This is a genomic window from Micromonospora cabrerizensis, assembly GCF_022230955.1.
GTDB lineage: Bacteria > Actinomycetota > Actinomycetes > Mycobacteriales > Micromonosporaceae > Micromonospora > Micromonospora cabrerizensis.
On sequence record NZ_JAKKFI010000081.1, the window covers coordinates 1 to 55091 of the forward strand.

Here is a 55091-nt window from a genome sequence, read left to right on the forward strand (position 1 = left end):
CCCGCTGCCGCTCGGTGTCGCGCTGCGCCCGCAGGTCGCGCACCTCGACGCGGGCCTGGTCCCGGTCGCGTTCCGCCTGGGCGCGCAACGCCTCGGCGGCGCTGACGTCGTGGCGGGCCTGATCGCGGGCGGCCTCGGCGCGCTGTGCCCGCTCGTCGGCGGCGGTGGCCTGCTGATGCGCCTGCTCGGCGCGCTGACGGGCGTCGTCGGCCTCGGCGAGTGCCGCCCGGGCCTGCTCGCGGGCACGCGCCGCGTCGGCCGCCGCGTTCTCGGCGTCGTCGCGGGCCTCGTCGCGTTCGGTCTGCGCCGCCGCGACCTCGGTGGCGGCTTCCGCGCGAACCTGGGCGACCTGCCGCTGCACACCGACCGGGGACAACTCGGCGTGCAGCGACTCGGTCAACGTCTCGACGATCTGATCGAGGCGGTCCACCGCCTCCCAGGTGCGGGCCACCTGCCCGGGCAGGCCGGGGGCGTTGCGGTGCCGCATCCGGCTGTTGCGGGAGGCGCGCTGGCAGGCGCCGTCGTTGTCCCGGCAGTAGCGAAACGGCCGGCCCGCGCCGACACGCTGCGGCACCGGCTCTCCACAGTGGGCGCACGGGCGGGTTTCGGTGGTGCTGGGCTGGGCGTCCATCGAGGGCGAAGTCTAGTGCGGGCCGTTCACGTCGTCGCCCGGGCGGTCGCGTCCAGCGTGTAGCGGCGTTGCAGCAGCAGGGCCGCGAGCATCGCCACCGCCGGCAGCAACCCGAAGCCGTAGCGGACCGCCGCGAGCGCCGCGTCCGGCTGCACCGGCGACTCGCCGGCCGTCGAGGCCACGAAACCACCGACGGCCAGGCACAGGGCATAGGCGTACGGGCCGAGGGCGGCGCCGGTGGCCTCGGTGGCCGTCCACACCCCGGTGTAGGTGCCGGCACCCGTGGCGGTCCCGTCCGCCGTGGTGGCGGCGCGGATCACGTCAGGCAGCATCGAGAACGGCAGCAGCTGCATGCCGGCGAACGCCACCCCGAGCACCGCCACCGCGCCGATGAGCACCGGCAGCCCGGCCGGTCGGCCCACCGCCAGCACCAGCGAACCGACGGCGAACGCGCCCTGCGCGCCGAGCAGCGCCCGCTGCTTGCCGACGCGGCGGGCCACCACCAGCCAGGCCGGGGTGACCAGCAGCGCCGGCGCGACGAACGCGGCCACCAGGACCGTGGTCAGGCCCGGGGCCCCCAGCTCGTACTCGGCGTAGTAGGGCACCCCGGCGAGCACCAGGTGGGTGGTGGTGGACATCGCCAGGTACGCGGCGACGAGCCAGCGGAACTGTCGGTCGCGCAGCGCGACGCGCAGCGCCCGCCAGCCGCCGTGCCCCGCCGGGGCGGGGTGCGCGGCGGACCCGCGCAGCCGGGCGATGCCGGCGACACCGACCAGCATGGCCGCCAGCATCCCGACGGCGAGGACCACGCCCATCCGCTGGTAGCCGTCGCGGGTCGCGGCGTCGCCGCCGGTCAGCAGCGGTGCCAGCAGCCCGGAGACCAGGATGCCCAGGGTCAGCACGACCATCCGGAACGCCATCAGCCGGGTGCGTTCGTGGTAGCCGATGCGCAGGTCGGCCGGCGTGGCCAGGTAGGGGACCTGGTAGGCGGCGAAGAGCAGGTTGCCGGCGATGAAGAACACCGCCACCCACGCGGCCGCCGGCGCGCCGGTCAGGCCGCCGGGCACCGCGAAGAGCGCCGCGAACGCCAGTGGCAGGGCGCAACCGACCAGCAGTAGGCGACGCCGGTCGCCGCGTCGGGTCTGCTCGACGTCGGCGCGGTGGCCCACCCACGGGTGCAGCAGCACGTCGGCGATCTTCGGCAGCAGCAGTGCGAGACCGGCCAGCCACGGCCCGACGGCCAGCACGTCGGTGAGGAAGTAGAGCAGCAGCAGGCCGGGCACGGTCACCCAGACGCCCATGCCGAGCGACCCGGCCGCGAAGCCCGCCAGGGGGCCACGGGGCAGTGCCGCGTCGGTGGCGGCCGCGGGCCGCCGGTCGAGCCCGGTCATCGCCGCATCCTCTCCGCAATCCAACGGTTGCTGGATTCTAGGGGCAGAATGGCGGCCATGACCATGCCCCGACGCCGTCCGGGTCGCCCGCGACGCGACGAGACCCGGCCGACCCGCGAGGTGGTGCTCACCGCCGCGACCGCGCTGTTCGCCGAGCGCGGCTTCGACGCCGTCGGGCTGCGGGAGGTCGCCGCCGCCGCCGGGGTCGACGTCGCCACGGTCGCGCACCACACGGGTACGAAGGCGGCGCTCTACGACGCCTGCTTCGCCCGGGTCTTCGCCGCCGAGCGGGAGGTGCTGACCGAGGCCGCCGAGCAGGCCCGCGCCGCCCTCGACGGGGGGCCGGACGCGGCGCGCCAAGCCCTGCACGAGTTGGTCGACGTCTTCGTCGACTTCCTGGAGGACCGCCCGGAGACCACCGCGCTGTGGCTGCGTCGCTGGTTGGAACCGCAGCGGCACGCCGAGCTCGACCAGCGCTACGCCGAACCGTTGTACCGGCTGGTGGCGGAGCTGCTCAGCGCGGCGGCGGCGGCCGGCGCGCTGGCGGAACCGACCCCGCACATCACCGTCCGGAGTCTGGTGTGGGCGACGCACGGCCACGTGGTGGCACTGGCCGCTGGTGCGCCGGGCGCTCGGGAGCGGCGCGAGTTCCGGGCGTTCGTGCACCGCCTGCTCGACGGGCTCTACGGTCCGTCGGCGACGTGACGGGCCGCCTCCGAGGCGACGACTTGACGGGTCGCCACCGGGGCGACGATTATCCATCGGACGTTGGATTACAGGGGGCGGCGATGGGCGTACCACCCAGGGTGGCGGTGATCGGCGCCGGCGCTGCCGGGCTCGCCGCGGTCAAGGCGCTGCGCGACGCGGGTGTCCCGGTGGTCTGCTTCGAGACCACCGACCAGGTCGGCGGCCTCTGGGTGTACGGGGCGCCCGACTCGCCCGCGTACCGGACGCTGCACCTGAACACCAGCCGGGGCCGCACCCAGTTCGCCGACCACCCGATGCCCACCGACTGGCCCGACTACCCCGACCACCGCCGGGTCGCCGGCTACCTCGCCGACTACGCCGACCGGTTCGGGTTGGGCGAGGACATTCGGCTGCGCCACACCGTCGAGCAGGTCACCCGGGGCTCCGCCGGCACGTGGGCGGTGACCGCGCGCGGGCCGGACGGGCCGGTCGAGGTCACCGTCGACGCCGTGGTCGTCGCCAACGGGCACAACCGGGTGCCCCGGCTGCCCGACCCCGCGTACCCCGGCACCTGCACGGCCGGGCAGATCCACAGCCACGACTACCGGGGCCCGGAGCAGTTGGCCGGCAGACGGGTCCTCGTCGTCGGTGGCGGCAACTCCGCGATGGACATCGCCGTGGACGCCTCGTACGCCGCCACCCGCACCCTGCTGTCCCTGCGCCGGGGTGTCTGGGTGGTGCCGAAGTACCTGCTGGGCCGCCCCTCGGACACCCTCAACGGGGCGCTGGCCCGCCGGCTGCCGTGGCGGCTGCGCCAGCGCATCAGCCAGACGATGCTCACCGCCACCGTCGGCAGCCCCGCCCGCTACGGGCTGCCCGCGCCGACGCACGGCTTCCTCCAGGACCACCCGACGCTCTCCGACGGGCTGCTGTCACGGCTGACCCACGGTGACGTGGAGGCCCGGCCCGGCGTCGCCGCCCTCGACGGCGACCGGGTCGAGTTCACCGACGGCCGCAGCGACAGCGTCGACCTCATCATCTGGTGCACCGGCTACCGGGTGGAGGTCCCGTTCCTCGACCCGGCCCTGCTCGCCGGGGGCGCCGACACCCTGCCGTTGTACCGGCACGTCTTCCACCCCGACGCGCCCGGTCTGAGTTTCGTCGGGCTGATGCAGTCCACCGGTTCGGCGTTTCCGCTGGTGGAGGCGCAGGCCAAACTGATCGCCGCGCAGCTCGCCGGCCGCTACGCGTTGCCGGACGAGGACCGGCAGCGGGCTGTCTGCCGCGCCGAACTGCGGGCCGCGACCGCCCGCTGGGGGCAGCGCCGCCCGGCGATGCGCGTGGACTTCGACGTCTACCTGGCCGAGCTGACCCGGGAGTTGGCCGCCGGCACGCGCCGCGCCGGGGCGGGCACGCCGGTCGGGGCGGGGCAGTGAGCCACCGGACGCTGACCGGGCGCCGGGTGTTGGTGACCGGGGCCAGCGGCACCTTCGGCCGACACCTCGGGGCCGCGCTGAGCGCCGCCGGCGCCCGGGTGGTGGGCCTCGACCTGCACGCGCGACCCGACGACGACCTGCCGGTGCTCGGCTGCGACCTGACCGACCCGGACGCCGTGCCACCGGCCGTGCGGGCCGCCGTCGACCAGCTCGGCGGCCTCGACCTGCTGATCAACAATGCTGGGGTGGGTGGCCCCGCCCCGGCCGAGCTGCCGCCCGACGAGGTGGTCCGCCAGCAACTGGAGGTCAACCTCCTCGCCGCCTGGCGGACCACCGCCGCGGCGCTGCCACCACTGCTCACCGCCCGCGGACGGGTGATCTTCGTGGCCAGTCGGATGGCGGTGCTGCCACTGCCCCTCGCCGCCGCCTACGGGGTCAGCAAACGCGCCCTGGTCGCGTACGCGGACGCGCTGCGGCACGAGGTGGGCAGCCACGTCGGGGTGAGCGTCGTCTACCCGAGCATGGTCGCCTCACCCATCCACGACAGCACCGCCGAGGCCGGCCTGTCCCTGCGGGGCGTGTCCCGCCCCGAGCCGGTCGAGGGGGTGGTCGCGGCGATCCTGCGCGCCGCCACCGCCCGCCGGGCACCCCGGGACGTGGCGACCACCGCCCGAGGACGCCTGGAGATGGCCGTCGGCCGGCACGCGCCCGCGCTGGCCGACCGGCTGGTACGCCGTACCCTCGCCGCCCGGCTCGCCGCCGGTGACCTGGACGCCGCGCCGCTGGCCGCCGCGATGGTCCGTCGCCACCGGGGGCAGTGACCGCCGGTCAGGGCGTGGCGACCGCCGCGCGGGAACGGTCCGTGGCGATCCGGACGGCCAGTGCCGCGAGGGCCGTCCCGGTCACCCACCGCTGCACCCGCAGCCACACCGGTCGGCGGGCGAAGAAGCCGGCCAGTGACCCGGCGCTGAGCACGATCAGCGCGTTCACGCTCAGCGCGACGGCGATCTGCGTCAGGCCCAGCAGCAGGCTCTGCATCGCCAGGTGCCCCCGCGCCGGGTCGATGAACTGCGGCAGCAGCGACACGTAGAGGATGGCGATCTTCGGGTTCAGCAGGTTGGTGATCAGGCCCATGGTGAACAGCCTCCGGGGCGGGTCCGGCGGCAGCGGGGTGGGCGCGAACGGCGAGTGGCCGCCCGGGCGCAGCGTCCGCCAGGCCAGCCACAGCAGGTAGCCGGCCCCGGCCAGCTTCACCACCGCGTACAGCGTCGGCACCAGGACGAAGACGGCGGCCAGGCCGGCGACCGCCGCGGCCAGGTAGACCCCGAAACCGGCGGCCACCCCGAGCAGCGAGACCAGCCCGGCCCGGCGGCCCTGCGCCACCGAGCGGGACACCAGGTAGACCATGTTCGGGCCGGGCGTGAGCACCAGCCCCAAGGCGACCAGCGCGATGCCCAGCAGTGCGCCCGTACCCACCATGACGTTTCCCCCGTTCGGCAGCCCCGCACCGACCGTAGGCCCGGGTGACCGCGCCGGCCCAGGGCCACCTGGCAGGTCGTGGCCCTGAAAAACACCCAGCCGGACCGAAACCGCTCGGCCGGCGGTCGCCGGGAATGGTCACGGTTGCCGGCGCGCTGACCCACTGCAAGTGCGTGTCGCCGTCCGGAGGCGGCGCGTTACGGTGGCCGGGGGAGGTGCCGAAGGGTGACAGAGGCGTGGGAAGCGGCCGTGGAGGCGCAGATCCAGGGAGCCGTGCAACGCGGTGAGTTCGACGACCTGCCCGGGATGGGCAAGCCGATCCCCGGCCGAGGGGCGCCGTACGACGAGTCGTGGTGGATCAAGAGTTTCTTGGAGCGGGAGGCGCTGCCCAGCGACCTGCTCCTGCCCACCTCGCTGCAACTGCGCCGACGCGTCGAGCAGGTCCCCGACGAGGTCCGCGACCTGCCCACCGAGCAGTCCGTCCGGGACTTCGTGGGGCAGTTGAACGCCCAGATCGTGGCCTGGCTGCGCAACCCCGACGGCCCTCGCGTCGTGGTGCGGCCGGTGAACGCCGACGAGGTGGTACGCCGCTGGCGCGCCGAGCGTGCCCGGCCCGAGGTCAGCACGCCCGCCGTCGAGCCGGTCACCGCCGTCGCGTCGCCGCGCCGCACGCGCCGCGGCTGGTGGCTGCGCTGGCGCCGCCGGGGCTGAACCCGCGACGGACGGGGCACCCGGATCGGGACTCGCGGCGGCAGACTGTGCGGATGCTGATCGAGCTACGGGCGCCGGCTGTCTCCCCGGCGCGGGACCTCGCCCTGCGCCCCTGGTGCGCCGACGACCTGGACGCCCTGGTGGACGCCTATCGGGACCCGGTGTTGCGGCGGTGGACCCGCCTGCCCGTGACCAACCCCGGCGAGGGGCGGCAGTGGCTGGACCGGGTGAGCCGGGACTGGAACGACGGCCACCGCTACAGCTTCGCCGTCCTCCAGGACGACCCGGACGGCCCACGGCTGGTGGCGAACGTGGTGCTCAAGAACGCCACGCCGGACGGCCCGACGGCCGAGGTGGGCTACTGGACGGCGTCGTGGGCGCGCGGCCGCGGGGTCGCCCCGCGCGCGGTCACCGCGCTGAGCCGCTGGGCGTTCGACCAGTTTCCCGGCCTGACCCGCCTCGACCTGCTGCACCAGGTGGACAATCTGGCGTCCTGCCGGGTGGCGCAGAAGAGCGGCTACGTGTTCCAGGAGGTGCTGCCGGCCCGGCCGCCCTTCCCGCTCGACGGCCACCGGCACACGCTCGTCGCCGGCTAGCCCGCCTCGACACCTCCCGCCGGCCCTCCGACCCTGTCACGAACGGATCCGAACGCCTGCTCGCGGCCTCGACGGCGCGAACGCCGATACGGCGTGGACAACATCTGCGCCCAGGTCGTGCAGGTGGTCGGCTTCGCCGTCGGAGGCAGTCTGGTGGCGTTGATGTGGCGGCGGTCGCCCCTCAGGCGACCACCCGCCCTCGACGCCGGCGCGAGTCAGTCGACCGCGGCCCGCCAGCTCCAGGACGTGCGGCGGGCGCGGCCGTGCAGCTCACCGCGGCCGGTCATCCAGAGCAGCACCTCGGGTGCCGCCCCGTCCGGGGCGTCCGGGAACAGCCGGCGCAGCACCAGCGCGCTCAGCCGCTGCGGCGGTTGCCACGGCACACCGAGGCCGAGGGTGATGTCGTGGGTGTGCAGCAGGGTCTCGGCCACGCCCATGGCGGCGAAACCGGCCGGGTCACACGGACCCCAGTGCCAGGCCCGCGTGTCCGACGGGGCGGCGTCGACGGCAGCGGCCAGCAGGCCGGCGCACGCCCGCACCACGGTCAGCACCTGCGTCGGGCTCGCGTCGGTGGAGACCCGCAGGTCGTACGGCAGATAGCCGTCATCCGGACGGCCGGTGACCTGTCCCGCGTACGCGAGGAGGTCGTGCGCGACGTGCGCCGCGGTGGTCCAGCAGCTCCAGCTCAACGAGCCGGCCGGCACCGACCAGTCGCGTTCGGGGTGTGGCAGCAGCACCCTGGTCATCTCCTCGGCCGCCTCCCGCAGGTCGGCGCCGGTCACCGCGGACATTTGCCAACCCGCCGGGTAGCACCAGGCGTGGAAAGCCTGTCACGGGTATAGAGCATCGAAGCGTGCAAGAATCCATCCTCGCATGTGGGGGGAGGTGAGCAGAGTGTTGCCCAACCTGGTGGTGGACACGACGGCCCTGCCTCCGGCGGACAGGTTCGCGTTCTGGTATGCCCTGGTTGCCCAGGAGACGGCACCGGCGCACATCACCAGCGGCCACCTGGACAACTTCGTCGCGTACGCGCAGGCCATCGATCTTGGCCGTATCCGGATGACCTCGCTGCGCTACCCGTCGCTGGACTCGATCCGGCCCACGAAACTGGTCCGCAGAGCCGAGGGGGACGTGTATCAACTCGCGCTACCACTGACGGGCCGCAGCACCCTGATCCAGGACCGCACGGAAACCACGCTGGAAGCCGCCAACCACTTCACGCTCCTGGACACCGCGCTTCCGCACGTCGCCCGGCACCGCGCGGACGGCCCCGGTCTCGCCACGACGATCACCCTGCAGATACCGCACGCGGTGCTGCCCCTGGCGCCGGACCGGCTGCGCCGCGTGTTGGCCACGCCGATGCCGTCGCACCTCGGCGTCGGCGGGCTGTTGGCCCACCACCTGCGGGGCATCGCGGCGCACCCGGAGCAGTTCGAGCCGGCCCAGGCCGAGATCCTGGGTGGGGTGGCGGTGGATCTGCTCACGGCCGCGCTCGCTCAGTACCTCGACATCGAGGACACCCTGTCACCGGAGGCCCAGCAAACCACGCTGCGGGCCCGCGTCGTCGACTTCATCGACCGCCACCTCGACAGCTTCGAGCTCAGCCCGAGTAGCGTCGCCGCCGCCCACCACATCTCGCTGCGGTCGCTGCACCGCCTGTTCGAGGCGGAGGCGACCACGGTCGCCGAACTCATCCGTGTCAAGCGTCTGGAGCAGTGCCGGCGTGATCTCGGCAACCCGCTGCTGCGGCAGCCGGTCCACGTCATAGCCGCCCGTTGGGGTTTCCCGGACCGGGCCCACTTCAGCCGCCTCTTCCGTGCCCACTACGGACGTTCGCCGCAGGAGTACCGGACGGGCGCCGCTCGCCAGCACCGGTGACCGCCGCCGGCCGCTAGCGCCGACGGTCGGTCGGATCGTCGGCGACGAAGTCACGGACAGCGGCGCGGATGCTCTCGCCGTACGGGTCGTCGGGTAGCCGCACCAGGTGTTCACGGGCTCGGGCGAGGTGCTCCCGGGCCAGATCGACGTTACCCAGGCGTCGGTGACAGTCGGCCAGGTTGAGGTACAGCGACGGCAGGAACGCCTGGACCTGTAGCGAGGGCAGGTATTCCTGGGCGCGTTCGTCGGTCAGGTCGGACACGGCGGCCAGGGCTCGTTCGTCCCAGCCCAGTTCCGCCTCGGTGGTGTCCTGCAGGTCGGCGAGGTAGTGCGCCAGGGTGCAGCGGTGCAGGGCGTCACCGGTGGGCCCGAGCTCGTCCCACAACGCGGTGAGCAGCTCGCGGGCCCGGGCAGGTGTGCCGCCCTGGCCGAGCTGTACGGCCTCGATGATGCGGGTCATGGTCGGGTCCGCGGTCGCTTGGTCGGTCATGTCGCCGATGGTCGGGCCTCAACCCGGTCGAGGGTCAAATCCGCGACGCGTCGAGTATTTACATACCCTTGCTCAAATCTTGCGTTCCACTGTCGAGTTTCCCTAGGCTGCCGTGGTGAGCGAGCATCCGCTGGTCGAGGCGAGAGATCTGTCCAAGGTCTATCCACCGCGTGGGTCCACAGCGGAGTTCCACGCGGTCGACGGCATCGACTTCGAGGTCCAGCGGGGAGAGTCCTTCGGGCTTCTCGGCCCCAACGGCGCCGGCAAGTCCACCACCATGCGGATGATCGCCGCGACGTCACCGATCAGCGGCGGCAGTCTGCGCGTGCTCGGCATGGACCCGATGAGACAGGGGCCCGAGATCCGCGCCCGGCTGGGCGTCGTGACGCAGGACGACTACCTGGACAACGAGCTCACCGTCCGGGAGAACCTGCACATCTACGGGCGGTACTTCAGCCTGCCCCGGGCCGTCATCCGGGACCGCGCGACCCGCCTGCTGGACTTCGCCCAGCTCCAGGAGAAGGCCGGCGACCAGGTCGAGACGCTCTCCGGCGGTATGCGCCGGCGGCTGACCATCGCCCGCTCCCTGATCAACGAACCCGACATCCTGCTCCTCGACGAGCCGACCACCGGCCTCGACCCGCAGGCCCGACACATCCTGTGGGACCGGCTCTTCCAGCTCAAGCAGCAGGGCGTCACGCTCATCCTCACCACGCACTACATGGACGAGGCCGAGCAGCTCTGCGACCGGCTGATCGTCGTCGACCACGGCCGGATCGTCGCGCAGGGCTCCCCCCGGGAACTGATCACCAGATACGCCACCCGTGAGGTCCTGGAACTGCGGTTTCGCCTCGACGACCGGGACACCGCGACGGAGAAGCTCCGGACCTCGGCGCTGGCCACCGGCGGCAGCGACACCGACGGCCGCGTCGAACTGCTCGCCGACCGGGTGCTCGTCTACACCGCCGACGGCGAGGCCGCCCTCGCCGCGGTGCACGCCATGTCGCTCACACCGCTCACCGCACTGGTCCGCCGCGCGACGTTGGAGGACGTGTTCCTCACGCTCACCGGCCGATCGCTCATCGAGTAGCAGGAGAGACCACGGTGCTGCACGCATTCGGATACTGGGTCACGCGCTACCGGCGCACCTGGCGTGGCTCCATCGTGATCAACGTACTGAACCCGTTGCTGTTCCTCATCGGAATCGGTGCAGGCCTGGGCGCCCTCGTCGACGACAACGCGCCGGCCCAGATCGCCGGCGTCTCCTACGCGGCGTTCTTCGCCCCGGGCATGCTGGCCGCCGCCGCGATGCAGAACGCGTTCCTGGAGGGGTCCGCGGGAGTCGCCCGGGCAGCGGGTTTCGGGGCCTACCGGAGCGCCACCCCGACGCCACTCAACCCGGAGCAACTTGCCGCCGGGCACCTGCTGTTCATCACCTTCCGGGTGCTCATCGCCAGCGCTGCCTTCATCGTGGTGATGGCCGCGTTCGGGTTGATCGGGGGCTGGTGGGCGCTCGGCGCCCTGCTCGGCGCGACGCTGACCGGGGTCGCGTTCGCGGCGCCGGCCGCCGCGTGGGCCGTCGGCGTACGCAAGCTGCGCCACATCGACACGGTGTTCCGCTTCGTCATCATGCCGCTGTACATGTTCTCCGGCACGTTCTTCGCCGTCTCGCAGCTACCGGAGTGGATCCGACCGGTCTCCTACCTGCTGCCGCTGTGGCACGGGGTGGAGCTGTGCCGCACCCTCAGCCTCGGCACCGCGACGATCACCGGCAGCTCCGTGCACATCGCGTACCTGCTGACCCTTGCCGTCGGCGGTTTCCTGGTCGCCCGGGTCACCTACCGCAGGCGGTTGCACCCGTGACGGCCCACGTCCGAAGCCCCGGGGAGACAGCATGACCAGCGTCGTCGTACCCACCTGGACGAGCCGCCGCGCCCTCGCGCTCGTCGAACGCAACGTCATGGTCTACCGCCGGTCGGTCACGCCGTTGCTCAACGCGCTCGTCGAACCGGTCCTGTACCTGTTGTCGATCGGTGTCGGCGTCGGGATGCTCGTCGGCACCGTCCCCGGGGTCGACGTCCCGTACGCCGCCTACGTTGCCCCGGCGATCCTGGCCACGACCGCGATGAACACCGCGTTCAACCAGACCAGCTTCGGCGTCTTCAGCCGGATGAGGGTCGAGAAGACCTACCAGGCGATCCTGCCGACACCGCTCTCCGTCACCGACATCGCCGTCGGCGAGGTCACCAGTGCGATGATCAACGCGTTGCTGACGTCGATCGGTTTCCTCACCCTCATGGCGGTCGGCGGTCTGGTCACCTCGGCCTGGGTGCTGCTGGCCCTGCCGGCGTCGGTGCTGATCGCGTACGCGTTCGCGGCTGGCGGCCTGGCCGTCACGACGTACCTGCGCGACTTCCCGGACTTCCAGTACATCCAGCTGTTCATGCTGCCGATGTACCTGTTCGCGACGACGTTCTATCCCCTGTCGGTCTACCCGGAGGCGGTGCGACCCCTGATCCAGGCCCTGCCGCTCTACCACAGCATCGAGCTGGTCCGTGAGCCCGCTCTGGGCCGGCTCGGCTGGGACCTGCTGATCCCGGTGGTCTACCTCGTCGCGTTCGGCTCGATCGCGATGTACGTCGCCACCCGTCGAATGACCCGCGCGATGCTGCGCTGATCGGCTCTCGAGCGCGTCAGCGCTGGGCGACGACGGCCTCGAGCACCGAGCGGACGGATTTCGGGCGGTGGCCGATGACTGCCTCCAGCGTCGGACCGGTCACGGCGAACTCCTTCTCCCGCGCCGCGCGGTACATGCCCAGAGTGAAGTCGGCCGCCGCCGCGGGCATACCTCGCTCGATGGCGGACGCCCGCCACTGGTCGTCATCCACGACGACACGTTCGACGGTGCGCCCCGTGATGTCGCTGAGGATGGCGGCCACCGCTTCGAGATCCAGCATCTCCGAGGCGGTCAGCGGTGCCGTGACCCCGTCGAGTACGCCATCCTCGGTGAGAGCGACGGCTGCCGCCTCGGCCAGGTCGGCGTGCGCGGTCCAGGAGACCGGGCCGTCCGCCGGTGCCACGAGTTGCCCGGTCTCCAGTGCCGTGCCGACGGAGAAGCTGAGCGTGCTCGTGTAGAACCCGTTGCGCAGGGCGGTGAAGGGAACCCCCAGCCCGGCCAGGTGTTCCTCGGTCGCGGCGTGCGTGGGCTGGGCGGCGAAGAGCGAGTCCCGGGAGGCGGCCTGGTGGCTGGTGTAGAGGATTCGACTGGCTCCCGCGGCGCGGGCGGCGTCGATGGCGTCGCGGTTCGCGACGAACGCGCCGGGGCCGCGAATGGCGGCGGAGACGATGAGGACCTTGTCGGCACCCTCGAAGGCGTGCCCCAACGTGGCCGGGTCGGTGAAGTCCGCGGCGCGCACCCGCACCCCGCGCTCGGCGAGGCCGGCCGCCCTGTCGACGTCGCGCACGCTCACGCCCACGGCGTCGGGCGACAGCCGGTCGAGCAGCCGGCCGACGATCTGGGATCCGAGCTGGCCGGTGGCACCGGTGACGACGATCATGGTGAACACTCCTTGTTATCGACGCTACGGCGCAGACGTTAGCACCGATAATTCGCGGATAACAAACCACTGTTAGCATCGGTTCATGGTGACGACCCAGGACACCCGCGACGACGTCCGTGCGGGCATCGTCTCGGCAGCGACCCAACTGCTGCGGGAGAAGGGTGCGAACGCGGTGACGACGCGCGCCGTCGCCCAGGCCGCGGGCGTGCAGGCACCGACCATCTATCGCCTGTTCGGCGACAAGGACGGACTCGTCGACGCCGTCGCCGAGCACGTCATGGCCACCTACGTCAGCGGCAAATCCGTCGCAGCGGACGGCGACCCGGTCGCGGACCTGCGCGCCGGATGGCGCGCGCACGTGGAGTTCGGCCTGACAAACCCCGAGCTGTACGCGCTGATCGGCACCCGGGGGAGCGGTGCGCCCTCGCCGGCAACGGTCGCCGGCCTCGACGTGCTACGCCGCCGGGTCCGACGACTCGCCGCGGCAGGCCTCCTCCGGGTCGATGAGGAGCGCGCGCTCATGATGATCCACTCTGCGGGCAACGGGACCATCCTCACGCTGCTGGGAATGCCCACCGGGCAGCGCGACCTCGGTCTGGGCGAGGCCATGCTCGATGCCGTGCTCGGCAGCATCCTGGCGACAACTCCGGTAGCGCCCGACACCACCGCGAACGCGGTCGCGGTGACCTTCGCGACGGTGCTGCCCGACCTCCCGGGGCTCACCGACGCCGAACGCGCGCTGATGGCCGAGTGGCTCCACCGATCGCTGACCCACCAGACGCCGTGATCACGTGACGAGGAAACAACTCGACGGGATCACGCCGGGGGTATAGCTTGCAGTCGACCGCGACACCGCCCGAGGAGGTGAGACCCATGAACGTTGCAGCGATCTGGGTGCTCCCCCTTGCCGTCACGGTCGGGCGATTGACGTAGGTGTCGCCGGGAGCGCCCTGCCAACACGGCACTCCCGAGAGGCAACACCTATGCACCCTCCGCAATTCGCCGCCGACCCGCCGTCGACCGATCCGGTCGAGCGCGACATCTGCCCGGCATCGTCGGCCCTCAACACCGATCGCGTGCCCCGCACCTGCGACGTGATCATTGTCGGATGTGGGCCGACCGGTGCGATGCTCGCCGCCGAACTACGGCTGCACGACGTGCGGGTCCTCGTTCTGGAGAGGGAGACCGAGCCGACGTCGGCCGTCCGCATCGTCGGCCTGCACATCCGCAGTCTGGAGCTGATGGCGATGCGCGGGCTGCTGGACCGCATCCTCCCGCACGGGCGGCGGCGTCCGGCCAGCGCCTACTTCGCCGGCATCCCCAAGCCCGCGCCCGAGGGCCTGGACTCCCGGTACGCCTATCTGCTGGGCATCCCACAGCCGGTCATCGAACGTCTGCTCGAAGAGCACGCCATCGACCTGGGCGCGCAGGTCCGGCGCGGTCGGTCGGTCGCCGGCTTCGAGCAGGACGACGAGGGTGTGACCGTCGAACTGGCCGACGGGGAGCAGTTGCGGTCGCGCTACCTCGTCGGCTGCGACGGCGGGCGCAGCACGGTGCGCAAACTGCTCGGCGTCGGCTTTCCCGGGGAGCCCGCCCGGACCGAGAGTCTGATGGGCGAGGTGGAAGTGGGCGTCCCGCAGGAGGAGATCGCCGCCACGGTGGCCGAGGTCCGCGAGACCCATCAGCGATTCTGGCTCCGGCCCGCGGGCGTCGGGGTCTACAGCGTCCTGGTGCCTGCCGTCGGGGTCAGCGACCGCGCCGAACCGCCCACCCTCGACGACCTCAAACAGCAGTTGCGCGCCATCGCCGGGACCGACTTCGGTGTGCACTCCCCGCGCTGGTTGTCCCGCTTCGGCGATGCCACCCGGCTGGCCGGCAGTTATCGGGTCGGGCGGGTGCTGCTGGCCGGCGACGCGGCGCACATCCATCCGCCCATCGGCGGACAGGGCCTCAACCTGGGCGTCCAGGACGCATTCAACCTCGGCTGGAAACTGGCCGCGCGGATCCGCGGCTGGGCGCCGCAGGCACTGCTGGACACCTACCAGGCCGAACGCCGTCCGGTCGCCGAGGCGGTGCTGGACAACACCCGAGCACAGACGGAGCTTCTGTCCACCGAACCGGGCGCACAGGCGGTGCGCAGGCTGCTCACCGAGTTGATGGACTTCGACGAGGTGAACCTCCATCTGCTGGAGAAGATCACCGCCATCGGGATCCGTTACGACTTCGGCGGAGGCCCCGACCTGCTCGGTCGCCGCCTGCCCGACGTGGACACCAAACAGGGCCACCTCTACGGTCTGCTGCACCGCGGCCGCGGTCTGCTGCTGGACCGCACCGAACGCCTCACGGTTGGCGGGTGGTCAGACCGGGTGGACCACCTCGCGGATTCGACCGCGGCATTGGACGTTCCGGGTGTCCTGTTACGCCCCGACGGCCACATCGCCTGGATCGGCGACGACCAGCAGGACCTGGACGACCACCTCTCCCGCTGGTTCGGCGAGCCCGCCCACTGATCTCGGGCCGGCGGCCGACTCCAGACAGGCCAGTGTCTGGCTCCAAGGTTGAGTCGCCACGTCGGTGTTGAGGGGTGTGGCGTCTTCCGGCGGAAAGAAGGGATCAGGGCGTGTCGACCCTCATGACGGGTTCTTGGGGGCGTCGTACTCGTCGTGCAGCCGCCACCACTGGTAAGGCTGGGTCTGCGGCCAGCCTTCCGGCGAGTCCTCCCAGGTCTCCTGTCGGCCGTATGGCGTCAGGTCGAGGAAGGTCCAGTTACTGCCGAGCCGTTCCACGCCCCGGGCCGTGGTGGTGTAGGTGCGGAAGATCTGGTCGTCGGCGCGGAGGAAGACGTTCAGCGCGAATCCGTCACCGGTTCCCATGTCGGCGTTGAAGCTGTTGTTCAGTGACGAGTACCAGGGGAGGTCCCAACCCATGCGCCGCCGCAGCGCCAACAGGTCGTCCAGTGGGCCATGGGACGTCAACGCCAGGGTGACGTCGCGGGCGTTGAGGTGGGCCGGGTGTCCGACGTTGTCGGTGAACAACGAGCAGCCGGAGCAGACAGCGTCGTCCCCGTGCCACATGAAGGTGTACACGATGAGCTGGCGGCGGCCCTGGAACAGGTCGCCGAGACTGGCGGGCCCGGACGGGCCCTCGAACACGTAGTCCCGCTCGACCGGCGTCATCGGTAGCCGGCGACGCGCCGCGGCCACCGCGTCGAGCTGGCGGGTGAGCGCCTTTTCGCGGACGCGCAGGGCGTCTACCGCGTCTTGCCAGTCCACGGTCGGCACGATCGGTGGATGGTTCATGCGGGCCTCCTTTTGGCGTCCACACGCAGGTGGACAGAGTCGGCTTCTTGAGGGGACGGACTGATGTGACGCTAACAGAGTCAGTTCCTTCAAGGAACTATCTTGCGTATCGTGGTGTCATGCAACGAACGCAGTTCGGCGCCATGGCGTGCTCGATCGCCCGGACCCTCGACGTCATCGGTGAGCCGTGGTCTCCGCTGATCTTGCGGGACGTCTATGCCGGCACTCACCGCTTCGAGCAACTTCAGCGGGGCCTCGGCATGTCCCGCAAGGTGCTCGCCGAGCGGCTGAGCTGGCTGGTCGACCAGGGTGTCCTGGCCCGGCGTGAGTATTGCGCCCGGCCGGTCCGGCACGAATACCTGCTCACCGACAAGGGCAGGGAGCTCTGCGATCTGCTGCTTGTCATGGTGCGGTGGGGTGACCGCTGGACGGCGGGAGAGGCCGGTCCGCCGGTGCTCTACCGCCACCACGCCTGCGGCAGGATCAGCCATGTGGAACTACGGTGCTCGGAGTGCGAACAGCCCATGCGGGCCACGGACATCGACCTGTTGTCCGGGCCTGGAGCCCACCGAGGATCTTGACCTCTTGGTGAGCCGCACGGAGCGGCGGTACCGCAGGTTGCGTGAGACGTGCGGCATCCGAGTCTCAGCGTCATGCCGCACCGCATCGATCGTGTGTGGCACCCTTCGGTGCTGACAGACTGATCGCATGACGGGTCTGACCGCCGAGGTCGTTGTCGACGGTCGTCAGCCGCAGACCCCGGCGCTCGCCCCGAGCGGGCGCCTGCTCTGCTACGTCCTCGCTCCCATCAGCCGCAGCGGTGACCACCTCGACAGCGCACTCTGGCTCGTCGACACCGACGGCGCCGTCGCGTCGCGACGGGTGACCGCCGACATCGCAACCGAATCCCGACCACTCTGGTCGGCCGACTCGCAGACGCTGTTCTTCCTGTCCGACCGCGCCGACCGCGGTATCCCGCAGCTGCACGGGCTCACCCTCGCCGACGGCACGATGACCACGTTGACCAGCTGGCGCTCTGGCGTCATCGACCACCTGCCGCTCGCCGACCCCAACCTGGTCGCTCTGCTGGCGGAGGACGAACCCACCGAGCAGGACGCGCGCCGCGCCCGGGACCGCGACGACGCCATCGTCGTCGGGGAGCGCGAACCCCGTGCCCGGTTGCGCCTGCTCGACCGGCGCACCGGCCGGGTCACCACCCCGAGTGTGTTCGGTGACCGGCATGTCGTGGAGCTGCGGCAACGCCCCGACGGCGGCCCACTTGCCGTGCTGACCTGGGCCAGCGCCGACAACGACCACGGCCCGCGCACCGGCCAACTGCACCTGTTCGACCCCACGACCGCGACTGCGGAGAACCTCGGACCGGTCGAGGTCGACGCACGATCTCTGGCCTGGTGGCCGGGCGCGGACGGTTGGCACCTCGGTTACATCGCGCTCACCCCACCGGGCCTACAGGGCGGCACCGCCGTGTTCGACCTGGCCGTGGACAGCCGCGTCCTGCGCAACCGCACCGTTGGTCTCTCGATGTGCCCCACCGAACTCTGCCAGACCGACGCCGCCCCGCTGGTGGTGTGCGCCGACGGCCTGAACACGACCCTGGCCCGGCTCGACCCCACCGACCTCACGACCCTGTCGCAGCACTCTGGACGCCTCGACAACCTCACCACCACCCCTGCCGGCGAGGGCATCGCCGCCCTCGCCGGCACCCGCTACCAACCCCCGAACGTTCACGTCGGACCGCCGAGCGGGCCGCTGCGAAGGATCACCCACACCCGCCCGGAGCTGGACGGCATCGCACTCGGCACGCAACAACCGCTGGCCTACCGCGCGGCCGACGGCCTCGACCTGGACGGCCTGCTCGTGCTGCCGGTGGGCAGGACCGCGTCGGAAGGCCCGTTCCCGCTGGTCACGATCGTGCACGGAGGCCCGTACGATCGCTACGCCGATCGCTGCCAGCTGTTCTGGTTCCCCAGTGCGCAGTGGTTGGCCGCCGCCGGCTACGCCGTGTTGCTGCCCAACCCGCGCGGCGGCCAGGGGCATGGCCACGAGTTCGCCGCCAGCGTCGCCGGCCGGGTCGGGCAGCAGGAGTGGACCGACATCCTGACCGGCATCGACCTGCTCGTCGCCGAGGGCGTCGCCGACCCCGACCGGCTGGGCATCGCCGGTTGGAGCCACGGCGGCTTCATGGCCGCCTGGGCCGTCGGCCAGACTGACCGCTTCCGCGCCGCGCTGGTCGGCGCCGGCGTCGTCGACTGGGGGATGCTGGCGGCGACGGGAGAGTACGGCCAGTTCGAAGCCGCGCTCGGCGGCAGCACCGGCTGGTCCGGCGTCGGTCCGCATCCCCATGACGCGGTCAGTCCGATCTCCTTCGCCAGCCACATCCGCACACCCGTGCTCATCCTGCACGGCGCCGAGGACACCAACGTCCCCCTCGGCCAGGCGGTGTACCTCCACCGGGCGCTGCGCCACTTCGACGTGGAGCACGAGTTCGTGATCTACCCGAGAGAGGGCCACTCGATCCGGGAACGCAACCACCAACTCGACGTCCTGCGCCGGACCCGCGCCTGGTTTGATCGCTGGCTCCGGCCCTGACTCCGCGGCGCGCCACTCAGAGGTCGTGCTGATCTGAGCTACGAGGCCGCGCTCGTTCGACGAAGCGCGGTATCTGCTCGGACGCGCTCATCAACCCCGCCGTGATGCCGCAGGCCCCTCCGATGCCGTCCGCGACGGCATCTTCGACCCGTCCAGAGCCATTAACGGTTTACCGGTAACAGTAATCCAATAAATAGCCACCACAAAAGGAGCGAAGTGGACACGCATCATAATGACAGTTCTTGTGCGTAATGCTTCACGCTGGTGTAGCGATCCGCTTGAAGCATCCGCCAGCGGGTTTCAACCGGTGCGGTTGACCTGCGAGCATCTCGCGATGGAGCGCTTGGATAGTCGAACCGTCTACACCAACGCCTGGATGACCGTCCGGGAGGATCTCGTTCGCCGGCCAGACGGCTCGACTGGCATTTACGGGGTGGTGGAGAAGCCGGACTCCGCGCTGGTCCTGCCCCGCTGGGCGGAGGGCTTCTGGCTGGTCGAGCAGTTCCGCTACCCAGTTGGCCGGCGAGCCTGGGAGTTCCCCCAGGGCAGTTGGGGGCACGGGGTCGGGGGCGACGCCTCCGCGCTGGCTCGTCAGGAGTTGGCCGAGGAGACCGGATTGCGCGCGGAGGCGGTCACTCATCTGGGGCACCTGTACGAGGCGTACGGCTTCTCCACCCAGGGTTGCGACGTCTACCTGGCCACCGGGCTGACCGAGGGTGAGCCGGACCGCGAGGCGACCGAGCAGGACATGGTGCACCGGTCGTTCACCGACGCGCAGATCCGTGCCATGGTGTTGGCCGGCGACATCGTCGATGCGCCGTCGCTGGCTGCGCTGACTCTCTACACAATGTCCCGTTGACGGGTTCGCTCAGCCGCTTGGCCCGGAGGGCTTCAGCTCACCTGCCTCCCGTACGCGGCCCGGGCTGCGGCAACCTCAGCCGCTTGGCGCGCCCGCCACCTTCTCTGGGCCTCGCTGTTGCACGCCCGACACACCTTGCGGTACCGGCCGGTCGTGGGATCGATCTCTCGCTCGTGCCCGTTGCGGCAGCGCGGTTGCTGGGTACGGCCTCGGCAGGTCTCGGCATGGGCAACCTGCCGCAGGTGAGTGGGTTCGATGCAGTCCGGCACTCCACAGAGGTGGTGCACGTCCAACCCGGGGTCGTAACCGCCGACGAAGACGACGTAGGCGGTGAGGTGCGCCCAAGCCCGCCCGGCGACTTTTTGGTGAACGCCCCGCTGGCTCCCGTAACCGCGCACGATCAGGCAACCGTCGTCTCGACGGACCGAGCGGTCGAGGAGGTACGCGCGCAGGGTCTCCTCCGTGAAGTGTCGGGACAAGCCCGTCAGCTGCGACAGCACCTCACCAGGCTAGGTCAGTGCTCTGACGGTCCCCATCCGGATGGGAGTCGCTCCGGCCCGTCTCCAACTGGTCGCGGAAATCCCAGGAGAATCGTTCTGACAGAACCGTTCAACCCGTTCGAGGGCAGCGCTGGCCCCGAGACTGCGACATCCTGGTCACTGTGACCACGCAACGGCTCCGGGTGGCCGCGTACGCGGTGTGTCTACGGGACGAGGACGTGCTGCTGGCCCGTTGGGTTTCGCCCGACGGCGCCCGACGGCACTGGACGTTACCCGGCGGCGGGGTCGAGCACGCCGAGGATCCGTTCGACGCCGTCGTGCGGGAGGTGACTGAGGAGACGGGGTACGAGGCGCAGGTCGAGCGGTTGCTCGGGGTGAACTCCCGCACGAGGACTGTGGAGGGCCACGACGGGGAGGCTGTCGAGCTGCACATGCTGGCCATCTTCTACCGGGCCCGGATCGTCGCCGGTGAGCTTCGATCCGAGACGCACGGCACGACCGACCTGGCGCAGTGGACACCCATGGCACAGGTCGCGGCCCTGGAGCGATCCGTCGTCGTCGACATCGGCCTTGAGCTGCACCGCAGCGCCCCACCCACCGGGCACGGGGAGACAATCCAGACGACCGGGCTCCTGCGGCACTGACCAGATTCAGCGCTCGCGGCCGACGGGCGGTCAGGACGAACAGTCGCACGGAGCAGCCGAGCTGCACCGATCACGACACCCAGGTCGGTAGCCAGACCTCGGCGTCGGGTGCCCGCACTCGCCGAGAGTCCAGGTGGTCACGAAGTGCGGCAAGGGCGGGATGCGGGTTGTCGTCGCGCCAGATCAGAGACATGGGATAGATCGGCGCCGGGTGGCGTACCGGTATGCGCCGCAGGTCGTAGCTGTCCGGCCACAGGTAGCGGGTGCGTTCGCCGGCCAAGGTCGCCAGTTGCGCGGAGTCGGCGATCTCGGCCAACAGCGCCTCGTTGCCGAAGACCGGCCCGACCAGGTCGATGGTGAGGCCGAACGCGGCGGCGAGTTCGTCGTAGTAGTCCGCCCATTCGGTGCCGAGGGCCATGCCGGGCATCCAGATGCGGTGCGCGGCGAGCTGACCGGGCGTGACGACGCGGGCGTTGGCCAGCGCGTGACGTGGCCCGACGAGCAGCTCATGGTGTTCGTCGATCACGCGGGCGGTCCGGATCCCGTCGGGCAGGTGGCGCGCCGGGACGGGGACGGCGTGGAAGGTGGCGTCGACCGCCCCCGCCTCGACGGCGGCCATCGCGGCATGGACATCGGCGTCGAGGGTGACGACGTCCAGCTCGATGCGTGGGTGCGCACGGTGGAAATCCTGCAACAGCACCGCCGGCGCGATGCGCCGACTGTGCACGTCCACGCGCAGGGCGCGCCGACCGGGGCGGACGGAGGCGTCGGCGCGCGCCTCGACGCGCAGCAGTTCCCGGGCGTGGGGCAGGAAGGTCTGGCCGTCGATCGTGAGGTGGGCGCCGCGAGCCGTGCGGTTGAACAGTCGTACCTGAAGATCCTTTTCCAGGACGGCGATGCGCTTGGACACGGCCTGCTGCGTGATCGACAGCGCGGTGGCGGCGTCCTGGAACTGGCCGGCGTCGGCGACGGCGACGAAGGTGCGTACGGCATCGAGATCCACGCCGGGAAGCCTACTTTCACAACAATCGGTTGTGGCTCGCCGCTGTTTCGGTTGTTTGATCTGGCCTCTGCACCCCTGCTTTGATCGCCCCGGTCAACGGCGGGTTGTGGGAAGCAGGGTGTGGGTGTGACGGCGGGACGATCCCTGGGTCGGCAGTTCCGATGGTTGTGGGCGTCGTACGCGGTCAGCGCCTACGGTTCCGGGTTCGGCTTCGGTGCCCTACCGCTGATCGCCGTGCTGGTGGTGGATGCCAGCCCCGCCCAGGTGTCCGCGCTGTCCGCGGTGGGGCCTGCGGTGGGCGCGCTGGTCGCGTTGCCGCTCGGGCCGTTGGTGGAGTTCCGCCGCCAGCGGCCGGTGATGGTCGTGATGGACCTGGCCCGGTTCGTGGTCCTGCTGACGATCCCCGTCGCCTACGCGCTCGGCCGGCTCGGTTTCGCGCAGTTGTTGGTCGTCTCGGCCGTCGTCGCCACCGCCAAGATCGCTTTCGGTGCGGCCAGCGGCGCCTACCTTAAGGCCCTCGTCCGGCCGGATGACCTGCTCGTGGCCAACGCGAGGTTCGAGTCGACGACCTGGAGCGCCATCGCCCTCGGGCCGCCGCTGGGCGGCGCGGCGGTCGGCCTGTTCGGGCCGGTCGCCACCATCGTGGTCGATGCCGTGAGCTACCTGCTCTCCGCGCTGGGGATCACGGCGATCGGCGGCCGGGAGGAACACCCCCGGCGCAGTGGCGGTCACCGGGTGCGGGCCGCTGACGTGCACGACGGTTGGCGGCACCTCCTGACCCACCGTGGCCTGCGGGCGCTCTACCTCAACCAACTGCTCGTCGGCGGGCTGATCATGGCCACGGAACCCCTGCTGGCCGTGCTCCTGCTGGGCGAGCTCGGGTTTCCACCGTGGCAGTACGGGCTCGCCTTCGCCGTGCCCTGCGTGGGCGGGCTCGTCGGCTCACGCCTGGCCCGCCGCGTCGTCGCGAGGTACGGCCAACACCGGATCATCCGCACCGTGGGCACGTTGCGCGCGGTCTGGCTGGTCGGCCTCGCCTTCGTCCAGCCCGGTGTCGTCGGGCTCGCCACGGTGATCGCCGTCGAACTTGCGATCATCATCAGCATGAGCCTGTACAACCCGGTTCTCGCCACCTACCGCCTGGAGCAGACGCCCCGCGAGCGCGTGGTGCGCACTCTGACCGCCTGGTCGATCGGCAGCAGCGCCACCATCGCGGTGTTCAGCGCGCTCGGCGGGCTGTTCGCCGCCGCCACCAGTCCACGCACGGCCATCCTGGTCGCGGGACTGGTGATTCTCGCCAGCCCGTTGCTGCTGCCGCGCCGCCCCAATCCTGGAGCGCCAGCGGCAGCTGACGGCCACGGGCAGACGATGAAGGAGTTCGCCTGATGTTCCGGCCGGCCTATCCGATCCGCACCGCGCGGCTCACCCTGCGTCCGTTCACCATCGACGACCTCGATGACGTGTACGCGTACCAGCGTCGACCCGACGTCGTTCGCTGGATGCTCGGTGCCGGGCCGCGTACCCGTGACCAGTCGCGGGCTTCGGTGCTCGCCATGGCCGGCGAGGACGCGCTGCGCGCGGAGGGCGACTAGCTGGCGTTGGCCGCGGTCGGTGACGCGGGGGTGATCGGGACCGTGGAGTTGGTGTGGCGCAGCCGGCTCGACCGTACGGCGGAGATCGGTTTCGTGTTCAACCCCGACCACGGGGGCCGTGGGTTGGCGACGGAAGCCGCTGCGGCCCTGGTGAACTGGGGTTTCACCGAGTTCGGGCTGCACCGGATCTATGGTCGGTGTCACGGGCGCAACGCCGCCTCCGCCCGTCTGATGGCCCGGCTCGGCATGCGTCGTGAGGCACACCACGTCGCGAGCTACCTGTTCGCGGGGGAGTGGGCTGACCAGCTCGTCTTCGCGATCCTGGCCGACGAATGGCGGTCACGGCCCGTGGCCGGCTAGGAGCAGGCACCGCCGCGCACCGACCTGCGGCAAATTGGATCGCTGCCCTGGCACCACCAGTGCGATCGTTTGGCCGTGCCTCAACCGACCTTACGCACCGACCGACTGTTGATGGTTCCCCTTGCCGACAGGCACCTTGAGCTGGAAATCGAGCTCGACTCCGACCCGGAGGTCCTTCGTTACGTCAGCGGCCGGGCGCGAACCAGCGACGAGGTCGTCGCATCCCACGCGCGGAGAATGGCCCTGGCACGCACGGTGGACGGCCTGGGCTACTGGATGGCGTTCGCATCCGCCGACGGCGCGGGTGGTGCGCCGCCGGCAGCACCGGAGGACGAGGGAGAGTTCGTCGGGCTCATGATGCTCCCACCGGCGCACGGCCCCGACCAACCGGACGACCCCAGCGTCACCGACCTGGGTTACCGCCTCGTTCGTCGGCACTGGCGCAGGGGCCTGGCCAGCGAGGCATCCTCCGCTCTGCTGCGGCACGCCTTCGACACCGTCGGGCAGAGCCGGGTCATCGCGCAGACCATGGCCGCGAACACCAGGTCGCGCGGCGTGCTGGAGGCTGTCGGCATGCGGTACGTGCGTACGTACTTCCCTCCCGTCGACGACCTGCTGCCGCAGGCCGAGTTGGGGGAGGTCGAGTACGAGATGACCCGCGCGATGTGGGAGGCGGGCACGCCGGCGGTAGCACGCTGACGGCACCGCGCCCGCACGTCGCCGTGCCAGTCGATCACCACGGCGACGTGCGGGTGGGTCGGTCGTCTCAGACCTGGCGGCTCAGCCACTCCCGGTAGGTCGTGGGCGCGATCACGGCGTCGTCGGGGGCGATCAGGACGCCGTCGGGGGCGGCGGCGAACATGCCGGCGGTGTCGTCGGTGGTGACGGTGCGTTGGTCACCACGGGCGGCGAGGGTGATGCGCCCCAACTCGTCGAGGGCGAGGACGTCGGGGCCGGCGACGTTGCGGATGCCCTTGAGAGGCGCGCCCATGCTGACGTCGGCGACAGCCTGTGCGACGTCGGCCGCGGCGATGGGCTGCAGGGGAGCACTGGGCAGGCGAACGGTGGTGTCGTCGGCCGTCCAGGACATGATCGCCTCGATGAACTCGAAGAACTGGGTGACGCGGACGATCGAGTACGGAACGGGGCCGGCCCTGAGGATGTCCTCCTGGAGGGCCTTGGCGCGGTAGTAGGCCAGGTCGGGCACCTGGTCGACGCCGACGATGGAGAGCACCACCGCGTGACCGACACCCGCACGCTCGGCGGCAGCCAGGAGATTGTCCATGGTCGTCTGGAAGAAGGCGGGGGAGGCGTCGTCGAAGGTCGGCGAGTTGGTCAGGTTGACGACGACCTCGGCGCCGGTGAGCGCCTCGGGCAGCCCCTGCCCGCTGAGCAGGTCCACCCCGGTGGACAGCGAGAGCGGCACCGCCTCGTGGCCGGCGGTCTGCAAGATCTTGACGACCTGCGACCCGATGAGGCCGGTTCCACCCAGTACGGCGATCTTCATGCCCATGCACCTCTCTCTGATATGTGGTCGTCTGTCCGGCTTCTGGGGTCTGCCAAACTCGGACCTCTTCTGTCCGAGAACAATACTCGGACATTGTGAGTCCGAGTATCCGGGGTTGGCTAGGGTGAGCACATGAAGATGTCCGGCGGGGTCGAGTGGGCGCTGCACTGCTGCGTGGTCCTCACGGCCAGCAGCACGCCCGTCCCGGCGGCCAAGCTGGCTGAGCTGCACGACGTCTCCAGCAGCTACCTCGCCAAGCAGCTCCAGTCCCTCGCCCGCGCCGACCTGATCCACTCCGTCCAGGGCAAGTCGGGCGGTTACGTCCTCACCCGCGCGCCGGAGAGCATCACCCTGCTCGACGTGGTGCGGGCCGTCGACGGCCCGGGGCCCAGCTTCGTCTGCACGGAGATCCGCCAGCGCGGCCCGTTCGCGACGCCAGCCGACTCCTGCACCACGCCGTGCCCGGTCGCTCGGGCCATGTGGGCGGCCGAGGACGCGTGGCGCCAGGCGCTCGCCGCGGTCACGATCGCCGATCTCGCCCGTGACGTCGACACCGACTCCGGCCCCGAGGCCCTGGCCGGCATCCACACCTGGCTCACCGGCGGCCGCGCCGGCTGACCTGGCTGACCTGGCGGCAGCGCCGGCTGACCACGGTCAGCCGGTGTGGCGTACCTCGGTGTCCCAGATCTGCGCCCACGGACGCCGCAGCCCCCGGCACACGTGGATCGGGCCGCCGTTCTCGTCGTTCTCCACCTCGACCCGCTGGTCCACCCGACCGGCGAGCGTGCACGTCTCGAACCAGGCGTTCAGCGGGTCGGGACGTTCCCAGCCGACGGCGATGACCACGTCCGCGGCGGCGGGCGGCCGACCGAAGTCGACCATGCTGTTGTGCCCGGAGTAGGCACGCGGAAGACCACGGGCCGGACCGTAACGGGCCACCGCGCCAGCCTCGCCGTAGTTGCCGGTCAGGATGACCGCCCGCGAGCGCTCCTCGGGTGACAGACCACGGTGGACGGCGGCGACCGAGTCCGCGAACGCCGGCCAGCCGATCGTCTCGCCGGCGTCGTAGTTGACGTCGACCACGAACCCGGGCAGCCGCTCGGCCGGCAGCACCGGCAGCAGCAGGACGATGTTGGGCAGGAGGAACGGCACCACACCCAGCACGAGCAGCCCTCGACGCAGCCGGATCGACCCGCGCGACGCCCACGCGACGGTGACCAGCACACCGGCGGCGGTGAGGACCAGCAGCAGGGGCGCGTCGTAGTAACCCTTGCCGCCGGCGATCAGCACGATGGCGACCACCACCAGCCACGACCAGGCCACCGCCCGGTACGCCCGCCACGCCGGTCGGCGCAGCAGCGCGACGAGGCCGGCGATCCAGATCGGCACGGCGTACGGGCTGATGATGACGAAATGGAGGGTGAGCGCCTCGACCCGACCGCTGTAGGAGCTGTCCCCGTCGGAGATGGAGGCCGCCACGCCAAGCTGCGGGAAGCCGTGCGCCGCCTGCCAGATGAGGTTCGGGGCGGCCAGCAGCACGGCGATCCCGGCGGCGGCGAGCACCCACCGGTCACGCAGCAGCCGACGTGGCCCGGCGATGAGCACCCCGGCGATCAGGCCCACGGCCAGCAACGCCGGCAGAAGCTTGCTGAGCAAGCCCACCCCGAGCGCCAGGCCGATGCCGAGCGCCCAGCGGCTGTCGCCGGTGCGCAGCAACCGCACCGCGCACCACGCGGCGACCAGCCAGACCAGCAGGTCGACGGTGGTGGTGCTGAGCAGGTGACCGCTGGCGAGCACGATGCCGGACAGCGCAGCGAGCACCGCCGCGACGGTCTGCGCGCCACGGCCTCCGCCCAGCTCCCGGGCGATGGCGGCGACCAACAGCACCGCGCCGCCGGCCAGCAGCGCCGACGGCGTCCGCAGCACCACCAGGTTGCCCGGCGCGATCGTGTCGAGCAGTCGAGCGAGCACCGGGACCAGCGGGCCCTGGTCGACGTAGCCCCAGTCGAGGTGTCGACCGGCCAGCAGGAAGTACAGCTCGTCACGGTGATAGCCGTAGCGGCCGGCGAGCAGCAGCAACGTCAGGCTGGTCGCGGCGGCCACCAGCCACGGACCGCGCGTGCGCGCGCCGGGCCCGGGTGGCACCGCCGACGGCGGCGACTGGGTGGGCTGGTGCGGGCGGTCGATGTCGGTCGCGGGCTCGCTCACTGGCTCATGATGACCGGCGGCGACGCCGCGCGGGTGCCCGTACCGACGTTCGGCACAGTCCCGAATGCGGGTGGTCCGGACGGGTGCGAAGATCGGCTTTGTCACTCGGACCGAAAGGACGATATGCGCTATCGCACCCTGGGCTCCACCGGCACGGTGGTCTCGACCCTGTGCCTGGGCACCATGACGTTCGGCGCGGAGACCGACGAGGCCGGCAGCTTCGCCCAACTGGACCGGTTCGTCGAGGCCGGCGGCACCTTCATCGACACCGCCGACGTCTACTCCGCCGGTGTCTCGGAGGACATCGTCGGGCGCTGGCTGCGGGCCCGCCCCGACCTGCGCGACCGGCTGGTGATCGCCACCAAGGGACGGTTCCCGATGGGGCCGGGGGCGAATGACGCCGGCCTGTCCCGGGTGCACCTGACCCGCGCGCTGGACGCCAGCCTGCGGCGGCTCGGGGTCGAGGCCGTCGACCTCTACCAGGCGCACGCCTGGGACCCGATGACCCCACTGCCGGAGACGCTGCGGTTCTTCGACGACGCGGTGAGCGCCGGCAAGATCCGCTATGCGGGGGTCAGCAACTTCACCGGTTGGCAGTTGCAGAAGGCCGCCCTGCTCACCCAGCACCTCAACCTCACCCCGATCGTGAGCCTGCAACCGCAGTACAACCTGCTGGCTCGGGAGATCGAGTTCGAGCTGGTGCCGGTCTGCGAGAACGAGGGCATCGGCATCCTGCCGTGGTCGCCGCTGGGTGGCGGCTGGCTGACCGGCAAGTACCAGCGTGACAGCACGCCCACCGGGGCGACCCGCCTCGGCGAGAACCCCCAGCGCGGCGTCGAGGCGTACGCCGGGCGCAACGCCGAGGAGCGCACCTGGCGGGTGCTCGACGCGGTCCGTCAGGTCGCCGGGGAACGCGGCGCGTCCATGTCGGCGGTGGCGTTGGCCTGGCTGGCGGCGCGACCGGCGGTCACCTCGGTCATTCTCGGCGCGCGTACCACCGAGCAGCTCGACGACAACCTGACCGCCGCCGACCTTGTCCTCGACGCCGAGCAGATGCGCCTGCTGGACGAGGCGAGCGCCCCGCTGGTGGGGGACTACCCGTACGGCGCTGCGGGTGTGCGGCAGCGCGCCCGCGACCTGCCGACCCCGTCATGATTCCCTTCCCCGAGCCCACCGCGCCGGCCGGCAGCCGCACCGAGGTCTTCCTGCGCTACCTGGACTACTTCCGCGAGTCCACGGTGGACAAGGTGTCGGCGTTGGCCGAGCCGGAGCTGCGGCGCAGCCGACTGCCGTCGGGCTGGACCCCACTGGAGCTGCTCAAGCACCTGCGCCACGTCGAGTTGCGCTGGATCGAGTGGGGTTTCCAGGGCCGGGACGTCGCCGAGCCGTGGGGCGACCGCCGCGATGACCGCTGGTACGTCGCCCCGGAGGAGACCCGGGAGGACCTGGTGGCCGCGCTGCGGGGGCAGGGCGCGCACACCAGCGCCGTGGTGACGGCGCACGACCTGGCGGCGATCGGCGCGCCGGGGCCGCGCTGGAACGGCGCGGACCCGGCGTCGCTGGAACGGGTGTTGTTCCACCTGGTCCAGGAGTACGCCCGCCATCTCGGCCACCTCGACGTGGTCGCCGAACTCGCCGGGGGCGCCACCGGCGAGTGAGGCCCGGCTCGATAATGGGCGGATGCCGTTGCTCGTCGCACCCGCCCTGCCCGCCGGGAGCTTCGGCGCCCAGAAACAACCCCACCTACCGGTACGCCCCGGGCTGGCGCTGCGGCCCTGGCGTGACGACGACGCCGGGGTCGTCCGGGTCGCCTTCGACTGTCCGGCGATCCAACGCTGGCACGTCCGCCGTCTCGACAGCGACGACGAGGCGCGGGCGTGGACGGCGCAGTGGGCCGGCCGCTGGCAGGAGGAGACGTCCGCGAGCTGGGCGATCGTCGACGTGGACGACCGGCCGGTCGGTCAGGTGGGGTTGCGGGGCGTGCTGCTGGCCGAGGCGTCGGCGCACCTGTCGTACTGGCTGCTGCCGGCCGCGCGCGGCCGGGGGGTCGCCACCGAGGCGCTGGCGACCCTGACCCGGTGGAGTTTCACCGACGCTGGTCTGCACCGGCTGGCCCTGGAGCACTCGACCGCCAACCTGGCGTCGTGCCGGGTGGCCATGCGGGCCGGTTACCCCGCCGAGGGCGTCGTTCGCGGGTCGGTCCGCCACAGCGACGGCTGGCACGACATGCACCTGCACGCCCGGCTGCGCACCGACGAGCCGATCTGATCCGCGCACGCGGCCTGATCGGGTACCACCGCCGACTCGACGGGCCTTACCATCGCCGGCATGGCAACGCGGCTCGTACAGATCAACATGAAGGCCCACGACGATTCCGCGCTGGGCGGGTTCTGGGCGGCGGCGCTCGGTTGGGAACTCTCCAGTGAGGGCCCGGGCGTGACCAACCTCGAACCCGAGGGCTTCGTCTACCCGGACCCCGTCGCTGTCTGCATCGACCTCGTCGGCTACCCGGACCCCAAGACGGTGAAGAACCGCGTGCACGTCGACCTCGCCACCACCTCGGCGGCTCATCAGGCGGAGGTGGTGGCGCGGCTGAAGGATCTCGGCGCCACACCGGCCGACATCGGGCAGGGCGATGTCCCGTGGACGGTCCTGGCCGACCCGGAGGGCAACGAGTTCTGCGTGCTCGACCCCCGACCGCTCTACCGCGACACCGGACCGATCGCCGCGGTCGTGGTCGACTGCGCGGACCCGCGCGCCATGGCCGACTTCTGGAGCCAGGCCACGGACTGGGTCCTGCACGACGTGACCGACCAGCAGGCGGTGCTGCGTTCCGCCCAGGGCGTCGGCCCGTACCTGGAGTTCGTCCGGACACCCGACGTGAAGACCGGGTGGAACCGCGTCCATCTCGACGTCCGCCCCTACCCCGGTGACGATCCGGTGGCCGAGGCGGCCAGACTGCGGGCGCTGGGCGCCACCGCCGTCGACCTGGGCCCCGACGTCGCGTGGACCGTCCTGGCCGACCCGGAGGGCAACGAGTTCTGCCTCCTCAGCCCAAGCTGACCTAGTCGACGGCCGGCGCGCCACCGGTGTCGGCGCGCCGCATCGCTCGCGGCAGTCGCAGCGCGACGACACCGGTGGCGACCAGGCCGCCGACGCCCGCGATGATCAGAGTCAACGGCGCGGAGGTGAGGTCCAGCAGGAGGCCGCCAGCGAGGTAGGACGCCGCGGCGGCGACCCCGATCGCGCCGTACAGGTTGCCGAAGACCCTGCCCAGCATCCCCGCCGGCACCGTCCGCTGCAGCAGCGTGATCGAGCCGATGTCCATGGCCGCCAACCCCAACCCCCGGACGGCCTGAAGTGCGATCGCGGCGGCGACGGCCCAGGCCAGCCCGGTCAGCAGGTTACCGACACTGCTGACCGCGAAGCCCACGACCAGCAGCAGCGGCATCGACGCCCGTGTGCCCCACCGGGACAACATGGCGTAACCGGCCACGAGCCCGAGGCCGACCGCGCCCAGCAGAAGCCCAGCCCCGGAGTTGCCAACCTGGTAGGTCTCGCGGGCCAGCAGCAGCAGCGCCACGTCGTCGACCCCGTTGAAGGCCACCACCGCGGTGAAGCCGAGGAAGATCACTCGTACCGTCGGAACACTGAACAGGTAGCTCATCCCCGCTCTGGCCTGTCGCAGCAGGGACGGCTGGCGCTCGGGGCCGGCCGCCGCCGGCAGTGAGGGGAGCGTCGCCAGCAGCACGGCCGAGGCCAGGAACGACACCGCGTCGACGAGCAGCAGACCACTCACGCCGACCAGTGGAAACAGCGCCGCGGCGAGGAGCGGGCCGACCGCCTCCGCCGCGTTGGCGCCGAACCCCACGGTCGAGTTGGCGGGCTCCAGATCACGGTCAGCAACCAGTGCGGGCACCGCCGCGCGGGACGCCGGTTGGAAGATCTGCGAGGCGGTGGCGCGAATCGCGACGAGAGCCAACAGCACCGGCAGCGGCGGCAGGGTCAGCACGATGACCAGCAGGACCGCGGCCTGGACGAGCTCGCAGCCGACCATCAGCCGCCGGAGGTTGAGCCGATCAGCGAGGGCGCCGGTGAAGGGCCCCAACAGAGATGGCGCGAAATCTCCCACAAGCAACAGCAGGGAGATCGCCAGCGCCGGGCCCGTCGTCTCCGCGACGTGGAACATGAGCGCGACAAGGCCGAGTGAGTCACCCGCGTACGAGACAAGCCGTGCTGAGAACAGAGTTCGGAAGGGCCGGTTGTGGCGAAGCAGGTGGGTGGGACGCGAGGGTTCGGCGCCTGCCGTGGCGGTCACTGCGCCTGGCATGTCGCTTCTCCTCCACGCAATGCCCTGCCCCGACCAGCCCTTGGCTGAAGACAACCACTGAATCGGCGCTGACGCGCGGCATTTATCCCGCACGATGGCCCGCGCCGCCCGCTGATCGACCACCCGGGACGAAGGAGCGTGGCGGTGGGATCAGCGGGCGACGGTGGCGGGTGCAGCCGGTTGCGGTTGCGGGGTCGCTGGCCAGGTGAGTCGGCGTACGCCGGGGACGAGGGCGGTGCCCGCGCAGGAGGCGAGGACCAGCAGGCCGGCGACGGCCAGGGGCACGGGCGCGCCGAACGCGTCGGCGGCCAGCGGCGCCAGCGCGTATCCCAGCGGCATGGCGCCGAGTGACACCAACCAGTCGTACGAGGTGACTCGGGCCAGCACCTCCGGCGGGAAGTGGTGCTGCACGACGGTCTCCCAGACCGGGTTGAGGTAGCCGAGGGCGGTCAGCGCCACGGCGTAGGTGACGATCACCGCCGGGGCGGGCGCGGCGACGGCGAGCAGGAACAGCGGCGCGGCGTAGCAGGCCAGCCCGAGGTTGGCCAGCAGCACCGGTCGGCGTAGCCGGACCCGCCCGGCCAGCAGCGATCCGACGAGCATCCCGATCGCGCCGGCCTGCAACAGCAGCACCCAGGTAGTCTCACCGCCGAGACGGTCGATGGCGACGGCCGGCCCGAGGGTCATCAGCACGGCGGCGGCACCGTTCCACACGCCGTGGCCGAGCAGGCTGGTCCAGAACCAGTCGCGGGCGCGCACCTCACCGAAGCCGTGCCGCAGGTCGGCGAGCACGGAACGGCGGGGCACCGGCACGTGGCGGACCCGCAGCAGCGCCAGCAGGAGGGCGCTGAGCGCGAACGACGCGCTGTCGAGGATGAACGCCCAGCCGGGGCCGGCAGCCCAGATCAGCGCACCGGCCAGTGCGGGCCCGGCGAGGCGGCTGGTGTTGGCGGTCATCCCCATCAGGGCGTTGGCCCGCTGCCGGTCGGCCGGCTCGACGGTGCCGGCGACCAGGGGAGACGCGGTCGGAATGGCGAACGCCGACGCGGTGCCCCCGAGTGCGGACGCCACGACCACGACGGTCAATGACGGGTCGCCGCCGAGCAGCTGCACGCCCACGGCGAACTGGGTCGCGCAGCGCACCAGGTCGGCCAGCATGGCGACCCGTCGGGCGTCGAACCGGTCGGCCACGACACCACCCAGTGGCAGCAGGAGCAGTCGGGGGACCATCGCCGCGGCGAGGACCACGGCCAGCGCGCCGGTGGAGCCGGTGGCCCGCAGCACGGCCAGGGCCAGAGCGGCGGGCACCACCGCCTCGCCGAGAGCCGAGACGGTACGGCCCAGGAACAGCAGCCGGAAGGCGGGGATGCGCAGGGGGTGAACCATGACCTCAATTTACTTCGGCATCGAACTTTTCGGCAACGAATATTTCGACGCTGAGGTAAGCTGGTGCGGTGACCACCACTCCGGATGACGTCGACCGGCACATCGAGCGTTGGCTTCCCGTGGTGCCCGGTCTCGACGCGGACGTCGAGGGCGCGGTGACCAGGATGGTCAAGCTGATCCGGCACCTGCGGACGGTCAAGGAGCGGGTTCTGGCCGATTTCGACCTGCCCCCTCACGAGTACGACACTCTGCACGCCCTGGCCGGCCGACGCGGGCGGGCCGCCCCCTCGGATCTCGCCGTGGATCTCGCGGTGGCCCCCGCCTCGATCACGGCCCGGGTCGACACCCTGCTCCGGCGGGGTTTCGTGCGCCGGATTCCGTCGACAGTCGACCGTCGACGGGTGGACGTGGAGCTGACCGACGCGGGTCAGGCCGCCTGGCGGGGGGCGATGGAGATTCAGGGCGCCGAGGAACACCGACTGCTCGGCGCGCTCACGGCGACCGAGCGGCGGCAACTCGCCGACCTGTTGCGCCGCGTGATGCTCGTCGCCGAGCAGCCGAAGGGCGACTGAGCGGCCCGTGGAGCCGAAGGCCGACTGAGTGGCCCGTGGAGCCGAAGGCCGACTGAGTGGCCCCGTCGAGCCGAAGGCCGACAGGAGAAATGGCGTGGCGTCCCGCGTACGGCTGATGCGAGGGTGGCCGACGTGACTGCGCATGCTCTGGCCGGAACCCTGGCCGACGACGGACGGCGACGGATCTTCGCGGCGATCGTGCTGGGCGCCACCAGCGCGACGGAGGTCGCCGAACGCACCGGCCTGCCGGCGCGGGTGGTGCTCACCGGGGTCCGCCGGCTCACCGACGCGGGTCTCATCACCGGCGCGGACGGCGCGCTCGCTGTCGACGAGGCGTCGCTGCGGGCGGCCGCCCGCGACAGTCGCCCGGCCGACGACGCCGAGCCCGGAGCCGACCCGGTGTTGCGGACCTTCCTGCGCGCGGGCGTCCTGGTGGGTCTGCCGGCGCAGCCGAGCCGACGGCGGGTCCTGCTGGCGCACATCGCCGAGCGGTCGTTCGAACCGGGCACCCGCTATCCGGAGCGCGCCGTCGACGACGCGCTCAAGCCGTGGTGCTCCGCGGGCGGGTCGGATCACGTGACGCTGCGTCGGTACCTGATCGACGAGCGGTTGCTCACCCGCGAGCACGGCATCTACCAGCGGCTCTGATCGTCCGCTTGGCGAACCGTCTCGTTGCGGAGCATCTTGCTAGCCTCGGCGCATGACCTCCTGCACGCCCACGGACGGCCCCCCCGACCTGTTGTTCCTGCTCTCCTGGGCGAGTCACGCGCTGCAGACCGAACACGCCGCCGGGCTGGCCGAGCTGGGTATCTCGCCACGGGCGCACTACGTGCTGGCACAGGCCCGCACCGGAGACCTGACCCAGCGGCAGATCGGCGAGCGGTGCGGCGTGGACAAGACCACGATGGTCGTCACGCTCGACCAACTGGAACGGGCCGGGCTGGCCGAGCGCCGCCCGGTGCCGACGGATCGACGCGCCCGGCTGGTCGCGGTGACGCCGGCGGGGGAACAGGTCCTGCGCCAGGCGCAACAGGTGGTCCAGCGCATCCAGGACGACCTGCTGGCGACCCTGCCCGAGCAGGATCGGGAGGTGTTCCTGCGCGCCCTGCTGGCACTGGTGAGCGGCCCGCTGGCCGCCACCTCCCCGTACGCGCCCGGTAGCCGCTCGGGCTGTTAGTTCTGAAGAAGATAGTTCAGAACAAGACTATCTGTTACGGTCGTACTCGTTCGTTTCCCCTGAACGAGGAGCCGTCATGAGTGCTGCCGCCGTCACGACCCCCGCCACCTCGACCCTGCGCCGCCGCGCCCTCGGTGTCGTCGCCGCCGTCGTGGCCTGCCTGGCCATCTGGTCGATCGGCGCGCTGGCCGGGGTCGACTACACCGTCGAGAGTCCGGGTCAGCCCGCCACGGTGATCGGGGCGGGCGCGATCTTCGTGGTCGCCCTGGGTGCCGCACTGCTCGGCTGGGCGGCGCTGGCCCTGCTGGAACGGTTCGCCCCACGGGTCGCCCGCCCGGTCTGGATCTCGCTGGCCGTCGTGGTGACCCTGCTGTCCCTCGTTCCCCTGGTCGGTGTCGAGGCCACCGGTGGCGCCAAGCTGACCCTCGGCGCGACACACGTGGCCGTGGCGGTCGCGCTGATCGCCCTGCTGCCCCGCCCTCGCCGGTAAACCGTCGCGGACACCACCGCCCACCTCGTGTCGCGTCGACCACGAGGTGGGCGAAACCCCCGTGAGCCGGCGCGTCGACGCTGCTAATCTCGCCGTCATGGCACGAGGTATCTGGTCGCAGAAGGTCCGCTCCGCCCGCTGACGGCGGCGCCCTTCCTTTCTGCTGAATTCGCGCTCGCCGTCCCGGTTCCCGCCGGGCGGCCGTCAGCCGCTGCCCGGCTCCATCGCGAGCTGCGGAGCACCGTTGAACCTCACCCCGAATCCCGAAACCCTGTCAGCGACCGTCGAGGCGGGTGGCAGCGCGCACGTGCGCGCCGTACGTGTCACCGTGACCCGCGGGTCCCGCCGCGTCCTGAACGACGTCTCGCTCACCGTCTCCGCCCGATCTCGGGTGGCGGTCGTCGGCGAGAACGGTCGCGGCAAGACCACCCTGCTGCACGTCCTCGCCGGGCTGATCGCGCCGGACGACGGCGCTGTCCAGCGGGCCGGCACGATCGGCCTGGCCCGCCAGGAACTGTCCGCCCGCGACGGTGAGACCGTCGGCACCCTGACGTCCGAAGCGCTGGTCGCGTCACTCGCGGCCCTCACCGCGCTGGACGAGGCGGCCCGCGCCCTCGCCGAGGGCGATCGCAGCGCCGAGGACCGTTACGCCGCCGCGCTCGAGGCCGCCACCCGGCTCGACGCGTGGGACGCCGAACGCCGTGTCGACATCGCACTCGAGGCCCTCGACGCCTGCGCGGACCGCGACCGTCCCCTGGCGACGCTGTCGGTCGGGCAGCGCTACCGGGTACGGCTGGCGTGCCTGCTGGGCGCACGGCACGACGTGTTGCTCCTCGACGAGCCGACCAACCACCTCGACGCCGACGGCCTGGACTTCCTGACCCGGCGGCTGCGCGAGCACGACGGCGGCCTCGCGATCGTCAGCCACGACCGGTCGCTGCTGCGCGACGTGGCCGACCGTTTCCTCGACCTCGACCCGACCCGCGACGGCAAACCGCGCCTCTACGCCGGCGGTTACGACGCGTGGCAGGACGCGCGGTCCCGGGAGCGCGAGCACTGGGAGCAGGACCACGAGCAGCAGCAGGCCGAGCACCGACGACTGCAGGACGCGGTGTCGAAGGCCCGTGACCGGCTCTCCACCGGCTGGCGGCCGGACAAGGGGACCGGCAAACACCAGCGTCAGTCCCGCGCGCCGGGCGTCGTGCAGGCCCTGAACCGGCAGCAGGAGACGCTCCAGGCGTACCGGATGGACGTGCCGGAACCGCCACCGACGATGCGGTGGCCAGGATTGGGGGCACGGTCGGGAGCACCACAGCTACGCGCCCGGGGCGTAGCCGTCGCCGGGCGGCTCGCCGGGCCGGTCGACCTCACCGTCGACGGCGGCGACCGGCTGCTCGTCACCGGCCCGAACGGTGCCGGAAAGTCCACACTGCTCGCGGTGCTGGCCGGTGCGCTCGAACCGACCGACGGGCACGCCTGGACGGCGAAGGAGGCCCGGGTCGCCTGGGTCACCCAGGAGACCGCCGGACAGGATGCCGGACGCACCGCCGACGAGGTGTACGCCGGCCAGGTGGGGCGGCTGGTGGCCGCTGGGACGCTCACCGACCGCGACGCCGTGCCGCTCGGATCACTGGGGCTGCTGGACGCCGCCGCGATGCGTACGCCCGTCGGGCGGATGTCGCAGGGGCAGCAGCGCCGCCTCGACCTTGCGCTGGCGCTGGCCGGTCGACCCACGGTGATCCTGCTCGACGAGCCGACGAACCACCTGTCGTCAGCTCTGGCCGACGAGCTGACCGCCGCTATCGGTGACACGGGCGCCGCCGTCGTCGTCGCCACGCACGATCGGCAACTGCTGCGGGACCTGGCCGACTGGCCTCGTCTGCGCGTCGGCGGGTCTCCGACGCCAGGTACGCGAAGCCGCGCGACCGACCGGGAGCGCCGACCGGGGTAAAGGCGTTGACCGGGCGGTGATGATCAACTGGTGACCATCACCGCCCGACCACTCTGGACGACCCGCGTCAGTCGACCCGACGAGCCCGACGCGGTGCTGCTGCTGCGCGAGTACATGACCGAGATGGTGGTGCGCTACCACTGCCGCCCGGCCCTTCCCGGCGAGGTCGACGAGGCGCTCGCCGAGATGCCCAGTGACGACCTGACCTACCCGAGCGGGGTACTGCTGCTCGCCCACCACGGCACCGACCTGGCCGGTTGCGCCGGGCTGCGCTGGCACTCGGGCTGGGCGGAGCTGAAACGGGTGTTCGTCCGACCCGCGCACCGTGGCGCCGGTGGGGGTGCCGCGTTGCTGACCGCCGTCGAGCAGCAGGCGGGGGCGGCCGGAGCGGCCGCGATACGGCTCGACACCCGCGCCGACCTGGTCGAGGCCCGCGCCCTGTACGCCCGGCACGGCTACGTCGAGATCCCGGCGTACTCGCGCGGCCCCTACGCCGAGCACTGGTTCGAGAAGCGGCTCGGTGGAGCGGTTGACGGCCGCCAGGGGATGCGCTAAATAAGAAGAGGAAGTTGAGTCGCCCCGGCTCAACTCATCACCTTCGGCCAGGAGAACCGAGGAGGCATGACCATGTTGATGCGTACCGACCCGTTCCGCGAGATCGACCGGCTCGCCGAGCAGTTCTTCGGTACGGCAGCCCGCCCCGCGATGATGCACCTTGACGCCTACCGCGACGGCGACCACTTCTACGCGGCGTTCGACCTGCCCGGCGTCGACCCCGACACCATCGACTGCACCGTCGAGCGCAACGTGCTCACCGTCCGGGCCGAACGACGCCGGCCCTCCGGCGACGGCGTCGAGCTGGTGGCCGCCGAACGTCCGATGGGCACCTTCACCCGGCAGCTGTTCCTCGGCGACACCCTCGACACCGACAAGCTGGAAGCCGGCTACGAGCACGGGGTGCTGACGCTGCGCATCCCCGTCGCCGAGCGCGCCAAGCCCCGCCGGGTGACCATCACCGCCAACGGCGACCGGCGTCCACAGATCAACGCGTGATCACAGCCTCGGGTGGGACCGGCGCGCCTGCACGCCGAACCCACCCGAGGCTGAGAACCTTTTTCACATGGTGTTCTCCGACGCTCCGGTGCTGGCCCGCCCGTCCGCGCCACCCGCGCTGCCGAGTGGGCCGGTCGAGGTCACCGAGGCGTGGCTGCGTAACCGGCGGTTGTCCGAGCACACCCGCGACGCGTACCGGCGCGACGTCACCGGCTGGCTCAGCTGGTGCGCCGGCCGGGACCTGGACCCGCTGCGGGCCACGTTCCTGCACGTCAACGACTACGCCCGGGCGTTGGAATCCACAGTCGCCGCCCGCAGCGGTCGACCGCTGACCCCGGCGACCGTGGCGCGGCGGCTCTCCGCGCTGTCCAGTTGGTACGACTTCCTCGTCAAGCTGGGCGCGGTGCCGGCCAACCCGGTCTCCGGCGCGGACCGGCCCCGCGTCGACCGGGACCACTCCGCCACCCTCGGGCTCACCCCCGAGGAGGTGGACGCCCTGCTCGGCGCCGCCGAGGCGGACACCGGCGCGACCGCCCTGCGCAACCGGGCGGCGATCGCGCTCCTCGCCGACCTGGGCCTGCGGGTCGGGGAGCTGATCTCGTTGGACCTCACCGACCTCGGCGCCGAACGCGGACACCGCAGCGTGCGCTTCGTCGGCAAGGGCGGCAAGCAACGCCGTCGGGCGCTCACCCCCGGCAGCGGGTACGCCGTGGACGCCTACCTGGCCCAGCGGGCCGCCGCCACCGGTGTGCCGGTGGCACAGCTGACCGGGCCGCTGCTGGTCACCGCCAGCGGCGCCCGACTGGACCGGCACTCGGTGTTCCGGATGGTCCGCCGGCTCGCCCGGGCCGCCGGCATCCCCGCCTGGGCGAAGCTGTCCCCGCACTCCCTGCGGCACGCCTTCGCCACCACCGCCCGCTCGGAGGGCGTGCCGCTGGAGGACGTGCAGGACGCGATGGGGCACGCCGACCCGCGCACCACCCGTCGTTACGACCGGGACCGGCACAACCTCGACCGTGACCCGGCCTACGTGGTGTGGGCGGCGCGGTCGCGCCGGAGCAGCTGAGCGCTGCACGGCCGACACCGGGTTGTTGATCAGTCGAGAACCGCAGTGGCTTCGACCTCGACGAGGAGATCAGGCTCGCCCAGAGCACTGACACCCAGCAGCGTGATGGGCTTGACCAGGTCAACCCCCAGCTTCGCACCCGCCCGAGCGACGCCTTCGCCCAGCAGGGGCATCTTGTCGGGCGACCAGTCAACGACGTAGATGGTCAGTTTCGCCACGTCGCCGAAGGACCCGCCGATCCCGGCCAGGGCGGTGCCGATGTTGAGATAGCACTGCTCGACCTGGGCGGCGAAGTCTCCCTCGCCGACTTTGCGCCCTTCGGCGTCGCGGGCCACCTGACCGGCGAGGAAGACCAGCTTGGACCCGGTGGCGATCGACAACTGACGGTAGACGTCCGGCTTCGGTAACCCGTCCGGATTGACGAGGGTGATGGCCATGCTGACTCCTTCTGTCGTTGGTCGTCTCAGCTCTGTGGGCGGGGGCAGATGCAGAACGGCTGCCCGATCGGGTCGAGAAGCACCACCCACCGCTCACCGCCGGGCTGGAATTCCGGCTTCGAGGCGCCCGCCGCGACGAATTTCTCCTGTGCCGCGGCGAGGTCGTCGACGTACAGGTCCAGGTGGTAGCGCTGGTCGCCCGTCGGGTCCGGCCAGGACGGCGGACGGTAACCCTCGACCAGCCCGAAGCCGATGGAGACGCCACCGGAGCTGATCATCGCGTACTCCGGTTGGCTGTGGGTGATCTCCCAGCCCAGCGCCTGGTGGTAGAACGCGGCGTGGCCGGCGGGGTCGGAACTGTCGAGGTTGACCATGGCGAGGTCCGCAGAGGCTGTCACGCCAGCAGTATGCCGCCGGGCCCCGACAACCCCGCCCGACCGACGAACGCGTCGCAACCCCCGTCCTACCGTCGTCGGATGAGACATGGCCTGGAGATCTCCTGCGGTGGCGACCGGATCAGGACACGTCGAGCGGCCACACCGTGACGCGGGCGGTGCCGTCGCGGCAGATGAGCCCGCTGGCCACCCGCCGGCAGTCGGTCAGGCCAGCCGGCAGCACCGCGGTCACCCGGGGGCCGTCGCGACCCACCGTCGCGACCAGGGCCCGCTCGCCGCCCGACGCCGCGCCCAGCAGCACCAGCGGCTCGGCGGCGACCCGTGGACCCGCCACGGTCTGCCACCGCACGCCGGCCGGCCACGTCCACACCCGCGCGCCGGTGCCGGCATCGATCGCCCAGCGACCCCGCTCGTCGTGCCCGCAGATCAGACCCTGGCAGGGCCGCAGGGTCAGCTCGCCCGGCTCCACCGCCCACTGCCAGCGCGGCGTCAACCCGGGCAGGTCGTACCCGGTCAGCGCCGCCGCGCCGCCGTTGGGGTGACGCAGCACCAGGTGCCCGTCCACGACCTGAGGGTTGTCCGGGCCGTAGTCGGCCGGCGGAAGCCACCCCCGCCCGCGGTCGGTGCCGTCGCGGGCGTCGAGCAGCCGGGCCAGCCCGTCGTCCTGCACCAGCAGCAAACGCCCGGGCGTGCCGGGCAGCACCCGCAACACGGCCGTCGAGGGCACCGGCACCGACCATCGGGTCGCACCGGTGGCCGGGTCGACACCGTGCACCGTGCCCTCGACCCGCCGCCCCGGCTCGGAGGCACTGCGCACCTCGCTCACCGCGACCGCCGCGTCGCCGGCCGCGTACACCCGCTCGGGTCGCTGCCACAGGGGCTGCCCGGTACGCATCGACCGTGCGGTGGTCACCCGCGTTCCGCGCACCTGGTCGCGTTCGACCAGCAGCAGCAGGTCACCGGCGGCCTCGGCGGACCACCCGGAGGCGGGCGGCACCGTGACCTGCCACCGCGCCGGGCGGTGCGGCGCGGCCACGTCGTAGGCGCGCAGCGTCGGCGGGGTGGCGCCGGGGTCGACGACCAGCAGCAGAGGGCCCGCACCGAGCACTGTCGCCCGGGCGGGCACCGCCGGCCCGACCTGAGGCGTCAGGTGCGCGGGCGGGGCCGCACCACCGAGCAGCGCGCACGCCACCACCAGCAGCGCCACCCGCCAACGGCGGGACGCCTGCGGCGGTGGCGCCCGGTCGTCCAAGGGCACGCCCCGGTCCTCGCCCAGCTCGATCAGCGCCGACATCGGCACACCCCACCCGTGCCCTCCGGTCGGGCGGTCAGCAGAGCAGATCCAGGTGGTGGTGGGCGTCCTCGGCGATCTCCTCGTGCCGCAGCCAGCGGCGCGCCCACAGGCGGGCGGCCAGCGCCGCCTGCTCGTCGCCCCACGCGGCGTGCTCGACGAGCAACGCGGTGGTCAGCGCGTACGCCAGGCGCAGCGCCAGGCCCCGCGCGCCGGCGAGCACCGTCGACGAGCCCGGGTCGGCGGTCACCGAGGTGATGGTGTCGCCCAACTGCGTGGCCGCGGCGGCCAACGTGTCGGCCAGCACCGGCGACAACGGACGGGCCAGGTCGACGGCGGCGGCGAGCCGGGCCAGCAGCGGCGCCCCGGCGTCCTCCCGGGTCAGCGCGCGCAGCACGTCCAGCGACAGCACGTTGGTGGTGCCCTCCCAGATCGGCAGCACCTGCGCGTCGCGCAGCAGCCGGGGCACCCCCGTGTCCTCCACGTAGCCGGCCCCACCGAAGCTCTCCACGTACTCGCTGGCGGAGCTGACGGCCAGCCGGCCGGTGGCCAGCTTCGCCAACGGCGCCACGATCCGCAGCTCCGCCGCGGCCTCCGGATCGGCGCCGACCTCGACCCGCCCCAGCAGGGCGAACGCGTGCCCGGCCAGGGCGAACGCCCCGGCCGCGTCGACCGCGAGGGTGCCCAGGGTGGCCCGGTGCAGCGGAGAGGACGACAGCGCGCCGCCCGCGACGTGCCGCACGTCGGCGTACGCCCGGGCGTAGGCGAGACCGCGTCTCATCCCGCCCGCCGCCGCCGCGGCGTTGTGCACCCGGGTCACCACGACCAGCGTCATCGCCCGGACGAGGCCGGGCACCGCCGGGTCGCCCAGCGGTAGGGCGTACGCGTCGTGCAGGCCGATCTCGGCGGTGGGCAGCGCCCGGGTGCCGAGCTTGTCCTTGAGGCGGTGCACGGTGACGCCCGGCGCCGGTGCGTCCGGTGCCATCGCGTGGGCCAGCGGTGAGTCGACCGCGTAGCGGGGGACGAGGAACGGTGCGAGCACCCGACTGCCGCGCCCGGAGCCGTCCGGTCGGGCCAGCGCGACCGCCATCGCCGCGTCGGCGGCCGAACAGAACCACTTCTCGCCGGTCAGCCGCCACGAACCGTCCACTGCGGGTCGGCCGATCGTGCTGGAACGGCCCAGGTCGGAACCGCCCTGCGACTCGGTCATCCACTGCCCGCTGGTGATCGCCACGTCCGGGTCGGTGGAGATCAGCCGGGGCAGCCACGCGTCGCGGACCCCGCTGTCCACCTCGGGCAGGCTGAGCAGCGCCGCGGCCCCGTCGGCCATCGCCACCGGGCAGGAGAACGTCGCGGACTCCGGCCCGTACAGGTGCAGCAGCGCGTGTTGCACGACCCGCGCGGCGGCACCCCAGGTGCCGCGCGCGTCCGGCAGGTAGGGCAGCGCGACCACGGCGTGCCGGGCGGCGGCGGCGCGCTGCGTCTGCCAGCCGGCGGACGTCTCCACCCGGTCGACCCGGGCGCCCCACGGGTCGTAGCGGACCAGCGTCGGGGGGTGCGCCTCCGCGTCGGCGTGCGCCGCGCGCAGCGGCCCGGCGACGTCCGCGGCCAGGTCGGCGAGGCGACCCTTGGCGGCGGCGTGTCCGGCCGGGCCGAGGTGACGCTCCAGCCAGGACCGCAGCAGGCCATCACCGGCGTACGGGTCGACGGGGGGTGGTACCGGCTGCACGAAGCGGCTCATCGATCGGCTCCTGGCACTGCTCGGGGGTGTGCGCCGACGGTAGACGATCCGTGGCCGATGCGAACAGGGCACACCCACTCACCGGGGGCACCCAGTTTCCGACTTGTCGTACCTCGGCGCGACCGGGTTCTCTACGGTCGGTAGTCGTGGGTGCCGGCCAGTCGTGGAGCCGACCGGCCCGGCGCAGCCGCCCGATGCGCACCGGGTTGGCGTTCGCCGGGTTCGGGGTGGCGCTGTGCTGCGTCGGGGTGGCCGGGTTGGCCGCCTGGAACCTGCAGACCGTCCGTCAGGCCGCCGGCCCGATCCGGGAGACCGCCGACGGGTTCCTCAACGAGGTGAGTCTCGGCGACAGCGACCGGGCGTACGACCGGCTCTGCGAGGACGCGCGCAGCCGGTGGAGCGCGATCGGCTTCACCAGTTGGGTGCGGACGCCGCCGATGGTCACCGACTACGAGATCACCGACGTGTCGGTCACCACCCGCAGCGGACGACCGCAGGGCACGGTGACGGTGAAGCTGACCCGCGACGGCGGGCTCAGCGAGGAACGCCGCCTGCCGGTGGTCCGCGAGGGCGGCGACTGGCGGGTGTGCGGTGACCCCTTCTGAACCGCCGGCGGTCACCCCGGCGCGGCCCTGGCTGCTGCGACCGCGCCAGGGGGTGCAACCGACCACCTCGACGGAACTCTTCTTCGACCTGGTCTTCATCTTCTCGATCACCCAGCTGTCGCACTACCTGATCGAGCATCCGAACTGGCGGGGCGCCGCGCACACCACGCTGCTGCTGGCACTGGTCTGGTTCGTCTGGGTCTACACCACCTGGCTGACCAACTGGCTGCAACCGGACCAGGGGCCGGTCCGGACGGTGCTGATCGGGGTGACGCTGGGCAGCCTGTCGTTGTCGGCGGCGATACCGCAGGCGTTCGCCGGGACCGGCCTGCTCTTCGCGGTGGTCTACGTGATCGTGCAGGTGGGCCGCACGCTGTTCGCGTTGTGGGCGGTGCGGGGCAGCCCGTGGCTGGTCGCGGGATTCCAGCAGTCGCTGCCGTGGATCGCCGGGACGTCGGTGCTCGTGGTGCTCGGCGGTCTGGTCCACGGCACGGCCCGGGAGGTCGTGTGGGCGGCGGCGGTCCTGATCGACGTCGTCGGTCTCGCGATCGGCTACCCGTTGCCGAGGCGGGGGCGCAGCCGTCCCGAGCGGTGGATGGTGGAGGGTGGGCACCTCGCCGAGAGGTGCGCGGCGTTCGTCCTGATCGCGCTCGGTGAGTCGATCCTGGTCACCGGGAGCACCCTCACCCAGCACGTGGACCTGGTGACGTTCGGGGCGTTCCTGCTGGCGTTCGCCGGTTCGGTGGCGCTGTGGTGGGTGTACTTCGCCCGGTCGGCCGCGGCCGCGACGGAGGTCATCGCCGGTGCCGGTGACCGCACCGGCGCGTTGAGCCGGGTCGCGTTCAACTACCTGCACCCGGTGATCGTCGCGGGCGTGATCGTCACCTCGGCGGGCGACGAACGGTTGCTGCGCGAGCCCGGCGCGCCCACCACCACTGTCGCCGCGCTGTTCATCCTGGGTGGTCCGGCGCTGTTCCTCGCCGGGCACGCCGCCTACAAGGCGCTGCTGTGGCGGGCCCTGCCGGTCAGCCGGATCACCGCGGTGGTGGTGCTGGTGGCGCTGCTGCCGGTCTGTGTGGGGCTGGGGGTGCCCGTCGCGGTGTGCGCCGCGCTGGCGTTGGTGGTGACCGTCGCCGTCATCGTGACCGACCGGTTCCGGGTGCGGGCGGGCACCCCGACGCCGGCCTGACACCGCCCGTACGCCTGCGTCGGTTCTCGGACAACGTCACCGCAGCTGGGCCGGTGGATGGTTAGCGTGGGTCACCGGCCCTCCGGGTGACCTTCCGCGGTGCTCGGATGAGCGGAGGCGACGCGATGGCAGTCGAGCAGCGGCCCCGGCCACGGCGGTGGCTGATGCTGGTTGCCGCCGCCGGGTACGGCAAGACCACCGCCCTGGAGACCGTCGGCGGGGACGGCCCGACGGTCTGCCACCGGGCGACGGACCTGATCGGCGCCGCGGCGCCCACCGTGTGCCCGCCTTCGTCGGCCCGGATCGCCGTGGACGAGGTGTCCGCGCTCAGCGAGGCCGACCAACTGACCCTCGTGCGGTGGTTGGGCGCGCTGCCGGGTCGGCCGGCGGTGACGCTGGCCGCTCGACAGCCGCTGGCCGACGCGGCGCTGAGCGCGTGTGCCGCGCCCGTCGTGCACCGTGGGCCGGAGACCCTCGCCCTCGGCCGGGACGCGGTCGCCCGGATCCTGCGCGACGAGCACGCGGTGCCCGACAGCGACCTGGCCTACCTGGTGTACGAGTTGACCGCCGGCTGGCCGGCGTGGGTGCACCTCGCGGGCGACGCCCTCGGCCGGCAGGGCGTGGGCCGGCGGGAGCTGCTCGCGGCCCTGACCGAGCCCGGCACCGCCGGTGGGCACTTCGCCCGCGACGAGATCCTCGCCGAGCTGCCCTCGCCGGTGGCGGGTCTGCTCGGCCGCGTGCACCACCTCGACCCGATCGGCGTGCCGCTGTGCGTGGCCGTCGACGCCGACGCGTCGGCCGACGCCACCGCGCAGGCGTTGCGCTGGTCGACCCGTACCGGGTTGCTGGTCGCCCACCCCCGCCGTCGGGCCGGCCACACACCACCGACGGTGCAGCTGGTCCGGGTGCTCGCGGCGGTGCTGGCGCAGCAGGCAGGTCAGCCAGACGCCGCGGGACGCCGCAGGCGGTACGCGGCCGCCGACTGGTATCTCGCCAACGCGTACCCGCTGGCGGCGGCCCGAGCCCTGCACGACGCCGACGACACCGCGAGGTGCGCGGAGCTGATCGTGCGCCACGGGGAGGACATGCTCGCCGGTGGCGGCGCGCCGGACGTGACCGAACTGATCAGCGCGTTGCCGCAGGCCGAGCAGAACCCCGACCTTCAACTGATCTTCGGCGACGCGTTGCGGATGTCCGGGTCGGTGACCTGGGCGTCGCGGGTGTTCGCCCCGCTGCTGGCCCGGGCCGACCACGACCGTCGCTGGCCGGCGCGGTTGCTCTGGCGGGCGGCGATGGTGCCGTACCTGCGGACCGACTACGCCGGCGCCCTGGCGGTACTCGACCGGGTGGCCGCAGCGCCGACGGTCACCCCACCCGGGCCGGACGACGTGCTGCTGCTGGCCTGCCGCGCCAGCACCCTCGCCCAGCTCGGCCAGGTCGACGACGCGGTCACCACCGGAGCCCGGGCGCTCGCCGCCGCCCAACAGCTCAACGAGGACGCGCCGTTGGCGGCGGCGCACATCGCGGTCGCGCTGACCTCGTCCGGCACCCGCCGTGACGAGCACCTGGCCGAGGCGCTGGCGGCGGCGGAACGCGCGGGTGACCTGGTCCAGCAGGCACGGGTCCTGGTCAACCAGGCGCACTGCCTGCTGCGGGAGGCCCGGTACCCGTCGGCGCTGGCCACCGCCGTGCGGGCGGTCCGCGCGGCGGAACTCGCCGGCCCGCCGGGGGTGCTGGTGACCGCTCTGCACAACGCGGGCGAGGCGCTGGTACGGCTGGGCCGCTACGACGAGGCGTCGCTGCACTTCACCCGGTCCAAGCTGGTCTCGCAACGGTTGGGGCTGAACCGGGCGGCCGCCGGGGTCCACGGGTTGGCGGAGGTCAGTCGACGTCTCGGCCGGCGGGAGGAGGCGTTGGCGGCCTTCATCGAGGCCGCGGAGCTGGCCCGCGACGTGGGGGACCTCCAGGTGCGCATCCCGGCGCTGGCCGGTCTGGCCCGGCTGCGCTGCGAGGGCGCGGGCGCCGACCTCACGGCCGCTCGTGCCGCCGCTGACGAGGCACACCGGCTGGCACCGGCGTTCCTGCTGTCCTGCGCGCTGGTGGCGACGGGTTGGGTGGCGTACGCCGGGGGTGATCTGGGTGTGGCCCGGCGGCGCGCGGCCGAAGCGGTCGGTGCGGCCCGCAGCAGTCGGCAGGCCGACGCGCTGGCCGAGGCGTTGGAGCTCACCGCCGCGGTGGCCGCCGACCCGGCCGCCAGCCGGGACGCGCTGCTGGAGGCCGGCGCGATCTGGCGCGCGGCGGGCGCGGGACCGGCCGCCGAACAGACCGTCGTCCTGCTGGGCCGCGTCCCGGGCGCCGACGGTGCCCAGCGGTCCGCGGCGCAGGTGGCCGCCGGCCGGTTGCTGGCGCTCGGGGTCGAGACGGTCGACGGGCGGCAGTTGTCCGAGACACCCGCCGACGGTGGCACCGTCGAGGTGCGGGTGCTCGGCCGGTTCGAGGTCATCGTCGGTGGGCGGGAGGTCCCGCTGCCGGCGTGGCGGTCCCGGCAGGCCCGCACGCTGCTGAAGATCCTCGTCGCCCGGCGCGGTCGTGCCGTGGCCCGGGCGGAGCTGTGCGAGCTGCTGTGGCCCGACGACGAGCCGCGGCGCACCGCGCACCGCCTGTCGGTGCTGCTGTCCGCCGTGCGCGCCGTGCTCGACCCGCCCCGCCGGTGGCCCGTCGACCGGTACGTGCGCGCCGACCTGACCGGAGTGCGCGTCGACCTGACCCGGGTGGTCGTCGACGCGGAGAACCTGCTGGCTGACGTCCCGCACGCCGAGCAGCTCGCCCGCGACGGTGACCCGGCGCGGGCCCGGGCGATGCTCACCGAGGTGGCCGCCGGCTACCGGGGGGACGCCTTCGCCGACGAGCCCTACGAGGACTGGGCCGACGGGCTGCGGGAACAGGCCCGCTCGGTGTGGTTGCGGGCGCTGCGCGAACTGGCCCGTGGGTACCGGCGCGACGGTGACGACGATCGGGCCGCGACCACCCTGGTCCGGCTGCTCGACGCCGACTCCTACGACGAGCGGGCGCACCGCGCGCTGGTCGCCACGCTGGTCGCGGCCGGCCGGCACGGGGAGGCTCGGCGGGCGTTCGACAGGTGGGTCGGGGCGATGCGCTCGATCGACGCACCGCCCCCGGACCCGGATGTGCTGCGCACGAGGACCGGTCAGCAGGCGTAGAAGTTCTCCTGGCCCGCGTCGGTTTGCACGTACGCGTAGAAGATCGCCCCGGGGTCGGCCGTCTCGTCCTCCGCGCAGGTGTCCACCCCGGGCCCACCGTCGAGGGTGTCACCGCCGGGCCCCGTGACGGTGTCGCCCGTGACGGTGTCGCCCGCCACCCCGATCAGCAGGTCGGCGCCGTGGGAGCCGGAGAGGACGTCGTTGCCCTGGAGACCGGCGAGCAGGTCGGCGCCGGCGCCGCCGGCGATGAAGTCCCCGCAGCCCTCACCATAGATGGTGTCGTCACCGCCGCCGCCGTGGATCGTGTCGACGCCACCGCCGCCGTAGATGATGTCGTTGCCGCCGAGCCCGTAGATCTCGTCGGGTCCGCCACCGCCGAACAAAGTGTCGTCGCCCTCGGTGCCCATGATCGGGTCGCCGTCGGTGGTGGCGCACGGGTTCGCGTCCGGGTCGGCCTGCGCCGCGGCGCCGCCCACACCAACCAGTGTGCCGCTGAGCAGGAGGGCGGCCAGCACCGCCGCCACTCGGGTACGCATGATGAAACCTCCTGTTCGTGGACCCCGTAAGGAGTCCGCTGACGCCGCGCTGACGTCACCGGCACTGTCGCAGCCGCCCGTCATCGTGGCGTCAGTACGCCGAACGCGGTCGCGGTGCTGACGCCCTCCTGACGGCGGTGCGGAGTGTGGTCCCCACGCCGTCGTCGACCGTCGACGAGGCAGTGCGGAGGGAACATCCAATGAAGCGGAAACTGGCTGGTCTGGCAGTGCTGACCGGCATGGCGGCGGCCACGACGCTGCTCGCACCGACAACCCCGGCGCAGGCGTCGGTGGGCCTGTACCGGGTCGCCGCGACCAGCGTCCTGGACGCGACGAACGCCAAGACGATGGCCATCTCGTGCAACGGCGTCGACCAGGTGGTCGGTGCCGGCGGGCGGATCAACGACGGTCAGGGTGACGTCCTGATGACCCGGGTCTACGCCGACGCGACCCTGCACACGGTCACCGTGCTCGGCGTGGAGGCCAACGCCACCAACGTGCCGTGGTCGGTGGACGCGTTCGCGGTCTGCGCCCCGGCCGGGGCGGTGGCCGGACTGCAACTGGTCACCACCACGTCGGCGAACAACGCGGCAAGCAAGGTGGGCATCACCGCCGTGTGCCCGCCGGGCAAGAAGACCTTCGGCGGTGGGTACCGGATCGACAACGCCAACGCGGCGGTGGCGATCGACGAGCTGGCGTTCACCTCGGCGCTCGGCTCGGTGTCGAGCACCGCGTACGTGTTCGGCGCCCCGGGCAACTTCACGTTGCAGACCCAGGCGTTCTGCGCCACCCCGCTACCGGCGATGGCGTTGACGGAGGCGACGAGCGCGCTCAACGCGACCTCGCCGAAGCCCGTGACGACGCCGGCCTGCCCGGCGGGGTCGCAGACCGCGGGGGTAGGCGGCGTGCTGAACGGGCTCCTCGGGGCCGGCTCGGTGACGACGTTGTTGCCCAAGCCGGCACTGGACACCGCTGAGGCGACCGGACGGGAGATCGTCCCGTCCGCGGCGGCGTGGACCCTCAGGGCGCAGCAGGTCTGCGTGGGCTGATCCACCCGCAGCACGGCCGGCCGTCCCCAACACCGGGGGCGGCCGGCCACCATGTCTCAGTCGCGGGGGCCGAGGTCGCCCGAGCGGTAGTGCCGGCGGCAGAGCACCTGGTAGCGCACCTCGGCGGTGTCGACGGTGTCGCCGATGACGACCTGTGCGCCCTCGCGTACGACCCGCCCGTCGACGACGCGGGCGTTGAGCAGCCCTTCGCGGCCGCACCAGCAGAGCACCTCGACCTGGATGCGGGCCACCTCGTCGGCCAGCTCGAACAGCCGCTGCGCGGCGGGGAACAGGCAGGACCGGAAGTCGGTGGCCAGGCCGAACGCGAACACGTCGACGTCGTAGCTGTCGACCAGCTCGGCCATCTGCTCGACGTGCTCCACGGTGTAGAAGCACGCCTCGTCGCAGATCAGGTAGTCCACCCGTACGCCGTCGGCCCACCGGCCGCGGACCAGGGCCCGCAGGTCCAGGTCGTCGGTGACCTCGATGGCCTCGTGGGCCAGCCCGATGCGGGTGGTGACCTGCGGGCCCAGCGACCGGTCGATGCGGGTGGTGACCAACCCCCGACGGCCCTGCCGGGCGTGGTTGTAGTTCATCTGCAACGCCATCGTGGACTTGCCGCAGTCCATCGGCCCCCAGAAGAACTTCAGCGCCGCCGCGTGCACCGGACGACCGTCGAGCCCACGCGCAGCCGCGCACCCGGCCGGAGCGTGCGGCTGGCCGGGGAACGGGTGGGCCAGGCAGGTCGGGGCGGCGGCGGCGTCGTCAGTCACGGTCGGGCAGCCTAGCCGATCCACCACCCCTGATCTGCTGGGCGAGGGATGCGTGCTCAGAGCACCCGGGGTGGCGTGTTGCCCGCGGCCACGATGGCACGGCGGATCGGCACGGCCGCGAGGAGCAGGAAACCGACCACGAAGAAGATCAGCAGTGAGACCAGGCCCACCCGGTAGGAGGAGGTGAGCTGGAACACCAGGCCGAAGGCAAGCGGCCCGAGCCAGCTGGTGCCCTTGTCGCTGATCTCGTAGAAGCCGTAGTACTCGCCCTCCTTGCCGGCCGGGATGAGCTGGCTGAACAGCGACCGGCTCAGCGCCTGGCTGCCGCCGAGGACCAGGCCGATGGCCGCGCCGAGGACCATGAACGGCAGCGGCGCCTCGGCGGGCAGCCGGAACGCGGCGATGATCACACCGGTCCAGAGCACCAGGCTGAGCAGCACGGTCTTCCAGGCCCCGATGCGCTTGGCCAGCGCGCCCAGGCTCAACGCGCCGCCGAAGGCCAGGAACTGCACCAGCAGGATCGTGATGATCAGGGTGCTCTGCTCCAGGCGCAGCTCCTCGGTGCCGTACTGGCTGGCCAGGGTGATGACGGTCTGGATGCCGTCGTTGTAGACCAGGAACGCCAGCAGGAAGTACAGCGTCAACGGGTACGCCTTGACCTCGCGCATGGTGCGGGCGAGTTGCCGGAACCCGTCGGTGAGCACGTTGCCGCCGCCGGCCAGGGCCGCGACGCTGGGGCGCTCGCGCAGCCAACGCAGCGGCACCAGCGTGAACAACGCCCACCACACACCGGCGGACACGATCGACCAGCGGGCCAGGTCCAGGGTGCGTTGCGGGTTGTCGCCGTCGTCGAGCAGGGTGATCGCGACGAGGTTGAGCGCCAGCAGCAGACCGCCGCCGAGGTAGCCCAACGCCCAGCCTCGGCTGGAGATGCCGTCGCGTTCGTCGGGGCCGCCGAGCTGCGGCAGGAACGAGTTGTAGACCACGATCGCGGCGCCGAAGGAGATGTTGGCGACCAGGAAGAGCGCCCCGCCCAGCAGGTAGCGGTCGCCGGTGACGAAGGCCATCGCGATGGTGGCGCCCGCGCCGGTGAACGCGGCACCGCCGAGCAGCCGCTTCTTGTGCGCCGACCGGTCGGCGATCGCCCCGATGACCGGCAGCACGAAGACGGTGAGGAACACCGACAGCGAGATCAGGTACGGGTAGTAGGACCCGGCGGCGATCTTGATGCCCAGCGGGTAGACGGAGCCGTCGCAGGTGTCCGCGCCCAGCTCGCAGCCGGCGGCCAGCTCGGCGACGGTGGTCAGGAACGGACCGAGGAACACGGTGACCACCGTGGTCTGGAACGCGGAGTTGGCCCAGTCGTAGATGTACCAGCCGCGCCGCTCCCGGCGGGTGCTCGCCGGAGGCGGGGTGTCGTCCACCGTGGGGGTCACGGTCTCGGCCATCGGGGGTCCTTCGATCCTCAGGCGGCCCAGTGGCCGCGGCTGCGGTAGACGTCGCGCAGCACGCCGACGTGATCGGTCATGATGCCATCCACGCCACGATCCAGTAAGTCGTGCATCTGGGCTGGTTCGTCGATCGTCCAGACGTGCACCTGGAGGCCGACGCGGTGGCAGTAGTCGAGGAAACGGCGGTCCACCACCGGCACCCGCCCGTAGTGCGGCGGCACCTGCGCGGCGACCACCGACGGGGGCAGCCGCAGCGGGCGTCCGTGCAGGGAGGCGAGCCGCAGCCGGGCGACCCCGCGCATCCCGAGGCTGGTGGCGACGCGCCCCTCGGTGAGCGCGCGCAGACGGGTCAGGCGGGCGTCGCTGAACGAGGCGAGCAGCACCCGGTCGGCGGCGCCGGTGCGGGTCACGGTGGCGACCGTCGGCGCGACGCCGCCGTCGGCCTTCACGTCGATGTTGAAGCGGACCTGCGGCCAGGCGCCGAGCACCTCGTCGAGCCGGGGTACGACGGCAGCGCCACCGACACGTACCGAGGCGAGGTCGGCCCAGCTCATCTCGGCGATGCGCCCCGCCTCACCGGTGACCCGACGCAACGTCGGGTCGTGGAAGATCACCGCGACGCCGTCCGCGGTGGCGTGCACGTCGGTCTCCACGTACCGGTAGCCGAGCCCGATGGCCCGGGCGAACGCCTCGGTGGTGTTCTCGTCGCCCTCGGCCGCGCCGCCACGGTGGGCGAACGCCAGCGGCGCGGGCGCGTCGAGGTAGCCGAATCGGGTCAACACGCGACGCAGTATGCCCCCGGTCGGTGGCCGGCGGGTGGCCGGCCGGCGTCTGTCGCCCGCTCGCGCCGCCGGCCGGGCGCGGGTGATCGAATGGGCCTCGGAAAGGCGGGGTGTCCGGCGACGCTCCGGTGGGTCAGCTCCAGTCGGTCTGGTGGCCGTCGCGGCGCAACAGGTCGAGCAGCTCGGCGTCGCTGGGCGGGTGCACCCTGCTGAGCGCGGCGTTCAGCTCCTCGACTGCGACCGGGTCCGGCCCCTGCACCTCGATGGCTCGTACCCTGGCTCCGTCGGTGCGGTAGAGGGCGCTCGACGGGTCGCTGTTGTCGGTCTGGTGGGTCACGACCAGGGTGCGCCCGCCACCCAGGTCGGTGCAGGTGCGCAGGCGCGGGGTGTCGCAGTCCACGCCGTCGGGCAGGCCGGTCGCGGGTTGCGGCACGCGTAGCCGCCAGAGCACGGGCACGGCCCGACCGTCGGCGGTACGAAGCGGATAGGCGATGTCGAGGCCGCCGTGATCGAGCCAGCCGACGGTGCCGGGCCGGGTGACGCCGTCGGGGATCAACAGGTGCTCCCGGGGCCAGGGCGATGACCTGGTCAGGTCGGCCAGGTCCCGCTGATCCCTGGCGCGGTGGGACGCGGTCCGCAGCCCGGCGTAGCCGATCCCGCCGACCACGAGGAGCACCAGTGCGACGAGGATGATCTGACGACGCGACACGTGATCATTGTCCGCGTCGCCCGGGCAGGTCGGTTGCCCGGGCGACACCGGTCAGCGCCGCAGGAGCCGCAGCGTCTCGTCCCAGAGCAGGTTGGCGCTCCTGTCGTCCAGGGCGTACGGGAGCACACCGCTCCTGCCGTCGACGGGCTCGGCGAGAACGACGGCCTCGTTGGCGTCCTCGAAGTAGCGGCCGGTCACGCCCTGGACCTCGGGGCGGGCGGCCAGCAGGACCGAGGTGGCGGCGCCCTGCTGCGGGGTCTTCCAGCCCGGCGGCACGGCCAGGCGGTTGCCCTGCTCGTCGACCGCGCCGACCCAGCGCAACTGCGTGTCGTCGAGGTGTCGTTGCAGGTTGGTCATGATGGCGCCGGGGTGCAGGGCGTTGGCGGTGATGCCGTCGGCGGCCCACCTGCTCGCCAGGGCGACGGTGAACAGGATGCTGGCGGTCTTCGACTGGCCGTAGGCCGACCACGCCTCGTAGGGGCGGGCGGTGAAGTGGATGTCGTCGAAGACGACCGGCGACTGCTGGTGGGCCGACGAGCTGACGACGACGATGCGGGCGTTGCGCGCGGCGGCCAGTGCGTCGTGTAGACCCAGGGTCAGCGCGGCGTGACCGAGGTGGTTGACGGCGAACTGCGCCTCCCAGCCCTGGGCTGTGCGGGCCAGTTCTGGCAGGGCCATGATTCCGGCGTTGTTGACCAGGATGTGCAGCGGCCCCGTCCACGCGGTGACGAACGCGTCGACGGAGGCACGGTCGGCCAGGTCGAGGTGGTCGACCCGGACCTTGCCGGGCGCCCCGCCCACCGCGATGTCGGTGGCGGCGCGTTCACCGGCGGTGGTGTCGCGGACCGCCAGTGTCACCTCGGCGCCGGCGCCGGCCAGGGCCCGGGCGGTTTCCCGGCCGATCCCGGACGCGCCGCCGGTGACGACGACGCGTCGGCCGGTGAGGTCGATGTCGGCGATGACCTCGGCAGCGGTCGACCGAGCAGAGTAAGGGGTTATGATTCGTGACATTTCGGATCTCCTTGGGTGCAGAATCTCGGCGTTCCGCGCGGGACGGGGTGCGTCAGCGGTGGAGCAGCCGCAGTGCCCGGCGGATCCGGTCGCGGAACTCGTCCCTGGTGGTCGAGGTCGACTTCCAGGTGAGCGCGGCGGAGAAGAGCAGGTCCATGACGTCGTCTGCGGTTCGCTGCGCGTCAAGCAGCCCGCCCGGGGCGGTGGCGTCGATGTGGGCGCGCAGTGTCGCCTGAGCCCGCACCTGGTAGTCGTGGAACATCGAGCCCAACTGTGGCTCGCTGTTCTCCAGTAGCTCGTTGAGGTCGCGGGCCACCTGGGTGTCGATGTACGGACCCATCAACGCGTCCAGCCCCGCGACCACCCGCTCGTCGAAGCTCGTCGACGGGTCGGCGAGGCAGGCCTGCATGGCCTGCTGGGCACGTTCCATGACGC

57 protein-coding genes and 2 pseudogenes (1 of these 59 running past the window's edge) are annotated in these 55091 nt (G+C 72.2%); 35 read left to right on the forward strand and 24 right to left on the reverse strand.

All coding sequences use genetic code 11. The features are described 5' to 3' along the window. Both LADH09A_RS21025 and LADH09A_RS21030 read right to left on the reverse strand, forming a co-directional pair. Positions 1 to 631, reverse strand: a pseudogene (locus LADH09A_RS21025) (hypothetical protein); the annotation flags it as partial. 26 nt (positions 632 to 657) lie between these two features. Then, a complete protein-coding gene (locus LADH09A_RS21030; protein WP_238647191.1) occupies positions 658 to 2022 on the reverse strand; it encodes an MFS transporter in 1365 nt (454 codons plus the stop codon). A gap of 57 nt (positions 2023 to 2079) precedes the next feature. Between LADH09A_RS21030 and LADH09A_RS21035 the strand changes: the two genes are divergently transcribed. The 3 genes from LADH09A_RS21035 to LADH09A_RS21045 all read left to right on the forward strand — a co-directional run bounded on the left by LADH09A_RS21035 (position 2080) and on the right by LADH09A_RS21045 (position 4966). After that, positions 2080 to 2727 carry a TetR/AcrR family transcriptional regulator gene (locus LADH09A_RS21035; protein WP_238647192.1) on the forward strand — a complete coding sequence of 216 codons (648 nt, stop codon included), beginning with the start codon at positions 2080 to 2082 and terminating at the stop codon, positions 2725 to 2727. 83 nt (positions 2728 to 2810) lie between these two features. Continuing rightward, entirely contained in the window at positions 2811 to 4145 is a 1335-nt protein-coding gene (locus LADH09A_RS21040; protein ID WP_238647193.1) for a flavin-containing monooxygenase, read from the forward strand. After that, complete coding sequence (locus LADH09A_RS21045; protein WP_238647194.1) at positions 4142 to 4966, forward strand: SDR family NAD(P)-dependent oxidoreductase; 825 nt, start codon at positions 4142 to 4144, stop codon at positions 4964 to 4966. The genes LADH09A_RS21040 and LADH09A_RS21045 overlap by 4 nt, the downstream gene beginning before the upstream one ends. Positions 4967 to 4973: 7 nt before the next feature. Here the strand turns inward: LADH09A_RS21045 and LADH09A_RS21050 are convergent, their stop codons facing one another. Then, positions 4974 to 5624 carry a LysE family translocator gene (locus LADH09A_RS21050; protein WP_238647195.1) on the reverse strand — a complete coding sequence of 217 codons (651 nt, stop codon included), beginning with the start codon at positions 5622 to 5624 and terminating at the stop codon, positions 4974 to 4976. 225 nt (positions 5625 to 5849) lie between these two features. Between LADH09A_RS21050 and LADH09A_RS21055 the strand changes: the two genes are divergently transcribed. Both LADH09A_RS21055 and LADH09A_RS21060 read left to right on the forward strand, forming a co-directional pair. Next, positions 5850 to 6335 carry a DnaJ family domain-containing protein gene (locus tag LADH09A_RS21055; protein ID WP_238647196.1) on the forward strand — a complete coding sequence of 162 codons (486 nt, stop codon included), beginning with the start codon at positions 5850 to 5852 and terminating at the stop codon, positions 6333 to 6335. A 53-nt stretch (positions 6336 to 6388) separates the two neighbouring features. Continuing rightward, positions 6389 to 6931 carry a GNAT family N-acetyltransferase gene (locus tag LADH09A_RS21060; RefSeq protein ID WP_238647197.1) on the forward strand — a complete coding sequence of 181 codons (543 nt, stop codon included), beginning with the start codon at positions 6389 to 6391 and terminating at the stop codon, positions 6929 to 6931. Positions 6932 to 7146: 215 nt separating this feature from the next. Here the strand turns inward: LADH09A_RS21060 and LADH09A_RS21065 are convergent, their stop codons facing one another. Next, entirely contained in the window at positions 7147 to 7722 is a 576-nt protein-coding gene (locus LADH09A_RS21065; protein WP_238647198.1) for a maleylpyruvate isomerase N-terminal domain-containing protein, read from the reverse strand. A 94-nt stretch (positions 7723 to 7816) separates the two neighbouring features. Between LADH09A_RS21065 and LADH09A_RS21070 the strand changes: the two genes are divergently transcribed. Beyond that, positions 7817 to 8809 (forward strand): AraC-like ligand-binding domain-containing protein, encoded by a 993-nt coding sequence (locus LADH09A_RS21070; protein ID WP_238647199.1) that lies wholly within the window; start codon positions 7817 to 7819, stop codon positions 8807 to 8809. A 13-nt stretch (positions 8810 to 8822) separates the two neighbouring features. On the opposite strand, the gene LADH09A_RS21075 is transcribed toward LADH09A_RS21070, so the two are convergent. Continuing rightward, positions 8823 to 9299 carry a hypothetical protein gene (locus LADH09A_RS21075; protein WP_238647200.1) on the reverse strand — a complete coding sequence of 159 codons (477 nt, stop codon included), beginning with the start codon at positions 9297 to 9299 and terminating at the stop codon, positions 8823 to 8825. Between the two features lie 112 nt (positions 9300 to 9411). Here LADH09A_RS21075 and LADH09A_RS21080 point away from each other — a divergent pair, with 112 nt between their 5' ends. From LADH09A_RS21080 to LADH09A_RS21090, 3 genes are read left to right on the forward strand one after another with little or no spacing between them, the layout of a single operon-like run. Then, positions 9412 to 10389 (forward strand): ABC transporter ATP-binding protein, encoded by a 978-nt coding sequence (locus LADH09A_RS21080; RefSeq protein ID WP_372492323.1) that lies wholly within the window; start codon positions 9412 to 9414, stop codon positions 10387 to 10389. Between the two features lie 14 nt (positions 10390 to 10403). Beyond that, complete coding sequence (locus LADH09A_RS21085; protein WP_238647201.1) at positions 10404 to 11162, forward strand: ABC transporter permease; 759 nt, start codon at positions 10404 to 10406, stop codon at positions 11160 to 11162. Between the two features lie 31 nt (positions 11163 to 11193). Beyond that, a complete protein-coding gene (locus LADH09A_RS21090; RefSeq protein ID WP_238647202.1) occupies positions 11194 to 11976 on the forward strand; it encodes an ABC transporter permease in 783 nt (260 codons plus the stop codon). A gap of 16 nt (positions 11977 to 11992) precedes the next feature. Here the strand turns inward: LADH09A_RS21090 and LADH09A_RS21095 are convergent, their stop codons facing one another. Then, positions 11993 to 12856 carry an NmrA family NAD(P)-binding protein gene (locus tag LADH09A_RS21095; RefSeq protein WP_238647203.1) on the reverse strand — a complete coding sequence of 288 codons (864 nt, stop codon included), beginning with the start codon at positions 12854 to 12856 and terminating at the stop codon, positions 11993 to 11995. Between the two features lie 85 nt (positions 12857 to 12941). On the opposite strand from LADH09A_RS21095, the gene LADH09A_RS21100 reads away from it, so the two are divergent. Both LADH09A_RS21100 and LADH09A_RS21105 read left to right on the forward strand, forming a co-directional pair. Then, positions 12942 to 13646, forward strand: coding sequence for a TetR/AcrR family transcriptional regulator (locus LADH09A_RS21100; RefSeq protein ID WP_238647204.1), 705 nt, complete (start codon positions 12942 to 12944; stop codon positions 13644 to 13646). A gap of 340 nt (positions 13647 to 13986) precedes the next feature. Continuing rightward, positions 13987 to 15369, forward strand: a complete 1383-nt coding sequence (locus tag LADH09A_RS21105; protein ID WP_238647310.1) for an FAD-dependent monooxygenase — start codon at positions 13987 to 13989, stop codon at positions 15367 to 15369. A gap of 120 nt (positions 15370 to 15489) precedes the next feature. Here LADH09A_RS21105 and LADH09A_RS21110 read toward each other — a convergent pair whose 3' ends face one another. Beyond that, a complete protein-coding gene (locus tag LADH09A_RS21110) occupies positions 15490 to 16158 on the reverse strand; it encodes a DUF899 domain-containing protein (protein ID WP_238647205.1) in 669 nt (222 codons plus the stop codon). Between the two features lie 119 nt (positions 16159 to 16277). Here LADH09A_RS21110 and LADH09A_RS21115 point away from each other — a divergent pair, with 119 nt between their 5' ends. The 3 genes from LADH09A_RS21115 to LADH09A_RS21125 all read left to right on the forward strand — a co-directional run bounded on the left by LADH09A_RS21115 (position 16278) and on the right by LADH09A_RS21125 (position 19627). Then, a complete protein-coding gene (locus LADH09A_RS21115) occupies positions 16278 to 16739 on the forward strand; it encodes a winged helix-turn-helix transcriptional regulator (protein WP_238647206.1) in 462 nt (153 codons plus the stop codon). Positions 16740 to 16866: 127 nt separating this feature from the next. Beyond that, positions 16867 to 18768: a S9 family peptidase gene (locus LADH09A_RS21120; protein ID WP_238647207.1), complete on the forward strand. Its 1902-nt coding sequence runs from the start codon at positions 16867 to 16869 to the stop codon at positions 18766 to 18768. Positions 18769 to 19102: 334 nt separating this feature from the next. Then, positions 19103 to 19627, forward strand: coding sequence for an NUDIX domain-containing protein (locus LADH09A_RS21125; protein ID WP_238647208.1), 525 nt, complete (start codon positions 19103 to 19105; stop codon positions 19625 to 19627). 32 nt (positions 19628 to 19659) lie between these two features. Here LADH09A_RS21125 and LADH09A_RS21130 read toward each other — a convergent pair whose 3' ends face one another. Further along, positions 19660 to 20127 (reverse strand): HNH endonuclease, encoded by a 468-nt coding sequence (locus tag LADH09A_RS21130; RefSeq protein ID WP_238647209.1) that lies wholly within the window; start codon positions 20125 to 20127, stop codon positions 19660 to 19662. A 161-nt stretch (positions 20128 to 20288) separates the two neighbouring features. Between LADH09A_RS21130 and LADH09A_RS21135 the strand changes: the two genes are divergently transcribed. Then, positions 20289 to 20771, forward strand: coding sequence for an NUDIX hydrolase (locus tag LADH09A_RS21135; protein WP_238647210.1), 483 nt, complete (start codon positions 20289 to 20291; stop codon positions 20769 to 20771). A 70-nt stretch (positions 20772 to 20841) separates the two neighbouring features. Here the strand turns inward: LADH09A_RS21135 and LADH09A_RS21140 are convergent, their stop codons facing one another. After that, on the reverse strand, positions 20842 to 21774 hold the full coding sequence (locus LADH09A_RS21140) for a LysR family transcriptional regulator (RefSeq protein ID WP_238647211.1): 933 nt from the start codon (positions 21772 to 21774) through the stop codon (positions 20842 to 20844). 126 nt (positions 21775 to 21900) lie between these two features. Between LADH09A_RS21140 and LADH09A_RS21145 the strand changes: the two genes are divergently transcribed. The 3 genes and pseudogenes from LADH09A_RS21145 (at position 21901) to LADH09A_RS21155 (ending at position 24425) form a co-directional block, all read left to right on the forward strand. Then, positions 21901 to 23160, forward strand: a complete 1260-nt coding sequence (locus LADH09A_RS21145) for an MFS transporter (RefSeq protein WP_238647212.1) — start codon at positions 21901 to 21903, stop codon at positions 23158 to 23160. Beyond that, positions 23160 to 23726 (forward strand): annotated as a pseudogene (locus tag LADH09A_RS21150) (GNAT family N-acetyltransferase). The gene LADH09A_RS21145 and the pseudogene LADH09A_RS21150 overlap by 1 nt, the downstream one beginning before the upstream one ends. A 75-nt stretch (positions 23727 to 23801) precedes the next feature. Beyond that, complete coding sequence (locus LADH09A_RS21155; RefSeq protein WP_238647213.1) at positions 23802 to 24425, forward strand: GNAT family N-acetyltransferase; 624 nt, start codon at positions 23802 to 23804, stop codon at positions 24423 to 24425. A gap of 67 nt (positions 24426 to 24492) precedes the next feature. On the opposite strand, the gene LADH09A_RS21160 is transcribed toward LADH09A_RS21155, so the two are convergent. Further along, positions 24493 to 25233, reverse strand: coding sequence for an SDR family oxidoreductase (locus LADH09A_RS21160; protein WP_238647214.1), 741 nt, complete (start codon positions 25231 to 25233; stop codon positions 24493 to 24495). A 132-nt stretch (positions 25234 to 25365) separates the two neighbouring features. Between LADH09A_RS21160 and LADH09A_RS21165 the strand changes: the two genes are divergently transcribed. After that, entirely contained in the window at positions 25366 to 25851 is a 486-nt protein-coding gene (locus LADH09A_RS21165; RefSeq protein ID WP_238647215.1) for an RrF2 family transcriptional regulator, read from the forward strand. A 36-nt stretch (positions 25852 to 25887) separates the two neighbouring features. Here LADH09A_RS21165 and LADH09A_RS21170 read toward each other — a convergent pair whose 3' ends face one another. Then, positions 25888 to 27441 (reverse strand): ArnT family glycosyltransferase, encoded by a 1554-nt coding sequence (locus LADH09A_RS21170; protein WP_238647216.1) that lies wholly within the window; start codon positions 27439 to 27441, stop codon positions 25888 to 25890. A gap of 123 nt (positions 27442 to 27564) precedes the next feature. On the opposite strand from LADH09A_RS21170, the gene LADH09A_RS21175 reads away from it, so the two are divergent. From LADH09A_RS21175 to LADH09A_RS21190, 4 genes are read left to right on the forward strand one after another with little or no spacing between them, the layout of a single operon-like run. Further along, positions 27565 to 28596 (forward strand): aldo/keto reductase, encoded by a 1032-nt coding sequence (locus LADH09A_RS21175; protein ID WP_238647217.1) that lies wholly within the window; start codon positions 27565 to 27567, stop codon positions 28594 to 28596. Beyond that, complete coding sequence (locus LADH09A_RS21180) at positions 28593 to 29099, forward strand: mycothiol transferase (protein WP_238647218.1); 507 nt, start codon at positions 28593 to 28595, stop codon at positions 29097 to 29099. The genes LADH09A_RS21175 and LADH09A_RS21180 overlap by 4 nt, the downstream gene beginning before the upstream one ends. Positions 29100 to 29121: 22 nt before the next feature. Beyond that, the gene (locus LADH09A_RS21185) at positions 29122 to 29709 is read left to right on the forward strand and encodes a GNAT family N-acetyltransferase (protein ID WP_238647219.1); all 588 of its coding nucleotides are present in this window, start codon (positions 29122 to 29124) and stop codon (positions 29707 to 29709) included. 60 nt (positions 29710 to 29769) lie between these two features. Then, positions 29770 to 30504, forward strand: coding sequence for a VOC family protein (locus tag LADH09A_RS21190; protein WP_238647220.1), 735 nt, complete (start codon positions 29770 to 29772; stop codon positions 30502 to 30504). Between the two features lies 1 nt (position 30505). Here the strand turns inward: LADH09A_RS21190 and LADH09A_RS21195 are convergent, their stop codons facing one another. After that, the gene (locus tag LADH09A_RS21195) at positions 30506 to 31771 is read right to left on the reverse strand and encodes an MFS transporter (RefSeq protein ID WP_238647221.1); all 1266 of its coding nucleotides are present in this window, start codon (positions 31769 to 31771) and stop codon (positions 30506 to 30508) included. A gap of 150 nt (positions 31772 to 31921) precedes the next feature. Beyond that, entirely contained in the window at positions 31922 to 33157 is a 1236-nt protein-coding gene (locus LADH09A_RS21200) for an MFS transporter (protein ID WP_238647222.1), read from the reverse strand. A gap of 68 nt (positions 33158 to 33225) precedes the next feature. Between LADH09A_RS21200 and LADH09A_RS21205 the strand changes: the two genes are divergently transcribed. The 8 genes from LADH09A_RS21205 to LADH09A_RS21240 all read left to right on the forward strand — a co-directional run bounded on the left by LADH09A_RS21205 (position 33226) and on the right by LADH09A_RS21240 (position 39466). Continuing rightward, positions 33226 to 33729 (forward strand): MarR family winged helix-turn-helix transcriptional regulator, encoded by a 504-nt coding sequence (locus LADH09A_RS21205; RefSeq protein WP_238647223.1) that lies wholly within the window; start codon positions 33226 to 33228, stop codon positions 33727 to 33729. Positions 33730 to 33861: 132 nt separating this feature from the next. Continuing rightward, positions 33862 to 34377 carry a DUF2087 domain-containing protein gene (locus tag LADH09A_RS21210; RefSeq protein WP_238647224.1) on the forward strand — a complete coding sequence of 172 codons (516 nt, stop codon included), beginning with the start codon at positions 33862 to 33864 and terminating at the stop codon, positions 34375 to 34377. A 52-nt stretch (positions 34378 to 34429) separates the two neighbouring features. Continuing rightward, positions 34430 to 34906 (forward strand): MarR family winged helix-turn-helix transcriptional regulator, encoded by a 477-nt coding sequence (locus LADH09A_RS21215; protein WP_238647225.1) that lies wholly within the window; start codon positions 34430 to 34432, stop codon positions 34904 to 34906. Positions 34907 to 34982: 76 nt separating this feature from the next. Then, positions 34983 to 35396 carry a DUF6069 family protein gene (locus LADH09A_RS21220; protein WP_238647226.1) on the forward strand — a complete coding sequence of 138 codons (414 nt, stop codon included), beginning with the start codon at positions 34983 to 34985 and terminating at the stop codon, positions 35394 to 35396. A gap of 307 nt (positions 35397 to 35703) precedes the next feature. Beyond that, positions 35704 to 37347, forward strand: a complete 1644-nt coding sequence (locus tag LADH09A_RS21225) for an ABC-F family ATP-binding cassette domain-containing protein (protein WP_238647227.1) — start codon at positions 35704 to 35706, stop codon at positions 37345 to 37347. A 30-nt stretch (positions 37348 to 37377) separates the two neighbouring features. Beyond that, positions 37378 to 37902, forward strand: a complete 525-nt coding sequence (locus LADH09A_RS21230; protein WP_238647228.1) for a GNAT family N-acetyltransferase — start codon at positions 37378 to 37380, stop codon at positions 37900 to 37902. A 72-nt stretch (positions 37903 to 37974) separates the two neighbouring features. Continuing rightward, the gene (locus tag LADH09A_RS21235) at positions 37975 to 38400 is read left to right on the forward strand and encodes an Hsp20/alpha crystallin family protein (protein WP_238647229.1); all 426 of its coding nucleotides are present in this window, start codon (positions 37975 to 37977) and stop codon (positions 38398 to 38400) included. A 67-nt stretch (positions 38401 to 38467) separates the two neighbouring features. Continuing rightward, positions 38468 to 39466 (forward strand): tyrosine-type recombinase/integrase, encoded by a 999-nt coding sequence (locus LADH09A_RS21240; protein ID WP_238647230.1) that lies wholly within the window; start codon positions 38468 to 38470, stop codon positions 39464 to 39466. Between the two features lie 29 nt (positions 39467 to 39495). Here the strand turns inward: LADH09A_RS21240 and LADH09A_RS21245 are convergent, their stop codons facing one another. From LADH09A_RS21245 to LADH09A_RS21260, 4 genes are all read right to left on the reverse strand, one after another. Then, positions 39496 to 39903 carry a RidA family protein gene (locus tag LADH09A_RS21245; protein WP_238647231.1) on the reverse strand — a complete coding sequence of 136 codons (408 nt, stop codon included), beginning with the start codon at positions 39901 to 39903 and terminating at the stop codon, positions 39496 to 39498. A 26-nt stretch (positions 39904 to 39929) separates the two neighbouring features. Further along, entirely contained in the window at positions 39930 to 40301 is a 372-nt protein-coding gene (locus LADH09A_RS21250) for a VOC family protein (protein ID WP_238647232.1), read from the reverse strand. 118 nt (positions 40302 to 40419) lie between these two features. Then, positions 40420 to 41592, reverse strand: coding sequence for a PQQ-binding-like beta-propeller repeat protein (locus LADH09A_RS21255; protein WP_238647233.1), 1173 nt, complete (start codon positions 41590 to 41592; stop codon positions 40420 to 40422). Positions 41593 to 41626: 34 nt separating this feature from the next. Then, positions 41627 to 43330 carry an acyl-CoA dehydrogenase family protein gene (locus tag LADH09A_RS21260; RefSeq protein WP_238647234.1) on the reverse strand — a complete coding sequence of 568 codons (1704 nt, stop codon included), beginning with the start codon at positions 43328 to 43330 and terminating at the stop codon, positions 41627 to 41629. A gap of 146 nt (positions 43331 to 43476) precedes the next feature. On the opposite strand from LADH09A_RS21260, the gene LADH09A_RS21265 reads away from it, so the two are divergent. From LADH09A_RS21265 to LADH09A_RS21275, 3 genes are all read left to right on the forward strand, one after another. Then, positions 43477 to 43935: an Rv0361 family membrane protein gene (locus LADH09A_RS21265; protein WP_370453010.1), complete on the forward strand. Its 459-nt coding sequence runs from the start codon at positions 43477 to 43479 to the stop codon at positions 43933 to 43935. Then, complete coding sequence (locus LADH09A_RS21270) at positions 43922 to 45124, forward strand: low temperature requirement protein A (protein ID WP_238647235.1); 1203 nt, start codon at positions 43922 to 43924, stop codon at positions 45122 to 45124. The genes LADH09A_RS21265 and LADH09A_RS21270 overlap by 14 nt, the downstream gene beginning before the upstream one ends. Positions 45125 to 45231: 107 nt before the next feature. Continuing rightward, a complete protein-coding gene (locus LADH09A_RS21275) occupies positions 45232 to 48345 on the forward strand; it encodes an ATP-binding protein (RefSeq protein WP_238647236.1) in 3114 nt (1037 codons plus the stop codon). On the opposite strand, the gene LADH09A_RS21280 is transcribed toward LADH09A_RS21275, so the two are convergent. Beyond that, complete coding sequence (locus LADH09A_RS21280; protein ID WP_238647237.1) at positions 48333 to 48881, reverse strand: calcium-binding protein; 549 nt, start codon at positions 48879 to 48881, stop codon at positions 48333 to 48335. The two genes, LADH09A_RS21275 and LADH09A_RS21280, sit on opposite strands and share 13 nt — an antisense overlap. Positions 48882 to 49081: 200 nt before the next feature. Here LADH09A_RS21280 and LADH09A_RS21285 point away from each other — a divergent pair, with 200 nt between their 5' ends. After that, the gene (locus LADH09A_RS21285; RefSeq protein WP_238647238.1) at positions 49082 to 49930 is read left to right on the forward strand and encodes a hypothetical protein; all 849 of its coding nucleotides are present in this window, start codon (positions 49082 to 49084) and stop codon (positions 49928 to 49930) included. 56 nt (positions 49931 to 49986) lie between these two features. Here LADH09A_RS21285 and LADH09A_RS21290 read toward each other — a convergent pair whose 3' ends face one another. The 6 genes from LADH09A_RS21290 to LADH09A_RS21315 form a co-directional block, all read right to left on the reverse strand. Beyond that, the gene (locus LADH09A_RS21290) at positions 49987 to 50703 is read right to left on the reverse strand and encodes a thymidine kinase (RefSeq protein ID WP_372492324.1); all 717 of its coding nucleotides are present in this window, start codon (positions 50701 to 50703) and stop codon (positions 49987 to 49989) included. 56 nt (positions 50704 to 50759) lie between these two features. Beyond that, positions 50760 to 52151: an MFS transporter gene (locus LADH09A_RS21295; protein WP_238647239.1), complete on the reverse strand. Its 1392-nt coding sequence runs from the start codon at positions 52149 to 52151 to the stop codon at positions 50760 to 50762. Positions 52152 to 52168: 17 nt separating this feature from the next. Next, entirely contained in the window at positions 52169 to 52936 is a 768-nt protein-coding gene (locus tag LADH09A_RS21300; protein ID WP_238647240.1) for a glycerophosphodiester phosphodiesterase family protein, read from the reverse strand. A gap of 133 nt (positions 52937 to 53069) precedes the next feature. Further along, positions 53070 to 53645 (reverse strand): hypothetical protein, encoded by a 576-nt coding sequence (locus LADH09A_RS21305; protein WP_238647241.1) that lies wholly within the window; start codon positions 53643 to 53645, stop codon positions 53070 to 53072. Between the two features lie 51 nt (positions 53646 to 53696). Then, positions 53697 to 54656: an SDR family NAD(P)-dependent oxidoreductase gene (locus LADH09A_RS21310; protein ID WP_238647242.1), complete on the reverse strand. Its 960-nt coding sequence runs from the start codon at positions 54654 to 54656 to the stop codon at positions 53697 to 53699. Positions 54657 to 54708: 52 nt separating this feature from the next. Beyond that, positions 54709 to 55091: the 3' portion of a TetR/AcrR family transcriptional regulator gene (locus LADH09A_RS21315; RefSeq protein ID WP_238647243.1), read on the reverse strand. 193 nt of this gene lie beyond the right edge of the window; 383 of the gene's 576 nt are visible here — the last part of the coding sequence; its start codon lies off the right edge, out of view; the stop codon is at positions 54709 to 54711.

Excerpts from the sequence above, each read along its gene's own strand:
- LADH09A_RS21295 (WP_238647239.1), bottom strand. The coding sequence starts at position 52,151 with ATGGCCGAGACCGTGACCCCCACGGTGGACGACACCCCGCCTCCGGCG.
- LADH09A_RS21090 (WP_238647202.1), top strand. The coding sequence starts at position 11,194 with ATGACCAGCGTCGTCGTACCCACCTGGACGAGCCGCCGCGCCCTCGCG.
- LADH09A_RS21105 (WP_238647310.1), top strand. The coding sequence starts at position 13,987 with ATGCTCGCCGCCGAACTACGGCTGCACGACGTGCGGGTCCTCGTTCTG.
- LADH09A_RS21255 (WP_238647233.1), bottom strand. The coding sequence starts at position 41,592 with ATGTCGGCGCTGATCGAGCTGGGCGAGGACCGGGGCGTGCCCTTGGAC.
- LADH09A_RS21050 (WP_238647195.1), bottom strand. The coding sequence starts at position 5,624 with ATGGTGGGTACGGGCGCACTGCTGGGCATCGCGCTGGTCGCCTTGGGG.
- LADH09A_RS21030 (WP_238647191.1), bottom strand. The coding sequence starts at position 2,022 with ATGACCGGGCTCGACCGGCGGCCCGCGGCCGCCACCGACGCGGCACTG.
- LADH09A_RS21115 (WP_238647206.1), top strand. The coding sequence starts at position 16,278 with ATGCAACGAACGCAGTTCGGCGCCATGGCGTGCTCGATCGCCCGGACC.
- LADH09A_RS21285 (WP_238647238.1), top strand. The coding sequence starts at position 49,082 with ATGAAGCGGAAACTGGCTGGTCTGGCAGTGCTGACCGGCATGGCGGCG.
- LADH09A_RS21100 (WP_238647204.1), top strand. The coding sequence starts at position 12,942 with ATGGTGACGACCCAGGACACCCGCGACGACGTCCGTGCGGGCATCGTC.
- LADH09A_RS21160 (WP_238647214.1), bottom strand. The coding sequence starts at position 25,233 with ATGAAGATCGCCGTACTGGGTGGAACCGGCCTCATCGGGTCGCAGGTC.
- LADH09A_RS21175 (WP_238647217.1), top strand. The coding sequence starts at position 27,565 with ATGCGCTATCGCACCCTGGGCTCCACCGGCACGGTGGTCTCGACCCTG.
- LADH09A_RS21180 (WP_238647218.1), top strand. The coding sequence starts at position 28,593 with ATGATTCCCTTCCCCGAGCCCACCGCGCCGGCCGGCAGCCGCACCGAG.
- LADH09A_RS21310 (WP_238647242.1), bottom strand. The coding sequence starts at position 54,656 with ATGTCACGAATCATAACCCCTTACTCTGCTCGGTCGACCGCTGCCGAG.
- LADH09A_RS21260 (WP_238647234.1), bottom strand. The coding sequence starts at position 43,330 with ATGAGCCGCTTCGTGCAGCCGGTACCACCCCCCGTCGACCCGTACGCC.
- LADH09A_RS21240 (WP_238647230.1), top strand. The coding sequence starts at position 38,468 with ATGGTGTTCTCCGACGCTCCGGTGCTGGCCCGCCCGTCCGCGCCACCC.
- LADH09A_RS21120 (WP_238647207.1), top strand. The coding sequence starts at position 16,867 with ATGACGGGTCTGACCGCCGAGGTCGTTGTCGACGGTCGTCAGCCGCAG.
- LADH09A_RS21095 (WP_238647203.1), bottom strand. The coding sequence starts at position 12,856 with ATGATCGTCGTCACCGGTGCCACCGGCCAGCTCGGATCCCAGATCGTC.
- LADH09A_RS21280 (WP_238647237.1), bottom strand. The coding sequence starts at position 48,881 with ATGCGTACCCGAGTGGCGGCGGTGCTGGCCGCCCTCCTGCTCAGCGGC.
- LADH09A_RS21040 (WP_238647193.1), top strand. The coding sequence starts at position 2,811 with ATGGGCGTACCACCCAGGGTGGCGGTGATCGGCGCCGGCGCTGCCGGG.
- LADH09A_RS21075 (WP_238647200.1), bottom strand. The coding sequence starts at position 9,299 with ATGACCGACCAAGCGACCGCGGACCCGACCATGACCCGCATCATCGAG.
- LADH09A_RS21195 (WP_238647221.1), bottom strand. The coding sequence starts at position 31,771 with ATGCCAGGCGCAGTGACCGCCACGGCAGGCGCCGAACCCTCGCGTCCC.
- LADH09A_RS21275 (WP_238647236.1), top strand. The coding sequence starts at position 45,232 with ATGAGCGGAGGCGACGCGATGGCAGTCGAGCAGCGGCCCCGGCCACGG.
- LADH09A_RS21245 (WP_238647231.1), bottom strand. The coding sequence starts at position 39,903 with ATGGCCATCACCCTCGTCAATCCGGACGGGTTACCGAAGCCGGACGTC.
- LADH09A_RS21125 (WP_238647208.1), top strand. The coding sequence starts at position 19,103 with ATGGAGCGCTTGGATAGTCGAACCGTCTACACCAACGCCTGGATGACC.
- LADH09A_RS21215 (WP_238647225.1), top strand. The coding sequence starts at position 34,430 with ATGACCTCCTGCACGCCCACGGACGGCCCCCCCGACCTGTTGTTCCTG.
- LADH09A_RS21110 (WP_238647205.1), bottom strand. The coding sequence starts at position 16,158 with ATGAACCATCCACCGATCGTGCCGACCGTGGACTGGCAAGACGCGGTA.
- LADH09A_RS21235 (WP_238647229.1), top strand. The coding sequence starts at position 37,975 with ATGTTGATGCGTACCGACCCGTTCCGCGAGATCGACCGGCTCGCCGAG.
- LADH09A_RS21185 (WP_238647219.1), top strand. The coding sequence starts at position 29,122 with ATGCCGTTGCTCGTCGCACCCGCCCTGCCCGCCGGGAGCTTCGGCGCC.
- LADH09A_RS21060 (WP_238647197.1), top strand. The coding sequence starts at position 6,389 with ATGCTGATCGAGCTACGGGCGCCGGCTGTCTCCCCGGCGCGGGACCTC.
- LADH09A_RS21200 (WP_238647222.1), bottom strand. The coding sequence starts at position 33,157 with ATGGTTCACCCCCTGCGCATCCCCGCCTTCCGGCTGCTGTTCCTGGGC.
- LADH09A_RS21220 (WP_238647226.1), top strand. The coding sequence starts at position 34,983 with ATGAGTGCTGCCGCCGTCACGACCCCCGCCACCTCGACCCTGCGCCGC.
- LADH09A_RS21035 (WP_238647192.1), top strand. The coding sequence starts at position 2,080 with ATGACCATGCCCCGACGCCGTCCGGGTCGCCCGCGACGCGACGAGACC.
- LADH09A_RS21065 (WP_238647198.1), bottom strand. The coding sequence starts at position 7,722 with ATGTCCGCGGTGACCGGCGCCGACCTGCGGGAGGCGGCCGAGGAGATG.
- LADH09A_RS21165 (WP_238647215.1), top strand. The coding sequence starts at position 25,366 with ATGAAGATGTCCGGCGGGGTCGAGTGGGCGCTGCACTGCTGCGTGGTC.
- LADH09A_RS21190 (WP_238647220.1), top strand. The coding sequence starts at position 29,770 with ATGGCAACGCGGCTCGTACAGATCAACATGAAGGCCCACGACGATTCC.